This is a genomic window from Klebsiella sp. 7-CIP_Kleb. (assembly GCF_050378655.1).
GTDB classification, from domain to species: Bacteria; Pseudomonadota; Gammaproteobacteria; order Enterobacterales; family Enterobacteriaceae; genus Klebsiella; species Klebsiella quasipneumoniae.
On sequence record NZ_JBNRLJ010000002.1, the window covers coordinates 1 to 54,516 of the forward strand.

Below are 54,516 nucleotides of genomic sequence, written 5' to 3' on the forward strand. Positions count from 1 at the left end.
AAGCTGTTCGTCCGTTTTGCTGATACCAGCCTTTCCGAGGAAAGCGGCAAGGCCGAAGCGCGCACGACTGCTGGTGGTACCGATGGCCGCCATAACATCTGTTCCGGTCAGTCGATTCGGCGATGTGCTTTTCACGTCGTCGCTGATATGCATCCCCTGCGGGCTGAAATGCTTTAACGATGCTTCCAGTTTCATGCGGCCACTTCTCCGATATCAGAAATTAAAATTTGTCCGGATTCACCCCAGACTTTTGTTACACGAAAGTCCCAGATATGTGCGTCATCAGTAAACAGAGCATCCATCAGCGCTTTGATCATGTTATCGGCGTCTGGTTTCTGCTGGTGTGCCTGTCCGTTCATCGTTACTCGCTTCTTCTGGCTCCAGCTCTTTGGCATGGGAACCACGAAGGTTATGTGTCCGCCCTGCTCCGTCATAGCAACGTTCTTCAGACGGAGCTCATCGCAGAATGCCCGGTAGCGCATTACCGCCGGACGCTGCTTCCACTTATCAGCTCTGGTCATCCTGGGTTTGCCGATGGGCGTGATATCGTAGATTTTCATGATTTAATGAGTCCCTCTTTCCGCCAGATTTCCAGGGTGCGCATTACCCCCTCCGCGTGCATCAGGCGCAATTCGTCGTAGGTGAAATCGGTGGTTTTAGTTCTGCCGTCGATTACGTCATGGCACCCGTTGCAGGCGATCGCCGCCTGAGTATCGTCAGGCTTGCATCCTGTGCCGCACGTACCCGCCAGGCGGTAATGCGCCAACACGCTGGTTTCTGGGTTGCCGTTGCAGTAACCAGGGATCCGCACTGTACATTCGCGACCTCGGGCCGCTTTGCGAAGGTTCGCCATACTCACCCCCACATTCTGTTGCGCCAGCGAGAGTCTGGCCGAGGCGGATTTTTGTCCTCCACCAGCTGCGCGCTGACGGTCCATGTCATAAAGTCAGGGTTTAAGCTTCGTTCGACCTTTACGCCCCGCTGACGATATCTCGCTACCAATTCGTCGGCCTGCTGCGTTGTGCATTCGAGATGGTGAAACCATGAGTGTTTAATCGGCATCACCCCGCGAAGCTTAAAAGCTGGTTGGCGGCGTTCTCAGCTTCCTGCAGGCTGTTGAATGAACGAGAGAGGATCCAACGCCAGAGAACATCCAGCGATGCTTTGTACAGTTCCTGGAACTCGCATTCGTCCATGCTTGCGAAAGAAATGCTGCGAGGGTGTTTTTTCAGCGTGCCGTCCGGCAGCTGTATGACGTCATAGTGGCCGGCTTCAACGATGACCCACGCCCGGTAAGCATCGAAGGATTTGCAAATACTGATATAGCCGGATCGCTTCTCAGCTATCCGGTCGAGATATTGCCCGGCGGCATCAAGCAACGCCGATTCACTCCCGCCATATGCAGCAAGGTATTTGGCGTAACCTGTGATAAGCCTGCGCTCGTTAGACGAAATCGCCCCGCCGGTAGGTTCCCAATATTCAAAGCCGAGATTGAGTAAAGCAAAGTAACGGCGGTGAAACGCCGGATTGCGGACAAGCTTATAATCGGCTTCCAGAACGGATCCGAGCTTGCATTTTGATTGCAGAAAATCACTGGTCTCCGGCGTCGCGGGGATCAGGATACCTTGAGATTGTTTTATTAAGTGCAATTGCGCCATGGCTTCTCTCCGTGGCGCAGTAGGTAACGGTTGTTCAGGCCGTTGATTTCATATTATCAGAAGGTGGGAGAACTCGGTAGCCAAGTCGTTCCGCAAATTTCATAAATCCGTTTAGAGTAAAAATTTCTTCTTCAGGCAATAAAGGTCGCATTGAAATTATGCCATTAACCCTGTACATCAGATGCCTTCCTTCGGCCGGGAAGCTACAAATAATGGCGCCATCTGATCTCCTGACAACATCGTACCAGGAATGATTAGTAGGAACCTCAATACCATCACTCACACTACCCCCTGAGCGACATACAGACGCAAAAAAAAGTCCGGTGACAGCATCAAAGGGACACGCTTATTGCGATGCTTTGGGAAATGCCAGCCACCAAAAGGTGAATCAGTAAAACCAGTCGTCCGCGCTTTCCCACGTCTCTTGCAGAATTTGCTCAACGCGTTTTTTATCGCCATCAGCGCCGCCCAAAATGCTAAGGCCATCGTTGCTTGTGCGTCTAATAGTTAATTTGCAGTCATCATAAGACTGGGACAAGCGGCGCAGCAATTCTTGCTCAAGCGCAGGTATGGCGCCATCAGGGAGTTTTTTATGTTTATCAATTGTGACTTCAACTTTCATGGTTAGCACCTCACATGGATACTGTATAAATAAACAGTATACCGGTTGCATGAAATGTTCAACCCCTCTGCAGCACTTTTTGCTAACACCATGCTTATGTTTAGATTGATGTTTTTCCATCTTAAAAAACCCGCCGAAGCGGGTTTTATCATGCTGCAATGTCTTTTTTCAGGCACATCTCCGGTAAATTAGCCCTCACCAGCGCCTCAGCAAAAGGAGGCGAGACAGCGTTGCCGCAGTGCGCGTTTTCAATAGCTACACTTCGATATTGCGCAGGTCACCCTATGACAAGGCCTCATCCTGCAATGTCCTAGCCGTAACAGCGAAGCAAGTACTTTCGCTGACTGTGTCTCTGCTCTGCCCAAAAAGATACCTTCCAACGAGATCAGCGTCGCCACGGTTTTACCCATGCTATGTCCACCCATATGTCGCAACGCGCGATATCCATTTCGTGGTTCATGAGAAGGGATTGGTAACTTGTAGGTTTAAAGGATATCATATGAGGGGTGACCTATGTGACCTCTACGCCTTGGAAAACAAAATGGATATCTGGGATAAGAGCAAAATTGTAATATTTTTACTATTCGTTATACCTGGCTTCATAAGTATGAAGATGTATAGCGTACTTAGACCCAATGCTATTTTTGATACATCTAAAGCAATTATTGAAATTGTCTCGTATAGCTGTATTAATTATGCAATCTGGTTTATCCCTGTGTATTTTATAGAATCTAACAAGGTTTATGCAGCGCATCCTTTTGCTTACTTTTTATTTTACTTGTTCATATTATTTGCTAGCCCGACACTGTTGGCTTTTTTGTTTTCGAGGATGCGCGAATGGGATTGGCTATGTAAATACATGCCTCACCCCACAGGTAGGGCATGGGATTATTTTTTTGGTCTGAAAGTTCCATGCTGGATGATTATCACGCTAAAAGATGGGAAGAAAATAGCGGGTAAGTATGGAGCTAACTCGTTTGCGTCCAGCGCTCCAGAACCTGAACAGATCTATCTTGAGGAACATTGGGAATTAAACAGCGACGGTGGTTTTGAACGTCAGCGCACTTCCACTTTAGGAATACTGATTTTAAGTAAGGATATCGAGCACTTAGAGTTTTTCCGCTTTGAACAGCAGCAAACTACCTACCCATAGAAATAGAGGATTTTGTATATGTCAGAAACTAAAAAAACTTATAAGGAAGATGGTTACAAGCCCCTAGAAAAGGGTTATCAACCTAAAAATGATTTGGCTAATAATGGTTTTCAGCCTGCTAAGCAAACTTCTCAACCGGCACCACCTCCCAAAAAGCCTTAATTTCATTGTGGGGGAATAATTTCCCCCACCGCTTTGCTATGCAGCGCCACCACGTAGAAGCCTAGCGCGGCAAAGTCCTTCATGCCGCGCGCTGCTGGTCGGTGCGTGGGGTTTTGCACTACTTCGGTCTAACCTTCGAGTCGCAATACGGTTTAAACTCAACTTCCCATCCACGTACAGCGTGCGGTTAATGATTTGCGCATGCTGCACGTTCCTCAAACTGAACGTCATCTTCAATACCCCCCAATTCATAAACGATCGAGCCGTCATCCCGGTATTCGATAGGCATAGCGCTCCAGCCCTCGCCAATGCGATCTTAATCGTCGCCAACTTGAACAAAACCGCCAGCAACTACACGGGCCGGATACATTTCACCTTCAGTCCAGTATCCCTCTGTGTCTTTGATGCATTTAATTTTCATACCGCAGCTCCCTTCACGAAGATGATCCAGTGGGTTTTATCGTTCTTTCCGGTGCGCTGGCCGATCGCCGGTTTCTCGTCTGTTAAAGCTATAATTTGGCTAACGGGGATTTGGGTTTCATTCCATTTGAATATGAGCACACCATGTGGCCGCAGTACGCGAAACGCCTCTTTGAATCCTGCGCGAATGTCGGCACGCCATGTTTTTTTGTTCAGGCGCCCGTACTTTTTGCCCATCCACGCGGTCTGGCCGACGCGCTCAAGATGTGGCGGGTCAAACACAACAACCGGAAATGAGGCATCAGCGAACGGCAGCGCACGGAAGTCAGCAACGAGGTCAGGACTGATAACCAGACGGCGGCCGTCGCACAGCTTGTGCTCTTCGGCTCGAATGTCAGCGAATACCGCGCGAGTATCTCGTTTGTTGAACCAGAACATGCGGGAGCCACAGCACATGTCGAGGATGGTTTGCTCGGTCATTTGGCCCCCTCATGCAGCTGCGCTGCGATGCTCGAAAAAAAGACTCCCGCGTATGACTGTTAAGAGCTGGCGCAAAGGCCGCATTAAGAACGGCAACATCACAGCCGTCATCGGTATAGAGCGCGATTTTTTTCTCCAGACGCGCTTTCGCTTCATGCAGCTGCATACCCCGGCAGGCGCGCGGGATATATTCCGCAATCTGTGAAATAGCCTTTTCGTTCTTTTTAAACATGCTTCACCTCGATAGGCTTGATGGTGTCGAGCAGCAGCCGGCGGCGCGTATTTTCTGCAAAGTGACGGCGCCCTGTTTCTTTGTGGTAAAACTCGTTTTTGCCGACGACCCACATCCGCTCTGTCTGGTGCAGTTTTTTTACCTTCGGACCGTCTTTGGTGATCACGGTGCCGGTATGGGTTTTTACGATTGTCATACGGCCTCCCCAAGCACCCAACGGAGTGCGCTCGCATACTCACCCTCGGCAGATTCCAGGGCTTTAGTAATTTCTTTGCGGGTTTTCAGGCGCGGCTTTGCCTCACCGAGGATCTGACGCTGACGCCGGGCTTTTTCATGACCGGTAGTCCCAGCGGTCGCAGATTCAATCTCTTTCACTTTTTCCCGCTGCTCTTCCGGGGGAAGTGTGCCAAGCTGGCGGGCTTGGGTAACGGTAACTGTGCCCGACTCCACTGCTTCCCGGACGGCCTGGGTGGCATCGAGAAGGGAGAGCGTTGCACGAACGGTTTGAACGCTGCAGCCAAACAACACCGCAATGTCGTCCTCATCGAGTCCGCGGTCGAGCGCGTCTGACATTTTTTTAGCCCGGCCAAGCGGTGTATCAGGTCGGCGAATTTCGTTTTCGCTGACCATGTATTTAGCCATCTGATTTGCTGATCCGCGCTTAACGACTCCGGGAACAAGCAGTGGGTCTTTGCCTTCTTTCAGACGGAGTTTATTTGCCTCAAGGGTATGTTTAACGCGCTGACGGCCAACAACTACGCAGGTGAGCCCCGTTTCAGGGTCTTTCCAGACGATGATTGGCTCCAGTACACCCAGCTCCGCAATGTTCAGTACCATCCCTTCCTCGATCGGCAGGTGTACTCGCTCATCGTAAAGTGGGTGGGTCTTATCGGTGACCAGGTGCAGGTTTTCAGGCTCGAAATTGAGCACGTTTGTTTTGCCGCTGGCACCGTATACATCGATTGAATTCTTAGCCATGAATAGCCTCCTGAACATCTAAAACTCGCTGAAAAACAGGACTGCCAAGCAGGCTGTAATTCATCCCAACAGCAACTTTCGGCACCAGGCCAAAACGCTTCATGTCAAAGTCGATGACGGCCCGCTGATCGCGGAACAGCCCCAAACGACCATGCCGGACAACCTCACCAGTCGCTTCAGCTTCGGAAAAATACCGTTGGACAGTAGCGCGGCTCAGCCCCAGTTTTTTCATTGCCTCGGCGGTCGTGAGTCGCCCCTGATGTCTGGTGATACGAATCACTGCGCGGACATACTCCCGGCGCTCAATAGCAGAAAATGCTCTAGCCATGTTTTCCTCACTTAACGACGCGCAGATGGCGGACGTTTTTGCGATAACTATCCCAGTCGAAGTTCACCCACATGCCGCCGTCCATCTGGAGACGGTCGAGAATGCGCGCGCCGAGGGTGCCCGTCAGAGATTCGTAGTTCAGGTTCGTCAGGATGCCGACCGGACGCATCGACGACAGGCGGCGATCGATAACCTGGTTCAGAATGACCTTTTCGCCGCTGCTGCCGCGCTGAATGCCTACTTCGTCCAGGATGAGCAGATCTACCTGGCAAAGGTCGTCCAGAAGCGAAGCCTCTGACTGCCCGTCGTCGTAGCACTCGCGAACACGTAGCATCAGGTCAGGAATAGTCACCACCAGCACAGAGCGACCACCAGCCAGCAGGTGATTTCCGATTGCGGCCGCCAGATGGTTTTTCCCGGTTCCCGGCGCTCCGCTGAATACGAAACTGGCGAACCCTGAACCGAAGTTCTGTGCGTAACTTTTCGCCATCGTGAGCGCCCGGCGCTGACCATCTCCTGCCACCTGGTAATTTGCGAACGTGCAGCTCCGATGCAGATCTTGAATTCCCGCTCGTCCGAATATTTTTTCAGCACGGGTACGCTGGTTTTGTTTTTCCAGTTCTTCGCAGCGTTTGCGCCCTTCCCCGGCCTGCCAGGTTCTCCACTCCTCTACACTGCCAAACTTAGGCTCTACACCCGGAGGGATGAGTTTTTTCAGCCGCTCCAGCGCACTACCAGTACCAATCATATTTTTCATCACTACCCCCTGAACCCACTCGGAATTAATTTATCTGGCTGGGATATTGAGTTCGGATCCCGTTTACCGGTTGGTACTTCGAAGCTCCACAACTCCTCGTAGTGCTTTGAGGGACCGAAAAACGTGGACGCTTGTTTCACGTACTCAGTGTTGAGTTTTCCGGCAGCAGTGACGTAATCCGCATATCGTCGAACACCATCGGTAAGCTCCTGCGCTGTTGCGCCTGATTTAATTCGGGCTGTCCAGGCTTTGAACGCATCGACCTTGCTATTGCCTCCGGCACGTTTTGGGTATTCCCTCCAGGCCAGTTCAAATTCCTCCGGGTAACTGCTTTTCGGCTTTTCAGATGGAGCTTCATCGGAGGATCCACCATCTGGGGGTGTGGCGTCGCCATGCCCCGAAATATCTTTATCCTGATCTTGTTCCTGATCCTGTTCCTGATCTTGGCTTCCTAGCCCCTTCGAAGCCCCTTCTGGCGTTGGGCACGATTCGCGTTTGACATTCAGATGAAAATCATCCTTATAACGCTCGTAAAATGATGAAAGAAAAGGGTTTTCTGAAAGTGATGCATACTCACTCCTGACCCCCGCACAACGGTTATCACCTGGCTTTAATGCCTTGCCTACCTGGTAGGCGGCCATTTCATGCACCCAGACCATCTCTGTGTCCTCGTCATAGCTACAAAACCCCGCTTCGATGGTGCTTTTAAGCCCCTTCGAAGCCCCTTCTAAGCCCAGCCCTGTTTCATGGGCGATATAGAGAATTGGCAGGTAATACAAACCGAGCATGTTTGCGTGTGGCGAGGTCATGAGATAAAACGAAACCACCTGCGCTTCAGCGCCTTTTTTCCGCAGTTCCCGACCTGTTTTCCCCAGCCAGAATTGCGGTGCGACTGTTGCATAGTCACGCATAGATACCCCTGAACTTATGACGTTGGTTTATCGGTCTTTTCTGCGTGTTGAAAGACAATATCAACCCACTGAAAGACACATTTTTGACAGATGGATACGCCGGGGCCGGCGATTAGAACGCCCGAAACCTCAATATTGCTCGCTCCGCAAAAGGAGCATTTATGGGTCGCTTGGGCGTTTACCTCAGTCTTTGTTTCTGACATACTTACCTCGCAATTACCTCTTCGTTTTTGCACCTGAAAGCCGTTGGTGTTACAGCACCGCGGCTTTCGCCTTTTTGATACCCGACATTACAAAACCCCCAGCATTGAAGTGACGATGGCCATCAGTGGCGCCGTTAGTTCTGGGTCAACCCGGAACATCTCGACAATTCCCTCGCTCAGTTCTTTCAGCTTTTGATGACGTGGAGCTCCCATGGCAACGGCAACCTTCGCTTCGCTGGTCTCTTTCTCCAGCCGTGCCAGTCGGGACATGAAATTGTCTTCAGGCAACAGGCGGTGGCGAAATTCCAACGGGAGGACGGCCATGATGGCTGGCGTCAGAAGACGCACATTCGCGCGATACTTTTCAGAATCGACCTCGTTATCCAGATAACGGAAAAGCTTCTGTCGGGCGCGGCTGATGTCCGCAGGAAATTCAATTTCTTCCCCGCCCTGCTGGCGCCACTCATCGATGATGTACGCCGATACAACATCCTGACCTTCAGCTGCAGCCCAGGCGCGAACGGCAGAACGAATGCCGTCGTGATCTGCCACTTTCGCCTGATTTCGCTTTATCAGAGCGCCGGGGTTGAATCCGGTATTTTGTTGAAAGGAAAGTGTTTGCATGGTCATCCCACCAGATTTTGTGAAGACAAACCGTCGTTTGGATTTGGGTAAAGATCTGGGCGAAGTTCATGCGGAGTAACGCCGGTTACCCGGAAGATTTGGAAAACCCGAGACTGAGGAACGGCTCCCCCATGGCGATGCTTCCAATGGCTAATCGTCATAGATGAGACGTCCAGTTTTTCTGCTAGCTTCGTTGCGTCACCAGCGATGTGTATGGCTTTTTCTAATGCGTTCATAAACCACTCCATTAAAGTTACAGAGTGGATTAAACATTATGTTTATTTTAATGTCAACTTTATGAATGTTGAGACGGTAAACATTTAGTTTAAAATCGTGATATATGAGAAAAAATACGCACCAGTCCGACAACCCACAGGTCCAAAGGCTCAATGAAATAATTGAGATGAAGCGCATATCCAAAGCGGATATAGCGAGAATTTGTGGTGTAAGTTCGCAATCGGTTAACAACTGGTTTGTGCGGGGAGCGATTGGAAAGAGCTCTGCCATAAAGCTCGCTGATGCTCTTGGCGTAAGCCTTGAGTGGGTTTTAGGTCAGGACGTCGATGCAAATGATGGTTTACGCCCGGACGAGAAACGGTTGCTGGAACTCTATAACCAACTCCCCAACGAAGAAGAGCAACAGAACATGCTGCGGATCGTATCTCTGCGTCTCAAAGAACTCGATGAGCTGTATGCCAAGTACATGGGGCGAAGGATTAAGGGCGATGAAGAATAATCATCACAACGGTTTAATCACGTAAGCGCCATATCCCGTAGAGAATTACGGAGAGGTTTGTAACTGAAATAATCAAGGCAACTGTGGCCAAGATATCAGAGCCAGACATAGGAAAACCTCCATGAGCTATAGCGACATCGTTGCAACTATTGCAATGATTGTATCTATCACAGCAGTTCCTGCAAGCGGTTACTTTAGCTACAGATATGCAGTAAAAGGGGAAAAACGCAAAGAGTTCAATGCAATAAGCGATATAATAAGACAAAAATTAAGAGATCAATTGCGACTTATTGAGAATGGAGTGTTTCCCGGTGGCGGAAATGTATCAATATCACAGCGAGAGATTGATACGTTCATTGATATCTGCAGCCCCAAGAACAAGAAACACCTTTCGGAACTCTGGAGTGAATATCAGCGCTCCCTGCAAAACAGTATTGATGTCAGTGACCCGTTGAAAGATCCTGACTTTCATAGCCCTTCATTTATTCAATCAGCGATTGAAAAAATATTGCCGTATTGTCAGCGCCAGTAGCCCGGCCACGCGTCGAGTTTTATTGCCCCTACTCTTTCGGTAGCGACAGAACGTCAAGGGCCAATTCCACAGCCAGATCGACATGGTCTTCCTGCCACAACACCTAAATCATCTCTATCAGAGCCTCTCTTGACGGCTCTTGCTTCTCAACCAGTAGCTGCATAACCGCTACCCCGATAACCTGCGCTATTTGCGGGTGCATCTTCGCGAAAAACTCATCGTCATACCGCATACCATTAGCCCTCATAGATGTTTTTAAAACCAAAGAATAGACCCATAAACATACTCCCTGCACTAACCCACCTCTCGTTGTAAACTTTTTGTTTACGTTTAATTACTCACAATGTTGACACAACATTAAACATTGTGTTTAATTAACTCCAGCAACACCCCACCAAGGCAGGACGCCCACGAAGTAGCTGCCCCGAGCATACGAATGCCGGGATGAGGTGGAAATATCAATGCGCAGTAGGTAGTAACGTTCCGCTGGCCGGCGACAAGGCAATGAGGATGAGATGAGTAAGGTAAAGGTGGCGCCTATTGAACTCGAAATAGACGCCACGGAAGTAATCAATCAGGTCGAGGAACTACTGGGGTTACTTGAGCTTCCAGCCCGTTCCCTTGAAGGCATCCCTGAGAATGTCGTCAACCTGCTTTTTGACAACATCCGTCCCTTGCTTAACGACATCGTCCTTAGTGATTTCTCGACCACAGTTGGCACAACTGACGCCAACAAAATTTGTATCAAAGTCGAAATCATCGGGACGCTTGAGCATCTCGCTTCCGCAATCAGGGCAAGCAACTTTCATCGTTGTCAGTTTTGACATTTTTATTTCCTTGCTGGCTGTGTGAGAACTACCAGCATACCACCGAGCCTGAAGTGGTTAAAAGACAGGCATACATGAGGAGTTGAAATGAGCAAGCACGGTATCAGAGCCATGGTCATTTCAGCAGTAATTGGGCTCTTCATCTGGATCGCGCTTTTCAGCGCACTGAGGGGATTGTTTCTATGAATGATTTCGCACGCAAACCCGCTCGTCAGCAGGCTGTTCGTTTAAATCCGCTGTCAGCTTTCATCCGCCGAGTGTGCTACATGCTCGCGCAAAAAGGAGACCCTTCATGAGCACGATGTTTGCCCTGGTTCTCACCGTCAGCATGCTGACGGGCGGTAATCAGGATGTCCTGCTCGGCGTTTACGACACTGAGAATGACTGCAAGGCAGCTGCAGAAGAGCAACACGTGAAAGCTGAATGTTATCCGCTGAAAGGTGTACTGGAAGAGCATCCGGCCGGGTTCACGGTGCAAATGTAGGGGGAGGAATGCAGAAAAAATGCGGTTACTGCCGTAAAGCAATCGAGGGAAAACCAGTGGTAAGCACCCTGTTGTACCTCCAGGGGAACCAGCTCGCACGGAAAGAAAAAGAGTATTGCTCTGAACGTTGCGCCTCTCACGACCAGATGGCTCACGAGGGCTAACGTAAACCCGCCGAAGCGGGCTGTACGTCCGGTGCCACCGACCAAAGTTACACCGGAAATTACCAAAACCAATGACCACCCTGAATGGGCGCTACCAATGGCCCGGGGGATTCTACATCCAAAATAGAGGCTATCACATGGAATATTTTTATCTGATAAAAGCGACTCAAAAATCGGGTAAAGCTGATGCCGTAATCTGGCGCACTAATAAAACAGAAGCTCGCGCCCTTCTGCAGCTGGACGTCGATCTGGAAGACGCTGGGATCGAAACAGGCCGCGGTAAGGATTACCAAAACCCAATTCGCACCGATTTCCCGGTATTCAATGACCTGCCGGCGGAGGGTGTTCTCGATTACTCATGGTGCGAACGCTACCAGCTCGGCGACGATGGCCGCACCTGGACTTTGAAGCCAGGACAGGCGCCTGCTGATGGTCATCACGGCGATAATGCCGGAGTATCCGCTGAGCCCGTCAGTGGCGTGCTGGTTGATGCCAATACTACTGGCGACACGGCACAAGGTGAGACCGTGGAAACTTTCGGTAGCGATGAATACCAGGACGATTCGAGCGCGCTTTTTAACGTGGCAGAACTCCCCTTTCGCGCTCAGCTGCTGGCGCAGTATATGGCCGAAGAACGCCACGTTTATCATATCAGCATGCCTCACCGGCAGGAGCTGTCAGTTCTTGAAATGGACACTGATAACGCAGCCGTCCAGGATCTGATTCTGGCCGCCGAGAATATCCCTGAAATCAAAAAATACGATATGCCGGCGCTCTGGAAATTCACCAGTGCCAATAAAAAAGTCTTCCCGGAAGGGAAGCGGCATGAGCTCGGCAAGCGTATCCAGTTTGCAAAGCTGTGGTTCGCCACGAACGCGATTGACCGCGGCATTCTCACCAGGGAATGGGCTGCCGGTAACTGTATTTCTTCAGTTATGAAAACTGATGCAGGAACTAATGCTGGCGGCGGTAATAAAACCGATCGCAATCCCGACTACACCCATACCCTCGATACGCTTGATGTTGAAATAGCCCTGGCCACAATGCCAATGGATTTCGATATCTACAATTTCCCGGCATCAATTCACCGCCGGGCCAAAGAGATCGTCCAGAAGAAAGAAAGTCCGTTCAAGGAATGGTCTGCAGCGCTGCGCAAGGTCGCAGGCATCCTGGATTATTCACGCGCAGCCATTTTTGCCCTTATTCGTGGCGCCACCAGCGATATTCATCATTTCCCGGTAAGTCTGCAGACCTATATCAATGCGAACCTGACCGAGCATAAGCATGACGTCCCTTCTGCTGAGACGCTTGAAAAAGCTGGTCATGTTTCATCTGCCGCCGTCACTACGGACGCTGTGAAAAAGGATATCGATGGAGATGAAGGTGCGCCTGACCTGGAAACTCTCCCAACTGACTTTCAAGTAATTGGCACCGAACTGGTGAAAGAAGCTCAAAAGAAACGCCCTGACGCTAATCAGGTTCTGGCCGCCGAACGCGGCGAATATGTCGAAGGTATCAGTGACCCCACGGATCCGAAGTGGATAACCGAAGACCTGACCAAACCCAAACAGCCTGAAGTTTCAAACATAGGCAATGGTGTTTTTTCGATTGATGGTCTGATGGATAGCCAGCCAGCACCAGCACTTTCTATCGTGGACCAGGCGCGCCAGCGCGCTGCAGAAGAAAAATTACATCCAGCTAATTCCGGGGAAACCACCAGCGATGTGCAGATGGAAACGGCTCAGCCGGTCGAAGACGAAAATGATAATGCGGTATCAACAGGCGAAGGCGCTGATGAACCTCCTGCGCAAACAACTGCCGTGAACATGAGCGAAATACTGGCTGAACGCTGCCCGGATCTTACCGCCGAAGTGCTGAAAAGCCAGGTTTCTGAGAATGCTCACAGTGATGATGAGGAAGATGCTGAACAAGCAGCGTCAGCGTGGCCGGAGTATTTCGAGCCTGGTCGATATGAAGGCGTGCCAAATGAGGTCTACCACGCCGCTAACGGCATCAGCTCCACGATGGTTAAAGATGCGCGGGTATCGCTGATGTATTTCGAGGCGCGCCACGTATCCAAGACCATCCAGAAGGTACGCGCCCCTGTTCTGGATATGGGAAATCTGGTGCATGCACTGGCGCTGCAGCCTGATCAGCTGGAAAAAGAATTCAGTATCGAGCCGGAAATCCCGGAAGGCGCCTTCACCACTACGGCGACGATCCGCGCATTTATCGACGAATACAACAACGGGCTTCCGGTTTTACTCAGCGCAGATGACATCAAAAGATACCTGGAGGAATACAACTCGAACCTGCCCGCCCAGGTTCCCTTGGGTACATCAGTTGAAGAAACCGGCCAGGGTTATATGTCTTTACCTGCTGAGTTCCAGCGCATTGAAGACGGTCAGAAGCAAACCGCCACCGCAATGAAGGCCTGCATCAAAGAATACAACGCCACCCTGCCCGCCCAGGTGAAAACCAGCGGTGGCCGCGATGCCTTACTGGAACAGCTGGCGCTTATTAATCCTGACATGGTTACTCAGGAAGCACAGAAGGCGCAGCCCCTGAAAGTCTCTGGCACAAAGGCCGATCTGATTCAGGCCGTGAAATCGGTAAAACCGGATGCCGTGTTTGCCGACGAGCTGCTGGATGCATGGCGCGAGAACCCGGAAGGAAAAGTGCTGGTTACCCGCCAGCAGCTGGCTACGGCACTGGCCATTCAGAAAGCACTGTTGAATCACCCGACCGCTGGCAAGTTGTTGACGCACCCGAGCCGTGCCGTCGAGGTGAGCTATTTCGGCATTGATGAGAAAACCGGGTTGGAAGTTCGCGTGCGCCCTGACCTTGAGATAGACATGGGCGGCCTGCGCATTGGTGCGGACCTGAAAACCATCAGTATGTGGAACATTAAGCAGGAAGGCCTGCGCGCGAAGCTGCACCGGGAAATCGTCGAGCGCGATTACCACCTGAGCGCGGCTATGTACTGCGAAACCGCAGCCCTTGACCAGTTCTTCTGGATATTCGTCAACAAAGACGAGAACTACCACTGGATCGCCATCATCGAGGCATCCGAAGAACTGCTGGAACTCGGCATGCTGGAATATCGCAAAGCAATGCTTGCCATCGCGAACGGTTTCGACACTGGCGAATGGCCGGCGCCGATTACCGAAGACTACACCGAAGAACTTAACGATTTTGATATGCGCCGTCTCGAAGCGCTGCGCGTACAGGCATAAGGGGGAACAGTCATGGAAAACACTAACATTGTTACAGCCGAACAGCAGGCACCAAACACCATTTCAGCTAGCAACGCGATCTTTAACGTTCAGGCTCTCGGTCAGTTAACTGCTTTCGCAAACCTTATGGCTGATTCACAAGTGACAGTGCCAGCTCACCTTGCAGGTAAGCCAGCCGATTGCATGGCCATCGTTATGCAGGCTATGCAGTGGGGCATGAATCCCTATGCAGTCGCGCAAAAAACGCATCTGGTAAACGGCGTGCTCGGATATGAAGCCCAGCTCGTCAACGCGGTAATCGCCAGTTCCAGCGCTATTAACGGTCGATTTCATTATCGCTACGGCGGCGACTGGGAACGTTGCACAAGGACGCAGGAAATTACCAGGGAAAAACACGGTAAAAATGGGAAATACAGCGTTACAGAACGGGTGCGAGGCTGGACTGATGAAGACGAAATCGGGTTATTCGTCCAGGTCGGCGCGATTCTGCGCGGTGAATCAGAAATTACCTGGGGGGAGCCACTTTATCTCTCTGGAGTCGTCACACGTAATTCTCCTTTGTGGGTTTCTAACCCGAAACAGCAGATCGCTTATCTGGGCGTCAAATACTGGGCACGGCTGTATTGCCCGGAAGTCATCCTGGGTGTTTACAGCCCGGATGAAGTTGAACAAAGGACCGAGCGAGAAATAAACCCGGCGCCGGCGCAAAGAATGTCTGTCGCAGAGATCACCAGCGGAACAGACATCACCACCAGCGCGCAGGATTCAGCTCTCAATATTGATTCCCTGGCAGATGATTTCCGTGACCGCATTGAGCGCGCCGAATCGGTCGATGCAGCAAAAGCCATCAGGGCGGATCTGGATAAAGAGAAAGCTGTGTTGGGCACTGTTCTTTTCACCGAACTGAAAGGTAAAGCCGTGCAGCGTTATTTCATGGTAGACGCCCGAAACAAAGTTGAGGCCGCGATCAACTCTCTACCTAATCCCGGAGAACCGGAAGCCGTCGAACTGTTCGCTAAAGCTGAAGGCATTCTCAACGGCGCGAAACGCCACCTCGGTGATGAACTGTATGACCAGTTCCGCATCGCCCTGGACGACATGAAACCGGAATACGTGGGTTAACCAGATTGGGAGGGGAAACTCTCCCGATAAAGGAATGTATATGCGATTGATTAACCGAAGCAGACACTCCCCTCTGGGCCGCCAGGCGTGCGATGCGGCACTGGCAAAACACGTTGAGCTTTATGGAGCCTACGGGCGACAGAAAACAAAGAGAACTTATACGGTGGTGGTTCAAGGCTCAAAGATCACTGTAGAAGTTGTTAACAGAAAAAGTAGCTATGTGGCCACAGCCATGAGCTGCGCGCGCCGGCTACACCATCTGCCTGGACAATGTAACTAAGGGGTTTTTATGACTAATACATCTCATATATCAGATGAAATTTTGATAACCGATGACGTTCTGTCCAGATACAAAATATCGCGCAGCACACTTTATTTCTGGAGCACCCCATCCCGGATGCCCTCTTACTTTGCTCAGCCATTCCCGCAGCCTAAAATAAATGGCAGCCCTAAAAGGTGGAGACTTTCAGACTTGTTGGCCTGGGAAGATAACGTGGGGATCAAACCAGAGGCTGACCAACCAGCTTCTCAAGGTGACCCTGCCAAACAGCAAGCCAGTGACGCTGATCATCCAGATAATCATGCAGGTTATAACGTGCCATGACACCTGCCATATGATGGCCAAGCAGTTTTTCCACAACATGTGGCGGCGCACCTAATTCAGAAAGGCGTGTCGCCACTGTTCGCCTGAGGTCATGGAGAGACCAGGGCTTCATGCCTGTTTTAGCTATAATCTGAGCAGAAAACAGAGCGACGTTTGGTTGTAGTGGCGGTCTGTCATCTTCTGGCCCTCTGTAGCGTGACAGTGTCACAACGTGTTTTGAAACTGACGTTTCCTTCTCTGCTAACATCATTCTTACTACTGCCTCGGGAAGTGCCCTTCTGACCGATTTCCCGGTTTTATAATCGCTTGCCGGAATGGTCCACGTTTGCTCATGGAAATCGAACCACTCCCATCTTGCTGTCCTGATCTCCGTACTCCGGCAGCCAGTCATGATGAGAAACTTCATTATCAGCTGTTGTCTGTATTTCAATTCAGGAAGGATGTTCCAAACTGTTTTGATTTCCTCATCACTCAATCTGCGATCTTTTACGGATGCTGTGAGACCTACGTCAGAGCGCCTAAGGCTCTCAATTGGGTTCACATTAATTACCCCTCGATTGGAGCAAAAACGGAACGTACGCTGCATCAGCCCAAGCATCTGACCAGTGACAACTCTTCGCCCCATGCCATCAAAAAGGTTAAGCCAGTGCGCTTTAGTGGTCTGATCAACAATCATGTTCCCCAGCACAGGCGCTATATGGTTATTGAAGTCCCGCCGGTTAACCTTGATTTTCACAAGACCTTCAGGGATGCAGTAATACTTTTCCCAGTAATCGAAAGCCTCTTTAACGGTGAGCGCTTCGACTTTTTTCTGTTTCTCCAGAACTGTTTGCCGTCTCGGATCGAGTCCTTCTGTCAACCAAGCCCTGAACTGCTGTCTACGTTCGCGAGCTTGAGATAAGGAGGTGGTGGGATAATCGCCAATCGTTAGCTGAGCGGCTTTCCCGTTCCATCTGTAGCGGTAAAAGAATGTTATACTGCCGGAAGTAGACAACCGGACATTCAGACCATGAGCGTCCGATATGACCTCGATCTGGTCTCTCTTTTTGCCAAGAGCTTTTCTTAATTTTGTGTCGGTAAGCAATGTGTACACTCCGGAAGATGATATACACATCAGTGTACACATTTTGGTTAAATTGATAACCTTCAAATCAATGCAGAACACACAAAATTAAAGCACTCAATGCTGGCAAGGTGTTGGTATTAGCGGGATTTTTGAAAAGACTTAAAGTATGACTAACAAACTTAAAACGGATTCATATGCCCTACGATAGCGTTTATCTGGAAAAGCGTCCGCCCGGCGCGCTGCGCACCGTATGGCGTAAATTCTATGGCGACACCACGGCGATGATCGGCCTGTACGGCTGCGCGGGGCTGCTGCTGCTCTGCATCTTCGGCGGCTGGTTCGCCCCCTACGGCATCGACCAGCAGTTCCTCGGCTACCAGCTGCTGCCGCCATCGTGGTCGCGCTATGGCGAAGTCTCTTTCTTCCTCGGGACCGATGACCTGGGGCGCGATGTGCTCAGCCGGCTACTGAGCGGCGCGGCGCCGACCGTCGGCGGCGCTTTTGTCGTCACCCTCGGCGCCACGCTGTTTGGCCTGGTGCTGGGCGTCATTGCCGGATCGACCCACGGCCTGCGCTCGGCGGTGATGAACCATATCCTCGATACCCTGCTCTCCATCCCCTCGCTACTGCTGGCCATCATCGTCGTCGCCTTTGCCGGGCCGCACCTCAGCCATGCGATGTTTGCCGTCTGGCTGGCGCTGCTGCCGCGGATGGTGCGTTCCGTCTACAGCATGGTCCACGATGAGCTGGAGAAAGAGTACATCATCGCCGCCCGCCTCGACGGGGCGTCGACGCTGAATATTCTGTTGTTCGCCATTCTGCCCAATATCGCCTCCGGCCTGGTGACCGAGATCACCCGCGCCCTGTCGATGGCTATTCTGGATATCGCCGCGCTGGGCTTTCTTGACCTCGGCGCTCAGCTGCCTTCGCCGGAATGGGGAGCGATGCTGGGCGATGCGCTGGAGCTTATCTATGTTGCGCCGTGGACCGTGATGCTGCCCGGGGCCGCGATTATGCTCAGCGTACTGCTGGTCAACCTGCTGGGCGACGGTATTCGCCGGGCGATCATTGCCGGGGTAGAATAATGCCGTTACTCGATATTCGTCACTTAACCATCGAATTTAAAACCAACGAAGGCTGGGTGAAAGCCGTCGATCGCGTCAGCCTGACCCTGACCGAAGGCGAAATCCGTGGCCTGGTCGGGGAATCCGGCTCCGGAAAGAGCCTGATCGCCAAAGCTATCTGCGGCGTGACAAAGGACAACTGGCGGGTCACGGCCGACCGCATGCGCTTCGACGACATCGACCTGCTGCGGCTGTCGAACCGCGAGCGCCGAAAGCTGATCGGCCACAACGTGTCAATGATATTCCAGGAGCCGCAGTCGTGCCTCGATCCCTCTGAGCGCATCGGCCAGCAGCTGATCCAGAGTATCCCCGGCTGGACCTACAAAGGGCGCTGGTGGCAGCGGCTGGGCTGGCGCAAGCGTCGGGCCATCGAGCTGTTGCACCGCGTCGGAATTAAAGATCACAAAGACGCCATGCGCAGCTTCCCCTATCAGCTGACCGAAGGCGAGTGCCAGAAGGTGATGATTGCCATCGCCCTGGCCAACCAGCCGCGCCTGCTGATCGCCGATGAACCGACCAACGCCATGGAACCAACGACTCAGGCGCAGATTATCCGCCTGCTGACGCGGCTCAACCAGAACAACAACACCACCATTTTGCTGATCAGCCACGACCTGCAGATGCTCAGCAAATGGGCGGATAAAATCAACGTCATGTACTGCGGGCAGACGGTGGAGAGCGGGCCCAGTGAAGAGCTGATCACCCTGCCGCATCACCCCTACACCCAGGCGTTAATCCGCGCTATCCCGGATTTTGGCAGCGCCATGCCGCATAAAAGCCGCCTCAACACCCTGCCGGGGGCGATCCCGCTGCTGGAGCAGCTGCCCATCGGCTGCCGGCTGGGGCCCCGCTGCCCGTACGCCCAGCGCGAGTGTATTGAAACGCCGCGTCTTACCGGGGTGCGCAATCACCTGTACGCCTGTCATTTCCCGCTGAACATGGAGAAAGAGTGAAATGGTCGAAACATTGCTGGAAGTGCGCCAACTCAGTAAGACCTTTCGCTACCGCACCGGCTGGTTTCACCGCCAGACGGTGGAGGCGGTTAAGCCGCTGAGTTTTACCCTGCGCGAACGGCAGACGCTGGCGATTATCGGCGAGAATGGCTCCGGAAAATCCACCCTCGCGAAGATGCTGGCGGGCATGGTGGAGCCCACCAGCGGCGAGGTGCTGATCGACGACCATCCGTTGACCTTCGGGGATTACTCCTACCGCAGCCAGAAAATTCGCATGATCTTTCAGGATCCGTCGACGTCGCTAAACCCGCGCCAGCGCATCTCGCAGATCCTCGATTTTCCGCTGCGGCTGAATACCGATCTCGACGCCGAAGCGCGACAGAAGCAGATCATCGACACCCTGCGCATGGTCGGCCTGCTGCCGGACCACGTCAGCTACTATCCCCATATGCTGGCCCCGGGTCAGAAGCAGCGTCTTGGCCTCGCCCGGGCGCTGATCCTGCGCCCGAAGGTCATCGTCTGCGATGAGGCGCTGGCCTCGCTGGATATGTCGATGCGCTCCCAGCTCATCAACCTGATGCTGGAGCTGCAGGAGAAACAGGGCATCTCCTACATCTATGTCACCCAGCACCTGGGCATGATGAAGCACATCAGCGATCAGGTGCTGGTGATGCATAACGGGGAAGTGGTTGAGCGCGGCAGCACCGCCGATGTGCTGGCCTCACCGCTGCACGACCTGACCCGACGTCTGATTGCCGGCCATTTCGGTGAGGCTCTCACCGCCGACGCCTGGCGCAAAGACGGCAAATAGCGTCGTCTCATTCACCTCGCCCGCTGACCTCACGCCGGCGCGTGGCCAGCGGTTCGCTTAAGGATGGCCACCGCGCTGGCAATGTCCGGCGCCAGCCAACGATCGTCCTCCCAGCCAGGCACGCTTTCGCGCAGCAGGTCTCGCGCCCGGCGCGTGCCCGCGGCCAGCTTCTGCGGCTCGTGAAAATCGAGCCCCTGGGCAGCGAGTAAATATTCGATGCCGAGGATCTGATAGAGGTTGCCCAGCAGGCGCTGCAGTTTCAGCGCAGCGCTGGTGCCCAGACTTAAATGATCCTCCTGCAACGCCGAGGTAACAAAATTATCCAGCACCGCCGGCTGCGCCAGCTGCTTGTTTTCCGCGCACAACGACGCGGCGACGTACTGGGCAATCATCATCCCTGAATTCACGCCCGGTCGGGCGACCAGGAACGCCGGCAGCCCGCTCACCAGAGGATTCACCAGCCGGTCAAGGCGTCGTTCAGCGATAGCGCCCAGCTCTGCCATGGCAATGGCCAGCAAATCGCAGGCCATTGCCACTGATTCGCCGTGCGGATGCGCCTGGGAGACCACCCGCCACTGCTCAACGGTCCCCAGGATCAGCGGATTATCGGTACAGGCGTTGAGTTCGATATTTATCTGCGTCTGCGCGTGGCTAAACTGATCGCGGCAGGCGCCATGCACCTGAGGCATCGAGCGAAGGCTTAGCGCATCCTGGGTGCGAAGTCCTTGACTTTCGGCCAGCAGAGGGCTGTCCGCCAGCAGCTCACGCAGCCGCTGGCCGCTGGTCTGGATACCGGGGCTGGCTTTCAGCGCCAGGATCTCGGCATCGAATGCCACAAGCTGGCCGCGCAGCGCTTCAAAGCTCATCGCGCCGGTTACATCGGCCCAGTCCATTAAGCGCTCGGCGTCGTCTAACGCCAGACAGGCCAGACCGGTCATGCACGGCGTACCGTTGACCAGACTCAGCCCCTCTTTCGCTCCCGGCGCGATGGGCTGCAGATTCAGCTGCGACAGGACCTCTGCCGCAGGCCACGTTCGCCCCTGCCACAGCACATCGCCAACCCCCATCAGGGCCAGGCCAATATGCGCCATATGCGTTAAATAGCCAACTGACCCCTGGGAGGGCACCTGAGGGGTGACGCCATGCTGCAAAAACGCCAACAGTTGCTGCACTATCCCGGCGGAGATCCCGGATTTACCGTGGCTGAAATTGGCCACCGCGGCGCACATAATTGCCCGGGTTGGGGCGACCTCCAGCAACGGTCCCACCCCGCAGGCATGGCTGAGCAACGTATTGCGCGACAGCTGGTGCAGCTGCGCTTCCGGCAACGTAATATTGCACAGCGCCCCCAGCCCGGTATTGATCCCATAGGCTACCTGGCCGGCTTTAACGATATGCTGGACGATCGCCCGTCCTTGCGCGATACGCGCCCAGGCGCTGTCGCTGAGGCTCAAGGTCGCCTCACCCCGGGCGACGCAAGCCACCTCCTGCCAGCGTATCGGCGCATCGCCCCACTGGATCATTTTCATACGACCTGTCCTGGCTGTTGATGGCTGGAGATAAATTGCTTAAAGCGCGCGGATCCCTGGCTGCCAAACAGCGCCTCAGGCGCGCCGTCGCAGTCAATCGTCCCCTGGTGCATAAAGACCACCCGGTTGGAGACATGGCGGGCGAATCCCAGCTCGTGGGTGACCACCAGCATCGTCCGTCCCTCCTCCGCCAGGCTGCGCATCACCTTTAGCACCTCGCCGACCAGTTCAGGATCCAGCGCTGAGGTGGGTTCATCAAAGAGCATGACGTCCGGCTCCATCGCCAGCGCGCGGGCTATCGCCACGCGCTGCTGCTGGCCGCCGGAGAGCTGCGCCGGATAAAAATCCTTTCGGTTCAACATCCCCACCCGCTCCAGCAGCTGCTCGGCCTGTTCAATGCAGGTCCGTTTATCGCGTTTGAGCACATAATGCGGCCCCTCAATGACATTCTGCAGGACCGTCATATGCGACCACAGGTTAAAACTTTGGAAGAGCATCCCCAGCCGCGAGCGCAGGCGCTCTATCTGCCGGGGATTCGCCGCCAGCCGATGCCCGCGAGCGTGGTGTTTCATTTCAATCGTCTCCCCGCCGACGCTGACCACTCCGGCATCGGGCGTTTCCAGCAGGTTAATGCAGCGCAGCAGCGTACTTTTACCGGAGCCGCTGGCGCCAAGGATCGAAATAACATCGCCCTGCTGCGCCTGGATGGTGATCCCCTTCAGGACATCCAGGGAGCCAAAGGACTTATGAATATCGCTGACCGATAAGGTCACCGGACGTGAATCGAGCATCTTACTCTCCTTTGGTTATCGGCTTGAGCGACACGGTCGCCGGATTTGGCCTGGTATGCGGGGTTAAACGCCGTTCAAGCAGGGCGTATAATTGCACAATGATGAAATTGAGCAGCAGGTAGATGGCCGCCGCGCAGAGAAATACCTCCATCGTCCGGTAGGTACGCTGAATAATCTGTTGGGCCACCCCCGTGACGTCCCAGACGGTCACCAGGCTTGCCAGCGCCGTCGACTTGACCAACAAAATGGCCTCCGTGGAGTAGGCTGGTAGCGCATAGCGCAGCATCACCGGGGCAATGATCCGCCGCAGCAGCAGCCAGCGCGACATACCGCAAGCCTGGCCGGCTTCAATCTGACCCGGCGGTATCGCCAGCAACCCGCCGCGCAGAATTTCCGCGGTATAGGCCGCCGTACAGAGCGCCAGCGCCAGAACGGCGCAGATGAAGGGTTCGCGCAGCAGCGGCCACAGGAAACTGTGGCGGATCACCCCAAACTGACCCAGCCCGTAATAAATGAGAAACAACTGGATCAGCAATGGCGAGCCGCGAAAGATCAGGATATAGCCTTTGGCGAAGCCGCTTGCCAGCGGCCAGCGGCTCATTCGCAGCGCCAGAACGCCAAGGGCCAGCACGCCGCCAAGCATAAAAGAGCAGATAAAGAGCCCCAGCGTCACCGGCAGCGCCGCGCCGAGCTTCAACAACGTCTCACCGAGGAAGGCAAAATCGATAATCATACGGGCTCCTTACGCCTGCGCGGCGCTGCGACGCAGCCAGGCGCGGTTCAGATGGCTCTCCGCCCGGGTAAACGCGCGGTTAGAGAGCAGCGTCAGGATCAAATAGCAACCGCCGCCGATGAGATAGAACAGGAAATAATCGCGGGTAGAGCCAGCGGCAATCTGGCTGGCGCGCATCAGTTCAACCATCCCGGTCACTGATACCAGCGCCGAATCTTTGAGGCTCATCTGCCAGACGTTGGACAACCCCGGCAGCGAATAACGGACAATCTGCGGCAGCAGGATGCGCTGCAGGATCCGCCAGCGCGGCATGCCAATGGCGGTAGCTGCCTCCACTTCACCGGGCATCAACGCCAGGCGAGCAGCACGGTAGACTTCCGCCTGATACGAGGAGGAGATCAAACCAATCGCCAGGGCGCCAATCAGAAATGGCGGCACCTCAATAAAGCCGTCTGCGCCAAACAGGCGACCCAGCCATGAAATCATCCCTGAGCCGCCAAAATAGAACAGATAGATCACCAGTAATTCAGGGATACCGCGGAATACCACCGACCAGGCGGCGCCGAACCAGCGCGCTGGCGCGTGCCGGGACAATTTTGCGGCGGCGATGACGCCGCCCACGCCCGCACCGACGGCCAGCGCTGCAAGCGACAGCAGCAACGTGGTCAGCGTTGCGCTGAGGATCAGCGTCCCCCACCCGTTTTCACCCAAACTCAGAAGATTTAACATGGTTGCCTCGCTCAGGGAGTCACGTCGCTTTTAAACCATTTCTCACTCAGTTTTTTTACCGTCCCATCGGCCAGCGCCGCCTGAATGGCGCTATCCAGTTTCGCTTTGAGATCGGTATCGGTAAGGCGCACACCCATCGCCTCACCGCCTCCCCAGATTGGGCCGCTCATCAGCGGACCGCTCAATGCCAGATTGCTATTCTCCGGACGCGACAGGGTGGTGTTGGCAAAGGTAATATCATCAAACACCGCATCGATGCGCTCAGCCTGCAGGTCGAGGATCGCATCCGCTGAGTTGTTATATTCCCGGACGTCAGCGATATCCTTGAAATACTTATCAATAAACGGGGTGTAGACGGTGCCGGAAGCGATGCCGATGGTTTTCCCTTTCAACGCCGCGCGCAGAGGCGCAATCGCCGCCTGAATCTCTTTCTCATCATCATGAAGTTTGACCGCCGGGGACGGCGGTAGCAGCGACCCTTTTACCGCAATGAAAGAGGCCGGCGTGGCAGCGTATGCCTGGGTAAACGCCACTACCTTCGAACGCTCTGGGGTGACGACGATAGCATCCATGATCACGTCATATTTTCCGGCGTTAAGTCCGGCAATCATGCCATCCCAGTTCTGCACCACCAGTTTGCATTCGATCTGCATTCGCTGGCATAAATTCGCCATTAGCTCGGGCTCGAAGCCGCTGAGTTTCCCTCCGGGAAGCGTCAGATTCCAGGGCTCATAGCCGCCTTCCGTAGCGATGGTGATCGATTTCCACTCTTTAGCGTATGTTGAGCCACCAGACAGCAGTAGCCCCGAAAACAGGGTGACCAGGCAGGCCTGGCGGAAAGTAATACGCTGTTGCATTTTCATTCTCCCGATCGCGTTTTGTCATGATGGCTCTGGTCACGGCGATAAGATAATTCGCAGATGACTGCTCATGTATATACAAGCATTGACAAACCCGCACACGCGCTCAATGATGGATTTGTGAGCCCTGTTGTAAATAATTTGTAAGCACATTGAGACAAGCGTGTAACAAATACTATCCACTCCAGATTTCCGCCGAGCAAACTATGATCACGTATTTTGATTACGCTACTTTACCCGTCACGCCGTGGAAGAACGGTGCCGGCGCCACGCGCGAAATTATCGCCGTTCCTTCCGTAGATGCCCCTTTTCTCTGGCGCGCGAGCATTGCCACCCTGCAGGCCGATGGCCCTTTCTCCCCCTTCCCCGGGGTCGACCGGACGATCGTCTTGCTGGCGGGGCGACCGCTACGGCTGCGCGGGGAGGAGATCGACCATCCGCTGGCGCTCTGGCAGCCGTGGGCATTCCCCGGCGAATGGGAGCTGTCCAGCGTCGGGATCGTTGAGCCTGGACTGGACTTCAATGTCATGACCCAGCGGGGTCGAGCCTCAGCGAAGGTTGAAGTGGTGAGCGACCGGCAGCGAGCGGCCACCGAAGGCGTCGCTTATGTGCTGCAGGGGGAGTGGGATCTGGCCGGGCGGCGCTGCGCCGCCGGCAGCGGTCTCTGCTGGCGCGGCAACGCCCCGGGCGAGCTGCGGCCTCTCGGTGCCGATAGGCGCCTCCTGCTGGCAACGATTGCGCTCAAATAATCAGCTGAGAAAAGGGTATACTTGAGCCATCACGATCGGCTTTTGCCCCGCGCGGCGCGGGCCGGCTGAAAAATATCGTGACACAAGGGGTCGTCAGTGGGATATAATTCCTGGCTAAATTTGAGTTATTTTGAAATAACAATGTTAACGTTATGATTGTTAAAGTAAAAATAAGCAATAACGATAAGGATTAAAGCTATGGGTTTTCTTTCCGGTAAGCGCATTTTGATCACTGGCGTCGCCAGCAAACTGTCCATCGCCTACGGTATTGCGCAGGCAATGCACCGCGAAGGCGCGGAACTGGCATTCACCTATCAGAATGAAAAACTGAAAGGTCGCGTTGAAGAGTTTGCTGCCGCGCTGGGTTCTGACATTGTGCTGCCGTGCGACGTTGCTGAAGACGAGAGCATCACCGCGCTGTTCACCGAGCTGGAAAAAGTCTGGCCAAAATTCGATGGTTTCGTCCACTCTATCGGTTATGCCCCGGCTGACCAGTTAGACGGCGACTACGTCAACGCGGTCACCCGCGAAGGTTTCAAAATCGCGCACGACATCAGCGCCTACAGCTTCGTGGCGATGGCCAAAGCCTGCCGCACAATGCTGAACCCGGGCTCTGCTCTGCTGACGCTCTCCTACCTGGGCGCCGAGCGCGCGATCCCGAACTACAACGTCATGGGTCTGGCGAAAGCCTCTCTGGAAGCTAACGTGCGCTATATGGCGAACGCGATGGGTCCGGAAGGCGTTCGCGTCAACGCTATCTCCGCCGGTCCGATCCGTACCCTGGCCGCGTCCGGTATCAAAGATTTCCGTAAAATGCTGGCGCACTGCGAAGCGGTCACCCCGATCCGTCGCACCGTCACCATTGAAGACGTGGGTAACAGCGCAGCCTTCCTGTGCTCCAACCTGTCTGCGGGTATCTCCGGTGAAGTCGTTCACGTTGATGGCGGGTTCAGCATCGCCGCCATGAACGAGCTGGAACTGAAATAAGTTCCTTACCCTCCTCGCCCCGGTGAGGAGGGCTTTCCCTTCCCAGGCCTTGTGCCCCCCCTGTTATTCCAATCGGCTATTTGTTAGCACGTATCAATATTTTCTCCTGCTTCCGGGTTACGCCAGGATAGTTCTGCATAAACGATCCGCGGAACGGCGGTTCGCCACATACCGAACAAGGAAAGCCCATGGAGCCACGCCGCGTGAATGGCAAAAACCACTGGTATCACGAAACCCAGTCAACAATCTGCCCGGTGGATGTCCTGCCGCTCGTCCCTGAAGCCGCCCATGTTGAAGACCGCTTTTTGCTGGACCTGACGCTGCCGGACGCCTGGCTACACGCCCACGCAGGCTGGCTACGCCCCGCGCGCCAGCTGGCCGAGCGGCTGTTTCCCGACCAGGTGGCGGTGAGCCGCCTGCAAACCTTTACCGCCTACGATCGCCTGAGCACTGCGCTCACCGTCGCCCAGGTCTACGGCGTCCAGCGGCTGTGTAACCACTATGCCGCCCGCCTGGCGCCCCTGCCGGGGCCCGACTCTTCGCGCGAGAGCAACCGTCGTCTGGCGCAGATCACCCAATACGCTCGTCAGCTCGCCGGTTCACCCTCCGTCATTAACGCCCTTTCCCGCAGCCAGCTGGACGAAGTGGGCCTGACCAGTCGGGATATTATCCTGATCAACCAGATTATCGGTTTCGTCGGCTTCCAGGCGCGGGCGATTGCCGTGCTGCAGGCGGCCCAGGGCTTCCCGGTGCGCTGGATCCCCGGTATGCCGCAGCAAGAGGAGGCGCCCGCCGACCTGTTCGTCAACCCACCAGGAGAGTGGGTAACCGACATTGAGGATCCCGATCTGCAGTATGCCGATGACGAGCGCCAGCGGCGTATCGCCAGCTGGCAGTCACTGCCCGGCCTGGGCCCGCTGGCTCCGTTGCTGGCCTGCGACCCGCAGCTGATGGCGCCTCTGGAGACGCTGTTACGCCAGCTCAGCGGCAACGGTACCTTTGGCCCGCAGGTCGCCTTACTCACCGCGCGCACCAATGGCAGCGCCACCTGTTTTGACGCCTGGCTCTCCCACTGGCACGGTGAAGAAGCGTTCGGCAGCCATTTGCGCGAGGGCGATCAGGCTCTCCATCGCTGGCTTGGGCAGCATCCGCGGTCGCGCGCGCTCGTTACCGCGGTACAGTTGTTAACCCGCTCCCCGGACCGGTTTAGCGCCGCCCAGTTAACACCCCTCGGCGAATATGGACTCTCAGCGGAACAGGCGATCGATCTGTTAACCTGGAGCGGACTATGCGGCTGGATGAATCGTCTGAAAATCGCCCTCGGCTATGTGCGTCAGCAGACGTAAATTGCTGAAACAGCGCTTGCTGCGACAGGCATAATCGCGTAAAAATGTCAGCCGCTCTTTTAGCCACGAAAATACCTAATTATGTTTCAGGATAACCCGCTGCTAGCGCAGCTTAAACAGCAACTGCATTCCCAGACGCCGCGTGCGGAAGGGGTCGTTAAGGGCACGGAAAAGGGCTTTGGCTTCCTCGAAGTGGACGCTCAGAAGAGCTACTTCATTCCGCCGCCGCAGATGAAAAAAGTGATGCATGGCGACCGTATCGTTGCGGTGATCCATTCTGAAAAAGAACGCGAAAGCGCCGAACCGGAATCGCTGGTTGAGCCCTTCCTGACCCGTTTCGTCGGTAAAGTCCAGAAGAAAGACGATCGCCTCGCTATCGTTCCTGACCATCCGCTGCTGAAAGACGCCATTCCCTGCCGCGCCGCCCGTGGCGTTGAGCATGATTTCAAACAGGGTGACTGGGCCGTCGCAGAAATGCGCCGTCATCCATTAAAAGGCGACCGCGGATTTTACGCGGAGCTGACCCAGTTCATCACCTTCAGCGACGATCACTTCGTCCCGTGGTGGGTGACGCTGGCGCGCCATAATCTTGAGAAAGAGGCACCGGACGGCGTCGCCACCGAGATGCTTGACGAAGGGCTGACTCGCCGCGATTTGACCGCCCTCGACTTCGTCACCATTGACAGCGCAAGTACCGAAGATATGGATGATGCGCTGTATGTCGAATCTGGCGCCGACGGCAAACTGTTGCTGACGGTGGCGATCGCTGACCCGACCGCGTGGATTGCCGAAGGCAGCAAGCTGGATAACGCCGCAAAAGTACGCGCCTTTACCAACTATCTGCCGGGCTTCAACATCCCGATGCTGCCGCGCGAACTGTCAGACGACCTGTGTTCCCTGCGTGCCAATGAAGTGCGCCCGGTGCTGGCCTGCCGGATGACTCTGGCGGCCGATGGCACCATCGAAGACAATATCGAGTTCTTTGCCGCTACCATCGAATCAAAAGCCAAACTGGCCTATGACGATGTCTCTGACTGGCTGGAAGGCCGCGGCAGCTGGCAGCCGGGCAGCGAGGCGATCGCGCAGCAAATTACGCTGCTGAAGGACGTGTGTCAGCGCCGCAGCGAATGGCGTCAGACCCACGCGCTGGTGTTTAAAGACCGCCCGGATTACCGTTTCGTCCTCGGCGAAAAAGGCGAAGTGCTGGACATCGTCGCGGAGCCGCGTCGTATTGCCAACCGTATTGTCGAAGAGTCGATGATCGCCGCCAACATCTGTGCCGCCCGCGTGCTGCGCGACAAGCTTGGCTTCGGCGTTTATAACGTCCACACCGGCTTCGACCCGGCGAATACCGAACAGCTGGCGGCCCTGCTGAAGACCCACGACGTACACGTTGATCCAACGGAAGTGCTCACCCTGGAAGGTTTCTGCAAGCTGCGCCGCGAACTGGACGCTCAGCCGACCGGTTTCCTCGACAGCCGCATACGTCGTTTCCAGTCGTTTGCTGAAATCAGCACCGAGCCGGGCCCCCACTTTGGTCTTGGTCTTGAGGCCTACGCCACCTGGACCTCGCCGATTCGTAAGTATGGCGACATGATCAATCACCGTCTGCTGAAGGCCATCATCAAAGGCGAAACCATTGCGCGCCCACAGGATGAAGCCACCGTGCAGATGGCGGAGCGCCGTCGTCTCAACCGCATGGCCGAACGCGATGTCGCCGACTGGCTGTATGCCCGTTTCCTCAACGATAAAGCCGGTACCGACACCCGCTTTGCGGCGGAGATCATCGACATCAGCCGCGGTGGAATGCGCGTACGTCTGGTGGACAATGGCGCGGTCGCCTTTATTCCGGCCCCGTTCCTTCACGCCGTGCGCGACGAACTGGTCTGCAGCCAGGAAAACGGCACCGTGCAGATCAAGGGAGAAGTGGTCTACAAAGTGACCGATGTTATCGATGTCACTATCGCTGAAGTCCGCATGGAAACGCGTAGCATCATTGCTCGTCCGGCAGCCTGACGTCTCTTCACAGCGGTTCCTTCGGGAACCGCTCCTTCTTTCCTCCCTGTCCCGTCATTTCCGTCGCAACGATTAAGGTTGTGCGTTTTTTTCGCTTCTCTTTTTCACCCATTTTTAGCATCATTGATTTCATTCGTTTTTGTTACCAGGATAATGCCATGTCAGATGTGAATGCCCACCTGCTCGCCCAACGTATCGATACCGTGCTGGATATTCTGGTTGCCGGTGATTACCACTCTGCGATCCATAATCTGGAAATCCTCAAAGCGGAACTGCTGGCGCTGGCGGCAGACGACGCCGAGCAAAACAAACCACCCAAAGCGCCCTGGGAAATCTGATTATCGCCCACATGCCGCAACCGGCGATGCTGACCGGTTGCTCGCCGTATAGCCCCCTAACAGTGATGTTGCTATGAACGCCCGACAACAAAGTATTTTGCAAGTGGTCATCGATAAAGGCCGCATGAGCGTCGCCGATCTGGCGAAAATGACCGGTGTCTCAGAGGTTACCATCCGTCAGGATCTAAACCTGCTGGAGAAGCAGAGCTATCTGCGCCGCACCCATGGCTACGCCGTCCCATTGGACAGTGAAGATGTCGAAACCCGCATGATGACCCATTTCGCCATTAAGCGTGAACTGGCCAGCCGCGCCGCGGCGCTGGTGAATGCCGGCGAAACGGTATTTATCGAAAACGGCAGCAGCAACGCCCTGCTGGCGCGCACCCTGGCTGAACGCGGCGATATCACCATCATCACCGTCAGCAGCTATATCGCCCATCTGCTGAAAGAGACGCCGGGAGAGGTGATCCTGCTGGGCGGGATTTACCAGAAACGCAGTGAAAGTATGGTTGGCCCACTGACCCGCCAGTTCATTCAACAGGTGCATTTCAGTAAGGCCTTCATCGGGATCGATGGCTGGCAGGCGGAAACCGGCTTTACCGGCCGCGATATGATGCGTGCGGACGTGGTTAACGCCGTTCTGGAGAAGCACTGCGAAGCGATTATCCTCAGCGACAGCTCAAAATTCAGCGCGGTGCACCCCTATCCGCTTGGCCCAGCCGGCCGCTTTAATCGCGTTATCACCGACGATCGTCTGCCGAACGACTGCCGTGAGCAGTTGTTGCGCAGCGGCCTGACCGTCGATATTGTGCCGTACATCTGATATTCCACCCGCCCCGTGCCCTGCCACCGCGCCGAACGGGGCGAAATTACGCTCTGAGAGTATTCCGAGCCGGTAATTAAGATTTTTTACCTGACGATAAATTTAAAAAAAAGTAGAATTATTATTAGCGATATAACAGGAAGTGACTATCACCTGCGTGATTTTCGTGATACCTGCGCACCCTAACTTCATGGAATTGCCCTAAAGCTGCTTTATCAGGCTATGCTTAAAGGAGCGCCGTAATCCATGAATAGATTATTCAGGAGAAAAAAATGATGACTTCAACGAGCAAAAAAATGGCTGCTGTTGTTCTGGCTGTCACTGTAGCAATGTCTCTGAGCGCTTGCTCTAACATGTCTAAACGCGATCGTAACACTGCAATCGGTGCAGGCGCCGGCGCCATCGGCGGTGCGGTGTTAACTGACGGTAGCGCACTCGGTACCCTGGGTGGCGCAGCAGTCGGTGGTATTATTGGTCACCAGGTCGGCAAATAATATAATTACCTGACGAAATAAAAGAATAATTCATACGAATTGACTTACGCACGTTAAATCATTCAAGGCCGCGGCATTCACCGCGGCCTTGTTATTTCACCTGGCCATTAATTAGGGTTGAAAAAACGATTAGCCGCCAGCTAACTTCACTTTCATCCCTTTCGCCTCTAGCAGCGCCTTAAGTAAATCCCGTTTGTCGCCCTGGATCTCAATCACACCCTCTTTCACCGCGCCGCCGCAGCCGCATTTCTTCTTCAGCTCCGCCGCCAGGGCAGTGAGTGCCGCATCGTCGGCATCAATCCCGCTAATCAGACAGACGCCCTTGCCCTTGCGGCCGCTGGTCTGGCGCTGGATCCGCACTATGCCGTCGCCTTTCGGGCGCACCGGCGCCGGTTTCGCCTCGTCGATACGCCCGGTTTCGGTGGAGTAGACCAGGCGGCTGTTGGAATCGCTCATTATGCCCCCTTGCGCAGAGAATCGTTGATCGCCCGCAGCGTCGCGGCAGGATCGGTCGACTGGGTAACCGGGCGGCCAATGACCATATAGTCCACCCCTGACGCCTGAGCCTGCTCAGGCGTCATGATCCGCCGCTGATCGCCAGCGTCGCTGCCCTGCGGACGGATACCCGGGGTGACCAGCTTAAACGCCTGTCCCAGCTCATGCTTAAAGCGTACCGCCTCCTGAGCTGAACACACCACCCCGTCGAGGCCGCAGCGTTGGGTCAGCGCCGCCAGCTTCGCCGCGTAATCAGCCGGAGATAAGGTAATGCCCAGATCCTGCAGATCGCTGGACTCCATGCTGGTAAGGACGGTGACGGCGATGAGCAGCGGCGCGTCTTGACCAAAAGGCAGCAGCGCTTCGCGTGCCGCGGTCATCATCCGCGCGCCGCCGGAGGCATGGACATTCACCATCCATACGCCAAGCTCGGCCGCCGCCGCCACCGCGCGGGCGGTGGTGTTGGGAATATCGTGAAACTTAAGGTCCAGGAACACCTCAAACCCACGCTGATGCAGATCGCTGACAAACTGCGGTCCCAGCAGAGTGAACATCTCTTTGCCCACCTTCAGGCGGCAGTCGCGCGGGTCGATGCGGTCGACAAATGCCAGCGCTTTATCGCGATTATCATAGTCAAGCGCAACCACAACGGGAGAGGAAGTGACAGCGCGGGAAGATGGGATAGCTGTTGACGTCATGACCAGACCTTAGTGTTGATGGGCGCCAGAGGGCGCAAAAAAGGTAAACGGGCAGCATTCTACCTGTGAAGCTAACAAAATAACAGGCTGCTGTTTTGCCCTGCGCGGACGACGGCGATGCCGGGGCTGCAGACGGCGACGGGAAAGAAATGATAAGTATGTTGTAACTAAAGAGTCTGTTTTTTTGACCTTACTGGCCGTCGAGGCCGCGAATAGGTTTGATGGTCGCCCAGGAGCGGCAGGACGGACAATGCCAGTAGAGAGTATGAGCGGTAAAGCCGCATTTCTGGCAACGGTAGCGCGGTTTGCTACGCACCTGTTCGCCGACCATGTTTCGCAGCACCCCAAGACTTTCTTTCGCCCGTCCTTCTTCCGCTTCATTGAGATGGTAGTCCATCAGCTTATGGAAGACGCGCATGGTGGGATGGCGTTCCAGCTGCCGGGTGACGTAGTTTTGCGCCGCTTCGACCCCTTCCCGCTGCTCAAGGATCTGCGCCAGCATCAGTTCGGCGGTCGCCCCGGCGTTCTCCTCCACGCAGCGGCGCAGGAAAACTTCCCATTCATCGGCTTTGCCGAGCTGCTGATAGCAGGTCTGCAGCATCTCCAGCGTCTCACCCACCAGCTCTTTATCCTGATCGATAACCCGCTCGAGGCTTTCCACCGCTTTGGCGTAGTCGCCCTTCTCCATCCACACCCGACCCATCATGATCGACACCCGGGCGCTGTTGCGGTCCGCGGCGGCGCCTTTCTTCAACAGCGCCATCGCCTTATCCAGATCGTTGGCCGCCATCTGCTGCAGGGCCAGTTCGCACCAGAAGTTGGCGATTTCGCCACGATGCTTCTCTTTGCCCAGCTTCACCAGCCGCTCAGCCACCTCGATAGCCGACTGCCAGTCGCTGGTCGCCTGGTAGATCTGCAACAGTTGCTGCAGCGCGCCGAGGCGAAAATCAGTCTCATCCACCAGCTGTTTGAACATGTCTTCCGCACGGTCATACAGCCCGGCGGCCATATAGTCGCGCCCCAGCTGCTGGACGGCCAACAGGCGCTGATCGTAGGTTAACGATGCGCTTTCCATCAGACTCTGGTGGATACGGATCGCGCGGTCGACCTCACCGCGCGAGCGGAACAGGTTGCCGAGCGTCAGGTGGGCCTCAACGGTACCGGTATCCTCTTTCAGCATATCAAGGAACAGATCGACGGCTTTATCCTGCTGGTTGCTAAGCAGGAAGTTCACCCCCGCCACGTAATCCCGTGACAGGCGGCTCGCGTCGTCCTGTTTGGACTGTTGTGCACTTCTGCGCCCCATGTACCAGCCGTAGGCGGCGGCAACGGGTAAAAGCAGAAACAACAACTCCAGCATAAGAGGTTATTCCTTCACCGCAGGCACGCCTGCGTCGACAGCCGCCGGGCTGACAGGGGCAATCTGGTGCTCAAGGCGCTTAATTTTCCGCTCCGCGCGCGCCAGCGAGACGCGCACCCGCAGCCAGAACAGGCCGCAGATCAGCCAGCCGATGGCAAAGCCTGCGGCAAACAGCACCGCCAGTAGCGTCGAAATGCGGAATTCACCCTGAGCGAGCAAATAGTTGAAAGTGACCTGTTGGTCATTCTGCGCCCCCAGCGTCACTGAAATGACGAAGATTGCTAACACCAGTAAGAAAATGAGTAAATATTTCACATGACTTCCCGTTCTGTGGGTTGCGCGAAAAAAGCCCGCTTTCAGCCCTATAAAGTATCATTTTCGCCGCAGCGGTGGAACGAAAAAGCACGGCAACTCTACAGGATATGCGGTCGGATGCCGCTAAAATCAACATTATTCCGCTTCAGGCATCCGTTTTTTAATATCCTGCGCCTCTTCCCCCGGCGGCGAGAGCGGCCCGCAAAGACGCTGCGTCAGCCAGCAGGCCACCGTGACCAGCACCCAGGAAATCAACGTAGCGACAATAAGATCCAGCGGCCAGTGCATGCCGAGCGCCAGGCGACTGCCCATCACTGCCGTCGCCCACGCCAGCAGCACCGCGATCGTGCCCCAGCGCCGACGCGGCCACAACAGCCCGGCAGCGAGCAGCGCCCAGCTGGCGGCGAACATCGTATGGCCTGACGGGAAGGCAAACCCGGTCTCTTTCTGCCAGTGTTTGCGTAAAAACGGCGGGATGTCCTGCGCCTGCGCCAGCTGCTCATGCACCAGTTTAGCGCGTTCTTTGCGCTTTAACGCGTAGAATTGCGTCACCGGCACCTGCCTTGTGTTTTCCAGCCAGATGACAAACGGTCTCGGCTCCTGAACCCGCGCCTTGACCCAGGATTTGGCCCCCTGTCCCACCAGGATGGCGGCGGCAAGAATGAGGAACAGAATCAGCGCCGCGCGCAGGCGAAAGCGCAAGCACCAGAGAAACCAGGCGCACAGCACAACATGGGTGATGATTCCCCACGGCTGGGTCACCGTTTCCGTCACCCACCAGAGGCTTTTCAGCCATGCCACCGGTAGTCCTGGCTGCCACAGCCAACCAGACAGCCAGACCGTGAGGGGCATGACCAGCAGCAGCGCCGCCGCAAGAGCGGTTCGTCGGGCAATCAACAGCATTTTCTCTCCTTCTCCTTTTAGATGAACATCATAGCGGAAAGTAGATCGTTTGTGCGCTTTCCGCGCGGCTAACCGTTCGCGATTAGGAGAACGTCCCGGCGTTGTGGCAAAATAGCGGTAAACAGAAAGCACATTCAGGTGCTGACAGAATCTGGAGAATCACATGCAGCTTAAACGTGTGGCAGAAGCCAAACTGCCAACCCCCTGGGGCGATTTCCTGATGGTGGGTTTTGAAGAACTGGCAACCGGACAGGATCATGTCGCGCTGGTGTACGGCGATATCTCAGGGCAGGCGCCGGTGCTCGCCCGCGTTCATTCAGAGTGTCTGACGGGCGATGCCCTGTTTAGCCTGCGCTGTGATTGCGGCTTTCAGCTGGAGGCGGCCCTGTCGCATATCGCCGAAGAAGGCCGGGGGATCCTGCTCTATCATCGTCAGGAAGGTCGCAACATTGGTTTATTGAATAAGATCCGCGCCTACGCGCTGCAGGATCAGGGGTATGACACTGTCGAAGCGAACCATCAGCTTGGCTTCGCCGCCGATGAGCGCGACTTCACCCTGTGCGCCGATATGTTCAAACTGCTCAACGTAGAGCAGGTGCGACTGTTAACCAATAACCCGAAAAAAGTGGAAATCCTCAGCGAAGCCGGGATTAACATTGTGGAGCGCGTGCCGCTGATCGTCGGACGCAACCCGAAAAACGCCCATTATCTCGACACTAAAGCCGCCAAGATGGGCCACCTGCTCAACAGCAAGCCGGCGGAATAATACCGGCGACAGAGTAAAGAGAGGGCCAGCGATGCTGGCCCTTCGTTTTACAGCATATTGCGGATGACGTAGTGCAAGATGCCGTCGTTGCGGTAGTAGGTGAGCTCGGTCGCCGTGTCGATACGGCACCGGCAGGCGATCACCTCCTGCGAGCCGTCAGCGCGGGTGAGGGTCACCGGCACCGTGGCGCCAGGCTGTAGCGACTGCAGATTACTGACATCAATCCGCTCTTCACCGGTCAACTGTAGCGTTTTACGGGTGACGCCCTGCGGGAACTCCAGCGGCAGAATACCCATCCCGATCAGGTTGGAGCGGTGAATACGTTCGAAGGACTCGGCGATCACTACCCGGATCCCCAGCAGGCGCGGCCCCTTCGCCGCCCAGTCGCGGCTGGAACCCGAGCCATACTCCTTACCGGCAATCACCGCCAGCGGTATCCCCTCGGCTTTATACAGCATCGCCGCATCGTATATCGCCACCGGTTCGCGGTCCGGCAGATGGCGGGTCATCCCCCCTTCCACCCCCGGCACCATTTCGTTGCGGATGCGGATATTGGCGAAGGTGCCGCGCATCATCACCTCATGGTTACCGCGACGGGAGCCGTAGGAGTTAAAGTCGCGCCGGGCAACCCCATGCTCCTGCAGATAGCGGCCTGCCGGACTATCGGCTTTGATGCTTCCTGCCGGCGAAATGTGGTCAGTGGTCACTGAATCGCCCAGCATGGCGAGGATCCGCGCGCCGTGAATATCCTCCACCGGCAGCGGCTCGACGCCCATCTCGTCAAAGAACGGCGACAGGCGAATGTAGGTCGAATCTTCCTGCCAGTCGTAGGTATCTGACGCCTCCACCTTGATCGCCCTCCACTCCTCAGTACCGGAAAACACTTCCGCGTACTCTTTGCGGAACATCTCCGTGGAGACCTGTTCCACCGCCCGGGCAATCTCCTCCCCGCTCGGCCAGATATCTTTCAGATAGACCGGCTCACCGTCGCTGCCCTGTCCCAGCGGCTCGCGGGTGAGATCGATGTTCATGTTCCCCGCCAGCGCGTAAGCGACCACCAGCGGCGGCGAGGCCAGCCAGTTGGTTTTCACCAGCGGGTGGATACGCCCTTCGAAGTTACGGTTGCCGGAGAGCACCGCCCCGACGGTGAGGTCGCCTTTTTTGATTGCTTCTTCAATCGGTTCCGGCAGCGGACCGGAGTTACCGATACAGGTGGTACAGCCATACCCCACCAGATTGAAGCCGAGCTGGTCGAGGTAAGGCGTCAGGCCAGCATGGGCCAGATAATCTGACACCACTTTCGAGCCAGGGGCCAGGGAAGCTTTCACCCACGGCTGCGGCTGCAGGCCGCGTTCGACGGCTTTTTTCGCCAGCAGGCCAGCGGCCATCAGTACGCTGGGGTTGGAGGTGTTGGTACAGGAAGTGATCGCCGCAATGGCCACCGCGCCATCCGGCAGCGAATAGTGATGCCCGTTCAGCGTATACGCCACCGGCTGGCGCTGACGCTGAAGGTGGTTAACCTCCAGTTCGCCGCTGGCGGCAAAGGCTTTCGGCACATCGCCGAGCGCCACGCGATCCTGCGGCCGCTTCGGCCCGGCGAGGCTCGCTTCAACGCTGCCCATATCCAGCGCCAGGGTACTGGTAAAGACCGGCTCATCGCCCGGCTGGCGCCACATGCCCTGCGCTTTGGCATAGGCTTCCACCAGCGCTACCTGTTCTTCGCTGCGTCCGCTGAGACGCATATAGCTGAGCGTCACGTCATCGATCGGGAAGAAACCGCAGGTGGCGCCATACTCTGGCGCCATATTGGCGATGGTGGCGCGATCGGCCAGGGGCAAGGTATCCAGACCGTCACCGTAGAACTCGACAAATTTTCCGACCACGCCGTGCTGGCGCAGCATCTGGGTGACCGTCAGCACCAGGTCAGTAGCGGTAATGCCTTCGCGCAATTTGCCGCTGAGCTTAAAGCCGACCACATCCGGGATCAGCATCGACACCGGCTGGCCGAGCATGGCGGCTTCCGCTTCAATCCCGCCCACGCCCCAGCCCAGCACGCCGAGCCCGTTAATCATGGTGGTATGGGAGTCGGTGCCCACCAGGGTATCCGGCCACGCCATCCACTTCCCGTTCACCTCTTCGCTCCACACCGCCCGTCCGAGATATTCCAGGTTGACCTGGTGGCAAATCCCGGTGCCCGGCGGCACCACGCTGAATCGGCTGAAGGCCTGCTGCCCCCAACGCAAAAATGCGTAGCGTTCGTGGTTCCGCTCCATTTCCAGGCGGACGTTGTCTTCGAAGGCCTCGTCGTCGCCGAAGCGGTCGACGGTCACCGAGTGGTCGATCACCAGGTCGACCGGCGAAAGCGGGTTCACCTTCGCGGTATCGCCGCCCAGGCGTTTCACCGCCTCGCGCATGGCGGCCAGATCCACTACCGCCGGCACGCCGGTAAAGTCCTGCATCAGGACGCGAGCCGGACGGTAGGCGATCTCCCGGTCGGTATGGGCCTTTTTCAGCCAACCGGCAAGGGCACGAATATCTTCTTCAGTTACCGAGTCACCGTCCTGCCAGCGCAACAGGTTCTCCATCAGCACCTTCAGCGACTTGGGCAGTCGACTGATATCGCCCAGCTGCTTCTCCGCCAGCGGCAGACTGTAGTAATGCCAGGTTTTCTCATTGACCTGCAGCGTGTCCTTACTGGCTTCTCGTAGGGTTGACGACATAGCTCCTCCTTTATCTCAGGGATGGCATACCCCGATTCTCCTCAGGGTCTCCATTAAAGATAACACATGCTGGGCATAACACTTTGATAACAACCCAAATTGCTAAATGCGATAGGACGGAGAGGGATAAAAAGGCAATTATCAGAGCGCAGAGGAAATAGCACCAAAATAGTGCAGAGGAGTCGTTTAAGCGATATTGTATTAGTACACGAGGACAAAAAAAGAGCTAATCATTGCCTGTTGGCTATTAGCTCTTGTGATTGATTTCAGGTTGGATGAATCCCACGGCAAAATATATTCTCCCTGTATTGCCGGTCACTGATTTTATATTACAGTTTCCTTTCACTGTCATAAAAATGACATGTATCTACAACGATGACCTACAGCTTTAGCTGACAATCCAGATGTTGCAGATGGTGAGCGCGATGATACTCCAGAACATCGCCAGCCCTACCAACACTACGCCCCATACGCGACTACGCAGAACGGGATCGATTTCGGTTTTGTCATTTTCGTATGACATCGCCAGTTTCATGTAATCGAGATTACTTATCATATTGTCACCACCAATTGCTCAAATCATCAGGTACAGATAAATCTTAATTATGGATAAAAGATTAATCCAGCTAAATTAGGTCTGATGGAATATATTTAACCGGTTATTTGATCGCGGTGGGCATAATGACAAACGTGTTGCGAGAAATTATTAATTTTGTGATTGGTTCGAGGTTTAAGTTGTTAAATAAAGACCATGCTAGTTAATGGCACTCCCCACAGGGAATGCCATTATTTTTTACAGGGTTATTTTTCCGGTAGTTTTATATCTTTGAACATCGCTTCAATATCTTCATTCGACCGCAAGGCCACCGCGGTATCCACCACATCCCGGGTCAAATGGGGTGCAAAACGTTGAATAAAATCATACATGTAGCTTCGTAAGAAAGTGCTACGGCGGAAGCCTATTTTAGTGGTGCTGTGGCTGAAGATACCGTTCGCATCCAGCTTCACCAGGTCCGGATCGGAGACCGGATCCACCGCCATACTGGCAATCACCCCTACCCCGAGTCCCAGGCGAACATAGGTTTTGATGACATCGGCATCGGTGGCGGTAAAGACAATGCGCGGCGTCAGGCCCGCACGGTTAAACGCGGTATCCAGTTCCGAACGGCCGGTGAAGCCAAAGGTATAGGTTACCAGCGGATACTGCGCCAGCTCTTCTATTGACACCGAGCCCCTGGAGGCCAGAGGATGCTCCGGCGTCACCACAATCGACCGGTTCCAGTGATAGCATGGCAGCATCACCAAATCGTCATACAGATGCAGCGCTTCAGTAGCAATAGCGAAGTCGGCGTTGCCTTTCGACACGGCTTCAGCGATCTGGGTTGGCGAACCCTGATGCATATGCAGCGACACCCGCGGATAGCGTTCAATAAAGCCCTTGATCACCCCCGGCAAGGCATAGCGCGCCTGGGTATGGGTGGTCGCCACATACAGCGACCCCTTGTCCGGCCAGGTATGCTCCCCGGCGACAGATTTGATGGCATCGACTTTCGACAACACCTCGCGGGCAATACGGATGATCTCCTGCCCGGCAGGGGTCACCTGAGTCAAATGCTTGCCGCTGCGGGCAAAGATCTGGATGCCCAGCTCATCTTCCAGCATACGCACCTGCTTACTGATGCCTGGCTGGGAGGTATAAAGCCCTTCGGCGGTGGATGAAACATTCAGGTTATGGTTAACCACCTCAACGATGTAGCGAAGCTGTTGTAGTTTCATGCTGATATCCGTTTGCGCGTAAAATGAAGCCGCTTAATACACTTTACGTTCAGGCAACTTGTCGCCTGTGAAGGCCAGGCCTCCCGGCAGTTGGCCATAGTGGCGCCGCAACGCATCCTGAAAGCGATGATGTATAAGACGTTTTAATAATAAAAAAGGCATTAACTATAACCACTATATCATTTATACCAACAGTGTATAGCCGGTAACGAAAAATAATATAGGTGGTTATAAGGGGGCGGAAAGCGCGGAGAGAAAGGAAAACGACACGGCAGAGGCATCCATGGCCCCTGCCGGCCGCCAGAGCAGGAAAAGCGCCCTTTTCCTGCCTGATAATGGTCAGTTACTTTTTAGCTTCCGTCCATTTGCCGTCGATAAAGAAGGCTGACCAGCCGGTCGCTTTGCCCTCTTTTTCGGACGCCACATACTGCTGCTTCGTTTTACGGCTAAAGCGCACCAGCGTTTTATTGCCTTCCGGATCCTGCTGCGGCGCATCGGCGAGATAACGCAGTTTTTCCGGCAGACGGTCGCGGAAGCGGTACAGCTCTTCCACCAGCGGCGCACGCGTTTCCCGTGATTTCGGGAAGGTGTTTGCCGCCAGGAAGACGCCCGCGGCCCCGTCACGCAGCACGAAATAGGCGTCAGACTTCTCGCACGGCAGCTCCGGGAGCGGCACCGGATCTTCCTTCGGCGGCGCCACTTCGCCATTGCGCAGGATCTTACGCGTATTCTTACACTCGTCGTTGGTACAAGCCATGTACTTCCCAAAACGCCCCATCTTCAGGTGCATCTCGGAGCCGCACTTCTCGCACTCCACTACCGGACCGTCATAGCCCTTGATGCGGAACTCGCCCTCTTCAATCTCATAGCCATCGCAGGTCGGGTTGTTACCGCAGACGTGCAGTTTACGCTTGGGATCGATAAGGTAGCTGTCCATCGCCGTACCGCACTTCTGGCAGCGGCGTTTGGCGCGCAGCGCGTTAGTTTCGGCGTCATCGCCTTCCAGCACGTTGAGGACTTCGTTTTCCGGCACCAGGTTAATGGTGGTTTTGCAGCGCTCTTTCGGCGACAGGGCATAGCCCGAACAGCCGAGGAAAACGCCGGTGCTGGCGGTACGGATGCCCATTTTACGGCCGCAGGTTGGACAGTCGATACTGGTGAGCACCATCGGGTTCGGCTGCATGCCGCCCTCTTCCGGATCTTTCTCCGCCGTCTCCAGCTGGGCGGTAAAATCGCCGAAGAAGTGGTTCAGCACTTCTTTCCACTCGGCCTGGTGGTTAGCCACCTGATCGAGACGATCTTCCATCTGCGCGGTGAAGTCGTAGTTCATTAAATCGCGGAAGTTCTCTTCCAGTCGGTCGGTGACGATCTCGCCCATTTTCTCCGCGTAGAAACGACGGTTTTCCACTCGCACGTAACCACGATCCTGAATGGTGGAGATAATCGAGGCATAGGTGGACGGACGACCGATACCGCGTTTTTCCAGCTCTTTAACCAGCGAGGCTTCGCTGAAGCGAGCCGGCGGTTTGGTAAAGTGCTGGGCAGGCGTCAGCTCGACCAGGCTCAGCTGGTCGCCCTGTTTGACCAGCGGCAGAGTCCGGTCCTCATCGCCCTTGCGCAGGGCCGGCATCACTTTGGTCCAGCCGTCAAAGCGTAAGGTACGACCGCGCGCTTTCAGTTTGAAATCGCCCGCCGCCACGGTCAGCGTCGTGGAGTCGTACTGCGCCGGCGTCATCTGACAGGCGACAAACTGGCGCCAGATCAGCTGATACAGCTTCTGCGCATCCGCTTCCATATCTTTCAGCGTTTCCGCCAGCACGTTCACATCAGACGGACGAATCGCTTCGTGTGCTTCTTGTGAGTTTTCTTTGCTGGCGTACTGATTCGCGCTTTCCGGCAGATATTTTTTACCAAACTTGTCGCTGATGTAGCCGCGAACCATGTTCAGCGCATCCTGACTCAGGTTGGTGGAGTCGGTACGCATATAGGTGATGTGCCCCGCCTCATAGAGGCGCTGAGCCATCATCATGGTCTTTTTCACGCCGAAGCCGAGACGGGTGCTGGCCGCCTGCTGCAGGGTGGAGGTGATGAACGGCGCGCCCGGCTTGCTGCTGGTCGGCTTGTCTTCCCGCTCCAGTACGCTGTAGCTGGCTTTTTCCAGCAGCGATACCGCCGCCATGGTCTCATCGCGGCTGACCGGACGGAACGGCTTATCGTCCTTATGGGTCACCTGCAGCGGCAGCGCGTCGCCGCCCGGCGTGGTGGTGCTGGCATCAACTTCCCAGTACTCTTCCGGGACGAATGCTTTGATTTCACGCTCACGCTCCACCACCAGGCGGACCGCGACAGACTGTACGCGCCCGGCAGAAAGACCACGGGCGATTTTTTTCCACAGCAGCGGCGAAACCATATAACCCACCACGCGGTCCATAAAGCGACGCGCCTGCTGGGCGTTAACCCGATCGATATTCAGTTCGCCCGGCTTTTCGAAAGCCTGACGAATGGCGTTTTTGGTGATCTCATTGAACACCACGCGGCTGTAACGCTGTTCATCGCCGCCGATAACTTCCCGCAGGTGCCAGGCAATGGCTTCCCCTTCGCGGTCAAGGTCGGTTGCGAGATAGATGTGGTCAGCTTTTTCCGCCAACTGTTTGAGTTCTGAAACTACCTTTTCTTTACCCGGAAGTACTTCATAGTGCGCATTCCAGTCATGCCATGGGTCCACGCCCATGCGGTTAACCAGAGCACCACGTTCGTCCTTTTTAGGCTTTTTAGCCCCTTTGGTGGCGGTAGAGTCGGTGCTCTTTTTGGAAGCTGATCCACTGGTCGGCAAATCGCGGATATGACCGACGCTGGATTTCACCACGTAGTCATTACCCAGATACTTATTGATCGTTTTGGCTTTTGCCGGGGACTCAACGATAACGAGAGCTTTACCCATATTCACCTTTACCTAATTTGATTCATCCAGGAATACATCGCACATTCATACACCCTCCACTGGCGACTGCCTCATATGTTGCGGCACCGTCGGTGAATATCAACCCAGAACACCTGTTTCATCTCCGTAAAACCAGGCGCTTGAGTTTACTGACCTTTTTTCGTCAGGTGACATAGCACGAAGAATTTTTGGCCGAATGTCAAGCAAATCTGTTGCCAGATCGCCGAAAGCGTCACACTGTACCTGATAAAATTCGTTACGCAACTTTATTAGCATGCAAAAGCGAATCACGCCAGTAAACGGCTGTTTCTCCACTGGTTACGATTACCCCTGTTTTGTCCATGGAAAATTTGCCCCGCGCCGCCGCGCGGCGTAAACTACGCGTGGAGAAAAAGAGGAGTCCGTTATGCAAGGTACAACCCAACCAATCGATCGCCAGACGCTGCTCGAAAAAGCCAACAAACTTATTCGCGAACATGAGGATACGTTAGCCGGTATCGAAGCTACCGACGTCGTTCAGCGCAACAATGTCCTGGTGTTTAGCGGTGAGTTTTATCTTGATGAGCAGGGTCTGCCGACGCCGAAGAGTACAGCGGTATTTAATATGTTTAAGTACCTCGCCCATGAGCTGTCGGACAAATATCACCTGGTCGATTAAGACCGGCGGAGATTAAGACCGCCCTAAATGAGAACGCGAGGCAGAGCCTCGCGTTTTATCATCTATATCAGCGGCTTCTGTCCGCGCTGCCACCAGCGCAGCAGCAGTCGATCGGCGCTCTCCGCCGCGCTACCGGTGAAGCGGTCGAGCATTTTCTTACGCTGTTGATAACGCACCCCGATCACCTCGTGGCTCTCCATGAGTCCCAGCAGCAGCTCATCACTGGTTTCAACCGCATCCACCAGCCCTTTTTCCAGCGCCTGTACCCCGTACCAGTGCTCGCCAGTGGCCACCTGCTCAATATCAAGGCCCGGGCGCATCCGCTGGACGAAATCCTTGAACAAATGGTGCGTCTCATTAAGGTCTTCGCGAAACTTGCGCCGTCCTTCTTCAGTGTTTTCACCCAGCATCGTGAGCGTTCGTTTGTACTGTCCGGCGGTATGCAGTTCGATATCAATATCTTTGTTCTTCAGGAAACGGTGCAGGTTTGGGATCTGCGCCACCACGCCAATAGAGCCGAGGATCGCAAACGGCGCCGAGACAATTTTGTTCGCCACGCAGGCCATCATATAGCCGCCGCTGGCCGCCACTTTGTCGACCGCCACCGTCAGCGGGATCTGTTTGTCGCGCAAGCGCTGTAGCTGCGAGGCTGCAAGCCCGTAGCCGTGCACCACCCCGCCGGGGCTTTCCAGACGAATCACCACCTGATCGCGCGCTTTCGCCGCCGCCAGCACCGCGGTGATCTCTTCCCGCAGGCTGGTGACTTCATGAGCATCCATACTGCCTTTGAAATCCAGCACCCAGGCGCGCGGCTTGCCTTCCGGCTCGGTATTACCCAACTTCGCCCGCGCTTTCGCCGCCTTCGCCTCTTGTTTTTGCTTTTTCTTCTGCGACTTATGCCACTGCTTCTGCTGCGGGCCATCCAGCAGGGCCACCGCCAGCGATTCCTTCATCTCTTTATAATGCTCGCTAAGATTCGTTACCCGCAGCTCGCCGCGCTGTTTCTTGCGCTGGGCCAGGTTGACGATAATAGCGGCAATCACCGCGATAGCGACGACAACGGTCGCGATCTTGGCTAAAAATAAGCCATATTGAGCAAGTAATTCCACGTTTTCACCTTGTGTAAAGCACTGACGTTGCTTCACAGTGTACATCAGCCCCTGGCGAGAAGTCTTTGTGCTTTGTGTCCTCTGCGCAGCGGATTCCGTTTTTTTAGGCGAGGCTGAAATCGTTGCAAGATATTAATTTTGTGAATACTTTCCGCTTCGCCGATTGCAATGGCGGGCGCTTTCAGGCATAACAGCGCAAAAGTGAGATACCAAAGATGAAGCGCGATCGAGAGCCGATCGCCAAAGGAGTCGCCGTGCATTATCAACCGCAACGCCACTTGCTGAAAGATCGCATCATTCTGGTCACCGGGGCCAGCGATGGAATTGGTCGTGAAGCGGCCCTGACCTACGCCCGCTACAGCGCCAGCGTTATCCTGCTGGGTCGCAACGACGACAAACTGCGCGCCGTCGCCGAGGAGATTGAGCGTGAGGGCGGTATTCCTCCCCGCTGGTTTACTCTCGACCTGCTCACCTGCACGCCGCAGGCTTGCCAGCAGCTGGCGCAGCAGATCAGCATCCACTATCCCCGCCTTGACGGCGTGCTGCACAATGCTGGCTTGCTCGGCGACATCTGCCCGATGGATGAACAGAAACCGGAGGTCTGGCAGCAGGTGATGCAGGTGAACGTCAATGGCACCTTTATGCTGACCCAGGCGCTTCTTCCTTTATTACTCCGTTCCGAATCTGGTTCGCTGGTCTTTACCTCATCCAGCGTCGGTCGTCAGGGTCGCGCCAACTGGGGCGCCTATGCCGTCTCCAAATTCGCCACCGAAGGGATGATGCAGGTGCTGGCCGACGAGTACCAAAGCCGCCACCTGCGGGTGAACTGTATCAACCCTGGCGGCACCCGCACCGGCATGCGCGCCAGCGCGTTCCCGACGGAAGATCCGCTGAAACTGAAAACCCCCGCTGACATTATGCCCGTCTATCTGTGGCTGATGGGCGACGACAGTCGTCGCAAGACGGGAATGACCTTCGACGCCCAACCGGGGCGTAAACCAGGAATTGCCCAATGAGTGATGAACGCTACCGCGAACGCCAGCAGCGGCTGAAAGATAAAGTGGATGCCCGGGTGGCGGCGGCCCAGGACGAGCGCGGCATTGTGATGGTCTTTACCGGCAACGGCAAAGGAAAAACTACCGCCGCCTTTGGCACCGCGACCCGCGCCGTCGGCCACGGCAAAAAAGTCGGCGTGATCCAGTTTATCAAGGGGACCTGGCCTAACGGCGAGCGTAATCTGCTGGAGCCCCACGGCGTCGAATTTCAGGTGATGGCGACAGGCTTTACCTGGAACACTCAGGACCGCGACAGCGACACCGCCGCCTGTCTGGCGGTTTGGGAACATGCCCGCCGTATGCTTGCCGACGACCAGCTCGATCTGGTGCTGCTGGACGAGCTGACCTATATGGTGGCCTACGATTACCTGCCGCTGGAGGCGGTGCTGAGCGCTCTGCGTGAGCGTCCTGCCCACCAGTCGGTGATCATCACCGGCCGCGGCTGTCATCGCGATATTATTGAAATGGCGGATACCGTCAGCGAGCTGCGCCCGGTGAAACATGCCTTTGATGCCGGCATTAAAGCGCAGATGGGGATTGACTACTGAGGACCGGATACGGCGAAAGGAAGTCCGCGTTCCGGCGCAAAACCACCGGAACGCGCAACATTAACCGTTGGTCTTATTGCGGGTACTGGAACGGCGGTTGCTGTTATTACCCTGGCGCGGGTTAGCGCTGGTCTGGCTGTGACGCTTCACCGCCCGGCGGATCTGATTGGCTTTCAACCGGCGACGATCTTTTTCAACGGCGACCTTGGAGCTGGTTTCCGGAGTGAGCTCCACCAGTTCGCGCAGGTAGTTGGTCTGCGCCAGGTCCAGCTCGGTATAGCCGCCGCGCGGCAGGCCTTTCGGCAGCAGAATATCGCCATAGCGCACGCGGATCAGGCGGCTGACCTGCACGCCGACCGCTTCCCACAGACGACGCACTTCGCGGTTACGCCCTTCGGTCAGGGTGACGTTGTACCACTGGTTAATCCCTTCACCGCCGGTGAATTTAATGGTTTTAAACGCCGCCGGACCATCTTCTAACTGCACGCCGCGAGACAGCTGACGCAGCTTATCTTCATCTACCTGGCCGAAAACGCGGACGGCGTACTCACGCTCGACTTCACGGCTCGGGTGCATCAGGCGGTTTGCCAGTTCGCCGTCGGTGGTGAACAGCAACAGGCCACAGGTGTTGACGTCCAGACGACCAACGGCAATCCAGCGCGCGCCGCGCAGTTTAGGCAGACGATCGAACACCGTCGGGCGTCCTTCCGGATCGTTACGGGTGCACAGTTCGCCTTCCGGCTTGTAGTACGCCAGCACGCGGCAGATCTGCTCAGCGGACTCTTTCACCGAGATCAGATGGCCATCGATACGAATTTTTAAACCGGGGACGATTTCCACACGGTCGCCGAGGGTGGCGATTTTGCCGTCGACGCTGACGCGGCCAGCTTCGATTTTCGCTTCAATTTCACGGCGGGAGCCGTGGCCGGCGCGGGCCAGCACTTTTTGCAGTTTCTCGCTCATTGAGCTTCCTTAAGGTGTCGCCTTCCCAGGCGTCTGGTATGCTTTATGAAACAATGAGGCCTGTATCAGCAACTCATTGTTACGTATATACTTTTTACGTAAAGTCTCGCCGGCATGCGCAAAACATTCGCCGCGAGCCCGTATTCGTGGCCGAACATACTACACTAACTTCGCCGGGAAAGCTTCTGTTCGCCACACCGCGCCTTTAGTATGGAACAGATTTTCCTCATTCTCCTGTCTGCCCTCACCTGTGTTGGTCTTAGTCGGACAGAGAGCGCCTCCCTGCGCTACGCCTGCTCTTGCGCGACGGCAGAGCGCTGGGCGAGCAGCCAGTCACGAAAACAGCGGTTGGCAGGGGCCAGCAGCGCGGTCTCGTGGTAAACCAGATGATAGGCCAGCGGACAGGCGATGGGCTGCGCCAGAGGATTCACCAGCCGCCCCTGCGTCAGCGCAGGCGCTATGAATGAACGTCGCAGTAAAGCCATCCCCATACCGGCTAATGCCGCCTCCGTTACGCCGTTGCAATCAGTGAACACCGGGCCACGGCGCGCGCGGTGCGCTTCCAGCCCCACGGCCTCGCACCACAGCGCCCAGTCCTCACGATGTTCATCGTGCAGCAGCGGATACTCTAGCAGATCGCTGGTATCGGCGAGGGTCCGGTGCGGAGCAATCAGCTGCGGACTACAGACCGGCATCAGATCGTCATCCAGCAGACGATAAGCCTGCAGTTCCGGCCAGCTCCCGACGCCATGCCGCACGGCAAAATCGATCTCTTCGCTCAGCAAATCCACTCGCCGGTTGGTGGTGCCGATCAGGATCTCTATCTGTGGATAGCGCCGTTCAAAATCAGCCAGCCGCGGCAGCAGCCATTGAATAGCAAAGCCGCTGGTACAACTGACAGTCACTTTTTCCGGCCCCGGGGGCACCTGCAGACGCCGGGTGGCGGCAGCTATCTGATGAAACGCGGGCTGCACGGCCCGGAGGTAGATCTCCCCCACCTCCGTTAACTGTAACCGTCGGGGGGTACGGATAAATAGCGGGACATTCAGCGCCTCCTCCAGACGTGCAATCTGCTGGCTGACAGCGCTGGGTGTGACGCAAAGTTCACTGGCGGCCAGCTTCAGGCTGAGTAGCCGCGCCGCCGCCTCAAAACAGCGCAACGCATTCAGCGGCGGGAGTTTCATGGCTATAGAACCTCAGTTAAGAAAAACTTAATCATGTAAGCATAACGCGTTTGTCGGCCATTGCACGAGAGCTCTACAGTTAGCTTCCTTACCGTTCACAAGGAGTCAATCATGCGTGTTATCGACTGTGGTCGCCTGCTGCTGCTTGCCGCCCTCTGGGGTGCCAGCTTTCTGTTTATGCGCATCACCACCCCGGCTTTCGGCGCGGTAAACAGCGCCTTTCTGCGCGTGCTGTTCGCCGCCGTCGCTTTAGGGTTGCTGGCCGGCGCGCGCGGAAAATGGGGCGGGTATGAGGGTAAATTCATCGCCACTCTGAAGCTGGGGGTCATCAATTCCGGCCTCCCTTTTCTGATGTACTGCCTTGCCGCGCAATGGCTACCGGCAGGGTACTCCGCCACGCTCAACGCCACGGCGCCGATGATGGGGGTGCTGATTGGCGCACTCTGCTTTGCGGAACCGCTGACCCTGCGCAAAGGCGCTGGCGCGGCGCTGGGCGCTATTGGCGTGGCGGTGATCGCGCGCCCGACTACCGGCCTCGGCGCCGCCCAGCTGCTGCCGGGCGTCGGCGCCTGTCTGACCGCCACCGCCTGCTATGGCCTGGCCGGCTTTCTGACCCGCCGCTGGATCCAACAGCGCGGCGGCCTCGAAGCGGAGCGCGTCGCGTTGGGCAGCCAAATCGGCGCCACGCTGTTTTTATGCCCCTTCTTTCTCTGGTCCTGCGGGCATGGGCTGGCTGTGGACTGGGGTCAGGGCCTGCCGTGGATGGCAATGCTTATGCTGGGTGTCGTCTGCACGGCGGCAGGGTATATCCTCTATTTCCGCCTGATCGCTGATATTGGACCGCTGCGTTCACTGTCCGTGACCTTTTTGATCCCGCCTTTTGCGGTGCTGTGGGGCTATCTTTTTCTTGGAGAGATTGTGGAGAGTGGGTTAATTCTCGGCGCGCTGCTGGTCTGCGTGGCGCTGTGGATGATGGTCGTGCCGTCGGGGAGAAAAGAGAGGGTACCAGGCGGCGCATGAGGCACCGCCCGGCAGGTAGTGTCAGAGAAACGGCCTCACGTCGCCCACGCCTTCGCGCAGCACCACCGGGGTATCTTCCGTCAGGTCGATAACCGTGGTCGGCTGCTGCCCCAGGAAACCGCCGTGGATAATGAGGTCCACGACTTTCTCCAGACGATCTTTGATCTCTTCCGGGTCGGATTCGGTAAAGTCGCTGCCGGGCAGCATCAGCGAGGTAGAGAGCATCGGTTCGCCTAAGGTCTCAAGCAACGCCTGAGCGATGGGGTTGGACGGGACGCGCATACCAATGGTTTTACGCTTCTCCTGCAGCAGCCGGCGCGGTACCTCTTTCGTTCCTTTGAGGATAAAGGTGTAGTTGCCCGGCGTATTGTTTTTCATCAGGCGAAACGCCACGTTGTCCACAAAGGCGTAGGTTGACAGTTCGGACAGGTCGCGGCACATCAGGGTGAAGTTGTGGCCGTCCGGCAGCTGACGGATGCGGCAGATCCGCTCCATCGCGCCCTTGTCTTCAATTTTGCAGCCCAGCGCGTAGCCGGAGTCGGTAGGATATACGATCACCCCGCCCTTACGCACAATCTCCACCGCCTGGTTAATCAACCGCGCCTGCGGGTTATCCGGATGGATATAAAAAAACTGGCTCATACTTCCCTCTCAATTTTTATTCGGTGGCCGCTTCCCAGCTGTGCCAGACGCCTTCCACGCCGGCAGGGAGCCAGAGCTTACGGCCAAGTTCGATCCACGCGCAGGGCTGATGGAAATCGGAACCCTGCGACGCCAGAAGACCAAACTGCACGGCCAGGGCGGCCAACTGGGCGCGTTCATGGGGCGCCTGCTGACACTGGGCCACTTCCATGGCATCACCGCCCTGCTCGCTGAAGTGGGCCAACAGCCGCTTAAGCCACTTGGCGGAAAGATCGTAACGCCCGGGATGGGCTATCACCGCCTTACCGCCAGAATGATGAATGACATCAATTGCTTGTTTTATTGTACACCACTGCGGCGGCACGTAACCGGTTTTCCCGCGGGCAAGGTATTTTTTGAAGACCTCCGCCATGTTCTTCGCGTGGCCGGCCTCCACCAGAAAACGGGCAAAATGGCCGCGGGTGACGGCGCCACCGTCCGCCAGCCGCAGCGCCCCTTCCCAGGCGCCGGGGATGCGCGCCTTCTCCAGACGCTCGGCAATCATCTGGCCGCGCTGCTGGCGCCGCGCTTTCTGCTCCTCCAGCAGGGCGGTCATCGCAGGGTGCGCAATATCAATATTGAGACCCACAATATGAATCTCGTGATTCTCCCAGAGGGTGGAAATCTCGACGCCGTTCACCAGGGTCAAGGGTAATCCGGCGCGGGCGATCTCCTCCCGGGCCGCGGGGATCGCCGCCACGCTGTCATGGTCGGTGATCGCCAGCGTGCCTACGCGCATTTCATGGGCGCGATGGACCAGTTCCTGCGGAGTCAGCCGCCCGTCAGAGGCGGTGGTATGGCTGTGCAGATCGTAAATCACTGCGTATTGGCTGTCGCTCAAAAGGACTCCTGCTGGACATCAACGTAAATAAGCGCATTATCATACCGACAGGCAGAGAAAATCTGCAAACAAGGGTTGACTTTATTCCATTGAACTAGTTAACTAGTACGCAAGTTCACATGAAGGGGTATCACGATGAAAATGCACTTTATCACTCTGCACAGCTGGTGGCGCACCTCCTGATAACGGGCGGCGTGATCGCGTTTTGCATTCAGCATACAGATACCCGGCCCGCCAATGAGCGGGCTTTTTATTGGACAAAAATAATACGAACAGGCGAGAACAATAATGCAAACATCCAAACCGGCACTCGAGCTTCTCACCAGCGACGCCATCTACCGGGAGAACCCGACGGCGTTATTCCACCAACTGTGCGGCGCCCGTCCGGCCACGCTGCTGCTGGAATCGGCTGACATCGACAGCAAAGATGACTTAAAAAGCCTGCTGCTGGTGGACAGCGCGCTGCGCATCACCGCTCTCGGTGACACTGTCACCATTCAGGCCCTCTCCGCCAACGGCGCCGCGCTGCTGGAGCTGCTGGACGGCGCGCTGCCCTCCGGGATCGCCAATCAGCGCCAGCCCAACGGCCGGATCCTGACCTTCCCGGCAGTCAGTTCCCTGCTCGATGAAGACGCCCGCCTCTGCTCGCTGTCAGTGTTTGACGCATTCCGTCTCCTGCAGGAGCTGGTGACCGTCCCGGCCAACGAGCGTGAAGCGATGTTCTTCGGCGGCCTGTTCGCCTATGACCTGGTGGCCGGCTTTGAAGATCTGCCGCCCCTGCAGAGCGACACCGCCTGCCCGGACTACTGCTTCTATCTGGCGGAGACCCTGCTGGTCATCGACCATCAGGCCAAGCATACCCGCATCCAGGCGAGCCTGTTCACCCCGCTGGAGAGTGAAAAACAGCGCCTGGAGCAGCGCCTGAGCCAGCTGCGTCAGCAGCTGAACGAGCCGCCGGCGCCGCTACCGGTTACCACCGTGGCCGAAATGCGCTGCGACGTTGACCAGAGCGATGAAGAGTACGGCGCGGTGGTGCGCAAAATGCAGCGCGCGATCCGCGCCGGGGAAATCTTCCAGGTGGTCCCTTCCCGCCGCTTCTCGCTGCCCTGCCCGTCGCCGCTGGCCGCCTATGATGTGCTGAAGAAGAGCAACCCCAGCCCGTACATGTTCTTTATGCAGGACAATGATTTCACCCTGTTCGGCGCCTCGCCGGAAAGCTCGCTGAAGTATGATGCCGTCAGCCGTCAGATTGAGATCTACCCCATCGCCGGCACCCGGCCGCGCGGCCGCCGCGCCGACGGCTCGCTGGATCGCGATCTCGACAGCCGTATCGAACTGGAAATGCGTACCGATCACAAAGAGCTTTCCGAGCACCTGATGCTGGTGGACCTGGCGCGCAACGATCTGGCCCGCATCTGTACCCCGGGCAGCCGCTATGTCGCCGATTTAACCAAGGTTGACCGTTACTCCTTCGTGATGCATCTGGTCTCCCGGGTGGTGGGTGAACTGCGTCAGGATCTCGATGTGCTGCACGCTTACCGCGCCTGCATGAACATGGGCACTCTCAGCGGCGCGCCGAAGGTTCGCGCCATGCAGCTGATTGCCGCCGCCGAAGGTAAACGACGCGGCAGCTACGGCGGCGCGGTGGGCTATTTCACTGCCCACGGCGACCTCGACACCTGCATCGTTATCCGTTCCGCCTACGTGCAGGAGGGTATCGCTACCGTCCAGGCCGGAGCCGGCATTGTGCTCGACTCGGTTCCCCAGTCGGAAGCGGATGAGACCCGAAATAAAGCCCGCGCGGTGCTGCGCGCCATTGCCCAGGCCCATCACGCGAAGGAGATTTTCTGATGGCTGACATTCTGCTGCTCGATAATATCGATTCTTTCACCTATAACCTGGCAGACCAGCTGCGCGCCAACGGCCATAACGTGGTGATTTACCGTAACTCCGTTCCGGCGCAGGCGCTGATTGAGCGTCTGGGCACCATGGACAATCCGGTGCTGATGCTCTCCCCTGGCCCGGGTACGCCAAGCGAAGCCGGCTGCATGCCGGAATTGCTGACCCGCATGCGGGGCAAGCTGCCGATCATCGGCATCTGCCTCGGCCACCAGGCCATTGTCGAAGCCTACGGCGGCTATGTCGGCCAGGCGGGCGAGATCCTTCACGGCAAAGCCTCCAGCATTGAGCACGACGGCCAGGCGATGTTTGCCGGTCTGGCTAACCCGCTGCCGGTGGCGCGCTACCACTCGCTGGTCGGCAGCAATATTCCTGCCGGGCTGACGATTAACGCCAATTTCAATGGCATGGTGATGGCGGTGCGTCACGATGCGGATCGGGTGTGCGGCTTCCAGTTCCACCCGGAATCGATCCTCACCACCCAGGGCGCGCGACTGCTGGAGCAGACCCTGGCCTGGGCGCTGCAGAAGCTGGAGCATACCAACACCCTCCAGCCGATCCTTGAGAAGCTGTACCAGGCGGAAACCCTGAGCCAGCAGGAGAGCCACCAGCTGTTCTCCGCCGTCGTGCGCGGCGAAGTGAAGCCTGAACAGCTGGCCGCCGCGCTGGTCAGTATGAAAGTGCGCGGCGAGCAGCCGCAGGAAATTGCCGGCGCCGCCACCGCGCTGCTGGAAAACGCCGCGCCGTTCCCGCGCCCGGACTACCTGTTTGCCGACATCGTCGGCACCGGTGGCGACGGCAGCAACAGCATTAATATCTCCACCGCCAGCGCGTTTGTCGCCGCTGCCTGTGGATTGAAAGTGGCGAAGCACGGCAACCGCAGCGTTTCCAGTAAATCAGGCTCTTCTGACCTGCTGGCGGCCTTCGGCATTAATCTCGATATGAACGCCGATAAATCCCGCGCGGCGCTCGATGAGCTGGGCGTCTGCTTCCTGTTCGCGC

62 protein-coding genes, 4 pseudogenes and 1 other annotated feature (1 of these 67 only partly in view) are annotated in these 54,516 nt (G+C 56.1%); of the genes and pseudogenes, 26 read left to right on the top strand and 40 right to left on the bottom strand.

Annotation, left to right across the window (positions count from 1 at the left end; all coding sequences use genetic code 11):
- The 7 genes from ACQUTI_RS07520 to ACQUTI_RS07550 form a co-directional block, all read right to left on the bottom strand.
- Positions 1-195, bottom strand: a 195-nt coding sequence (locus ACQUTI_RS07520) for an antitermination protein (RefSeq protein WP_428923234.1), incomplete at its 3' end; no start/stop codon positions are given.
- Positions 192-560, bottom strand: coding sequence for a RusA family crossover junction endodeoxyribonuclease (locus ACQUTI_RS07525; RefSeq protein ID WP_023325163.1), 369 nt, complete (start codon positions 558-560; stop codon positions 192-194). The genes ACQUTI_RS07525 and ACQUTI_RS07520, both read right to left, overlap by 4 nt.
- On the bottom strand, positions 557-853 hold the full coding sequence (locus ACQUTI_RS07530) for a DUF1364 domain-containing protein (RefSeq protein ID WP_004892208.1): 297 nt from the start codon (positions 851-853) through the stop codon (positions 557-559). The genes ACQUTI_RS07525 and ACQUTI_RS07530 overlap by 4 nt, the downstream gene beginning before the upstream one ends.
- A gap of 2 nt (positions 854-855) precedes the next feature.
- Entirely contained in the window at positions 856-1,062 is a 207-nt protein-coding gene (locus ACQUTI_RS07535; protein ID WP_110232250.1) for a hypothetical protein, read from the bottom strand.
- Complete coding sequence (locus ACQUTI_RS07540; protein ID WP_065804461.1) at positions 1,062-1,658, bottom strand: DUF1367 family protein; 597 nt, start codon at positions 1,656-1,658, stop codon at positions 1,062-1,064. The genes ACQUTI_RS07535 and ACQUTI_RS07540 overlap by 1 nt, the downstream gene beginning before the upstream one ends.
- A gap of 34 nt (positions 1,659-1,692) precedes the next feature.
- Entirely contained in the window at positions 1,693-1,941 is a 249-nt protein-coding gene (locus ACQUTI_RS07545) for a hypothetical protein (RefSeq protein ID WP_110232251.1), read from the bottom strand.
- 105 nt (positions 1,942-2,046) lie between these two features.
- On the bottom strand, positions 2,047-2,280 hold the full coding sequence (locus tag ACQUTI_RS07550; RefSeq protein ID WP_023300912.1) for a DinI family protein: 234 nt from the start codon (positions 2,278-2,280) through the stop codon (positions 2,047-2,049).
- A gap of 541 nt (positions 2,281-2,821) precedes the next feature.
- On the opposite strand from ACQUTI_RS07550, the gene ACQUTI_RS07555 reads away from it, so the two are divergent.
- A complete protein-coding gene (locus tag ACQUTI_RS07555; RefSeq protein ID WP_110232264.1) occupies positions 2,822-3,433 on the top strand; it encodes a DUF6338 family protein in 612 nt (203 codons plus the stop codon).
- 18 nt (positions 3,434-3,451) lie between these two features.
- The gene (locus ACQUTI_RS07560) at positions 3,452-3,595 is read left to right on the top strand and encodes a hypothetical protein (protein ID WP_153932828.1); all 144 of its coding nucleotides are present in this window, start codon (positions 3,452-3,454) and stop codon (positions 3,593-3,595) included.
- Positions 3,596-3,782: 187 nt separating this feature from the next.
- On the opposite strand, the pseudogene ACQUTI_RS07565 reads toward ACQUTI_RS07560, so the two are convergent.
- The 11 genes and pseudogenes from ACQUTI_RS07565 to ACQUTI_RS07615 all read right to left on the bottom strand — a co-directional run bounded on the left by ACQUTI_RS07565 (position 3,783) and on the right by ACQUTI_RS07615 (position 8,764).
- A pseudogene (locus ACQUTI_RS07565) lies at positions 3,783-4,016 on the bottom strand (hypothetical protein).
- The gene (locus tag ACQUTI_RS07570) at positions 4,013-4,495 is read right to left on the bottom strand and encodes a class I SAM-dependent methyltransferase (protein WP_048262302.1); all 483 of its coding nucleotides are present in this window, start codon (positions 4,493-4,495) and stop codon (positions 4,013-4,015) included. The pseudogene ACQUTI_RS07565 and the gene ACQUTI_RS07570 overlap by 4 nt, the downstream one beginning before the upstream one ends.
- A gap of 7 nt (positions 4,496-4,502) precedes the next feature.
- Positions 4,503-4,727 (bottom strand): annotated as a pseudogene (locus ACQUTI_RS07575) (hypothetical protein); the annotation flags it as partial.
- The gene (locus ACQUTI_RS07580; RefSeq protein WP_000158002.1) at positions 4,720-4,923 is read right to left on the bottom strand and encodes a hypothetical protein; all 204 of its coding nucleotides are present in this window, start codon (positions 4,921-4,923) and stop codon (positions 4,720-4,722) included. The pseudogene ACQUTI_RS07575 and the gene ACQUTI_RS07580, both read right to left, overlap by 8 nt.
- A complete protein-coding gene (locus tag ACQUTI_RS07585; protein ID WP_064142015.1) occupies positions 4,920-5,705 on the bottom strand; it encodes a ParB/RepB/Spo0J family partition protein in 786 nt (261 codons plus the stop codon). The genes ACQUTI_RS07580 and ACQUTI_RS07585 overlap by 4 nt, the downstream gene beginning before the upstream one ends.
- The gene (locus ACQUTI_RS07590) at positions 5,698-6,033 is read right to left on the bottom strand and encodes a DUF977 family protein (protein WP_085859044.1); all 336 of its coding nucleotides are present in this window, start codon (positions 6,031-6,033) and stop codon (positions 5,698-5,700) included. Before ACQUTI_RS07590 ends, ACQUTI_RS07585 begins: the two co-directional genes overlap by 8 nt.
- A 7-nt stretch (positions 6,034-6,040) precedes the next feature.
- Complete coding sequence (locus tag ACQUTI_RS07595) at positions 6,041-6,790, bottom strand: ATP-binding protein (protein WP_110232252.1); 750 nt, start codon at positions 6,788-6,790, stop codon at positions 6,041-6,043.
- Between the two features lie 2 nt (positions 6,791-6,792).
- Entirely contained in the window at positions 6,793-7,701 is a 909-nt protein-coding gene (locus ACQUTI_RS07600) for a DNA-binding protein (RefSeq protein WP_085858601.1), read from the bottom strand.
- 14 nt (positions 7,702-7,715) lie between these two features.
- A complete protein-coding gene (locus tag ACQUTI_RS07605; protein ID WP_085858604.1) occupies positions 7,716-7,904 on the bottom strand; it encodes a ClpX C4-type zinc finger protein in 189 nt (62 codons plus the stop codon).
- An 87-nt stretch (positions 7,905-7,991) separates the two neighbouring features.
- Positions 7,992-8,528: a toxin YdaT domain-containing protein gene (locus tag ACQUTI_RS07610; RefSeq protein ID WP_023287506.1), complete on the bottom strand. Its 537-nt coding sequence runs from the start codon at positions 8,526-8,528 to the stop codon at positions 7,992-7,994.
- Positions 8,529-8,530: 2 nt separating this feature from the next.
- Positions 8,531-8,764, bottom strand: coding sequence for a transcriptional regulator (locus tag ACQUTI_RS07615; RefSeq protein ID WP_032416512.1), 234 nt, complete (start codon positions 8,762-8,764; stop codon positions 8,531-8,533).
- 104 nt (positions 8,765-8,868) lie between these two features.
- Here ACQUTI_RS07615 and ACQUTI_RS07620 point away from each other — a divergent pair, with 104 nt between their 5' ends.
- The gene (locus ACQUTI_RS07620; RefSeq protein ID WP_023307409.1) at positions 8,869-9,264 is read left to right on the top strand and encodes a helix-turn-helix domain-containing protein; all 396 of its coding nucleotides are present in this window, start codon (positions 8,869-8,871) and stop codon (positions 9,262-9,264) included.
- A gap of 121 nt (positions 9,265-9,385) precedes the next feature.
- Complete coding sequence (locus ACQUTI_RS07625; protein WP_123677984.1) at positions 9,386-9,796, top strand: hypothetical protein; 411 nt, start codon at positions 9,386-9,388, stop codon at positions 9,794-9,796.
- A 28-nt stretch (positions 9,797-9,824) separates the two neighbouring features.
- Here the strand turns inward: ACQUTI_RS07625 and ACQUTI_RS07630 are convergent.
- Positions 9,825-10,028, bottom strand: a pseudogene (locus ACQUTI_RS07630) (hypothetical protein).
- 364 nt (positions 10,029-10,392) lie between these two features.
- Entirely contained in the window at positions 10,393-10,623 is a 231-nt protein-coding gene (locus tag ACQUTI_RS07635) for an ECs_2282 family putative zinc-binding protein (protein ID WP_153591391.1), read from the bottom strand.
- 292 nt (positions 10,624-10,915) lie between these two features.
- Between ACQUTI_RS07635 and ACQUTI_RS07640 the strand changes: the two genes are divergently transcribed.
- The 5 genes and pseudogenes from ACQUTI_RS07640 (at position 10,916) to ACQUTI_RS07660 (ending at position 15,909) form a co-directional block, all read left to right on the top strand.
- Positions 10,916-11,107, top strand: coding sequence for a YebW family protein (locus ACQUTI_RS07640; protein ID WP_110232253.1), 192 nt, complete (start codon positions 10,916-10,918; stop codon positions 11,105-11,107).
- A gap of 8 nt (positions 11,108-11,115) precedes the next feature.
- Positions 11,116-11,271, top strand: coding sequence for a YdaE family protein (locus ACQUTI_RS07645; protein WP_023282477.1), 156 nt, complete (start codon positions 11,116-11,118; stop codon positions 11,269-11,271).
- 137 nt (positions 11,272-11,408) lie between these two features.
- The gene (locus tag ACQUTI_RS07650) at positions 11,409-14,507 is read left to right on the top strand and encodes a RecE family exodeoxyribonuclease (protein WP_117097284.1); all 3,099 of its coding nucleotides are present in this window, start codon (positions 11,409-11,411) and stop codon (positions 14,505-14,507) included.
- Positions 14,470-15,629 (top strand): annotated as a pseudogene (locus ACQUTI_RS07655) (RecT family recombinase). Before ACQUTI_RS07650 ends, ACQUTI_RS07655 begins: the two are co-directional and overlap by 38 nt.
- A gap of 40 nt (positions 15,630-15,669) precedes the next feature.
- Positions 15,670-15,909 carry a DUF4060 family protein gene (locus tag ACQUTI_RS07660; RefSeq protein ID WP_022631172.1) on the top strand — a complete coding sequence of 80 codons (240 nt, stop codon included), beginning with the start codon at positions 15,670-15,672 and terminating at the stop codon, positions 15,907-15,909.
- 220 nt (positions 15,910-16,129) lie between these two features.
- On the opposite strand, the gene ACQUTI_RS07665 is transcribed toward ACQUTI_RS07660, so the two are convergent.
- Positions 16,130-17,347: a tyrosine-type recombinase/integrase gene (locus tag ACQUTI_RS07665; RefSeq protein ID WP_162821816.1), complete on the bottom strand. Its 1,218-nt coding sequence runs from the start codon at positions 17,345-17,347 to the stop codon at positions 16,130-16,132.
- Between the two features lie 146 nt (positions 17,348-17,493).
- On the opposite strand from ACQUTI_RS07665, the gene sapC reads away from it, so the two are divergent.
- Genes sapC through sapF form a run of 3 tightly spaced genes read left to right on the top strand, consistent with a single transcriptional unit; the run spans position 17,494 to position 20,187 of the window.
- On the top strand, positions 17,494-18,384 hold the full coding sequence (sapC, locus tag ACQUTI_RS07670; RefSeq protein WP_004215252.1) for a putrescine export ABC transporter permease SapC: 891 nt from the start codon (positions 17,494-17,496) through the stop codon (positions 18,382-18,384).
- Entirely contained in the window at positions 18,384-19,376 is a 993-nt protein-coding gene (gene sapD, locus ACQUTI_RS07675) for a putrescine export ABC transporter ATP-binding protein SapD (RefSeq protein ID WP_004203899.1), read from the top strand. The genes sapC and sapD overlap by 1 nt, the downstream gene beginning before the upstream one ends.
- 1 nt (position 19,377) lies before the next feature.
- Entirely contained in the window at positions 19,378-20,187 is an 810-nt protein-coding gene (sapF, locus tag ACQUTI_RS07680) for a putrescine export ABC transporter ATP-binding protein SapF (RefSeq protein ID WP_004203898.1), read from the top strand.
- Positions 20,188-20,216: 29 nt separating this feature from the next.
- On the opposite strand, the gene ACQUTI_RS07685 is transcribed toward sapF, so the two are convergent.
- The 5 genes from ACQUTI_RS07685 to ACQUTI_RS07705 are packed head-to-tail and all read right to left on the bottom strand — an operon-like array spanning position 20,217 to position 24,826.
- A complete protein-coding gene (locus tag ACQUTI_RS07685; RefSeq protein WP_023318042.1) occupies positions 20,217-21,716 on the bottom strand; it encodes an HAL/PAL/TAL family ammonia-lyase in 1,500 nt (499 codons plus the stop codon).
- A complete protein-coding gene (locus ACQUTI_RS07690) occupies positions 21,713-22,507 on the bottom strand; it encodes an ABC transporter ATP-binding protein (protein WP_428923235.1) in 795 nt (264 codons plus the stop codon). The genes ACQUTI_RS07685 and ACQUTI_RS07690 overlap by 4 nt, the downstream gene beginning before the upstream one ends.
- A gap of 1 nt (position 22,508) precedes the next feature.
- The gene (locus tag ACQUTI_RS07695; RefSeq protein WP_004203893.1) at positions 22,509-23,240 is read right to left on the bottom strand and encodes an ABC transporter permease; all 732 of its coding nucleotides are present in this window, start codon (positions 23,238-23,240) and stop codon (positions 22,509-22,511) included.
- Between the two features lie 9 nt (positions 23,241-23,249).
- A complete protein-coding gene (locus ACQUTI_RS07700; RefSeq protein WP_004203892.1) occupies positions 23,250-23,969 on the bottom strand; it encodes an ABC transporter permease in 720 nt (239 codons plus the stop codon).
- Positions 23,970-23,980: 11 nt separating this feature from the next.
- Positions 23,981-24,826, bottom strand: coding sequence for a transporter substrate-binding domain-containing protein (locus tag ACQUTI_RS07705; protein ID WP_004203890.1), 846 nt, complete (start codon positions 24,824-24,826; stop codon positions 23,981-23,983).
- A gap of 209 nt (positions 24,827-25,035) precedes the next feature.
- On the opposite strand from ACQUTI_RS07705, the gene ACQUTI_RS07710 reads away from it, so the two are divergent.
- From ACQUTI_RS07710 to osmB, 7 genes are all read left to right on the top strand, one after another.
- A complete protein-coding gene (locus ACQUTI_RS07710; protein ID WP_064189264.1) occupies positions 25,036-25,578 on the top strand; it encodes a HutD/Ves family protein in 543 nt (180 codons plus the stop codon).
- A gap of 198 nt (positions 25,579-25,776) precedes the next feature.
- Positions 25,777-26,565, top strand: coding sequence for an enoyl-ACP reductase FabI (gene fabI / locus ACQUTI_RS07715; RefSeq protein WP_004203888.1), 789 nt, complete (start codon positions 25,777-25,779; stop codon positions 26,563-26,565).
- A gap of 188 nt (positions 26,566-26,753) precedes the next feature.
- Positions 26,754-27,911, top strand: coding sequence for a CMD domain-containing protein (locus ACQUTI_RS07720; protein WP_004203887.1), 1,158 nt, complete (start codon positions 26,754-26,756; stop codon positions 27,909-27,911).
- Between the two features lie 81 nt (positions 27,912-27,992).
- Positions 27,993-29,927 carry an exoribonuclease II gene (locus tag ACQUTI_RS07725; protein ID WP_004203886.1) on the top strand — a complete coding sequence of 645 codons (1,935 nt, stop codon included), beginning with the start codon at positions 27,993-27,995 and terminating at the stop codon, positions 29,925-29,927.
- A 158-nt stretch (positions 29,928-30,085) separates the two neighbouring features.
- A complete protein-coding gene (locus ACQUTI_RS07730; RefSeq protein ID WP_004203883.1) occupies positions 30,086-30,265 on the top strand; it encodes a hypothetical protein in 180 nt (59 codons plus the stop codon).
- Between the two features lie 73 nt (positions 30,266-30,338).
- The gene (locus tag ACQUTI_RS07735; protein WP_004203882.1) at positions 30,339-31,088 is read left to right on the top strand and encodes a DNA-binding transcriptional regulator YciT; all 750 of its coding nucleotides are present in this window, start codon (positions 30,339-30,341) and stop codon (positions 31,086-31,088) included.
- Between the two features lie 275 nt (positions 31,089-31,363).
- Positions 31,364-31,582 carry an osmotically-inducible lipoprotein OsmB gene (gene osmB / locus ACQUTI_RS07740; RefSeq protein WP_002901783.1) on the top strand — a complete coding sequence of 73 codons (219 nt, stop codon included), beginning with the start codon at positions 31,364-31,366 and terminating at the stop codon, positions 31,580-31,582.
- 129 nt (positions 31,583-31,711) lie between these two features.
- Here the strand turns inward: osmB and yciH are convergent, their stop codons facing one another.
- From yciH to pgpB, 5 genes are all read right to left on the bottom strand, one after another.
- Positions 31,712-32,038, bottom strand: coding sequence for a stress response translation initiation inhibitor YciH (yciH, locus tag ACQUTI_RS07745; protein WP_004203881.1), 327 nt, complete (start codon positions 32,036-32,038; stop codon positions 31,712-31,714).
- Positions 32,038-32,775 (bottom strand): orotidine-5'-phosphate decarboxylase, encoded by a 738-nt coding sequence (gene pyrF / locus ACQUTI_RS07750; protein WP_114508076.1) that lies wholly within the window; start codon positions 32,773-32,775, stop codon positions 32,038-32,040. Before pyrF ends, yciH begins: the two co-directional genes overlap by 1 nt.
- Before the next feature lie 190 nt (positions 32,776-32,965).
- The gene (gene lapB, locus ACQUTI_RS07755) at positions 32,966-34,135 is read right to left on the bottom strand and encodes a lipopolysaccharide assembly protein LapB (RefSeq protein ID WP_004203879.1); all 1,170 of its coding nucleotides are present in this window, start codon (positions 34,133-34,135) and stop codon (positions 32,966-32,968) included.
- Between the two features lie 6 nt (positions 34,136-34,141).
- Positions 34,142-34,450, bottom strand: a complete 309-nt coding sequence (locus tag ACQUTI_RS07760; RefSeq protein ID WP_002901780.1) for a LapA family protein — start codon at positions 34,448-34,450, stop codon at positions 34,142-34,144.
- A 135-nt stretch (positions 34,451-34,585) separates the two neighbouring features.
- A complete protein-coding gene (gene pgpB / locus ACQUTI_RS07765) occupies positions 34,586-35,353 on the bottom strand; it encodes a phosphatidylglycerophosphatase B (RefSeq protein ID WP_004203878.1) in 768 nt (255 codons plus the stop codon).
- Between the two features lie 163 nt (positions 35,354-35,516).
- Here pgpB and ribA point away from each other — a divergent pair, with 163 nt between their 5' ends.
- Complete coding sequence (gene ribA / locus ACQUTI_RS07770; protein WP_004203877.1) at positions 35,517-36,119, top strand: GTP cyclohydrolase II; 603 nt, start codon at positions 35,517-35,519, stop codon at positions 36,117-36,119.
- A gap of 47 nt (positions 36,120-36,166) precedes the next feature.
- Here the strand turns inward: ribA and acnA are convergent, their stop codons facing one another.
- The 4 genes from acnA to topA form a co-directional block, all read right to left on the bottom strand.
- A complete protein-coding gene (gene acnA, locus ACQUTI_RS07775) occupies positions 36,167-38,839 on the bottom strand; it encodes an aconitate hydratase AcnA (RefSeq protein WP_254465565.1) in 2,673 nt (890 codons plus the stop codon).
- A gap of 388 nt (positions 38,840-39,227) precedes the next feature.
- Positions 39,228-39,395: a YmiA family putative membrane protein gene (locus tag ACQUTI_RS07780; protein WP_017898677.1), complete on the bottom strand. Its 168-nt coding sequence runs from the start codon at positions 39,393-39,395 to the stop codon at positions 39,228-39,230.
- 245 nt (positions 39,396-39,640) lie between these two features.
- Complete coding sequence (cysB, locus tag ACQUTI_RS07785) at positions 39,641-40,615, bottom strand: HTH-type transcriptional regulator CysB (RefSeq protein WP_004203875.1); 975 nt, start codon at positions 40,613-40,615, stop codon at positions 39,641-39,643.
- Positions 40,616-40,958: 343 nt separating this feature from the next.
- A complete protein-coding gene (gene topA, locus ACQUTI_RS07790; protein WP_004203874.1) occupies positions 40,959-43,556 on the bottom strand; it encodes a type I DNA topoisomerase in 2,598 nt (865 codons plus the stop codon).
- A 406-nt stretch (positions 43,557-43,962) separates the two neighbouring features.
- Between topA and ACQUTI_RS07795 the strand changes: the two genes are divergently transcribed.
- A complete protein-coding gene (locus ACQUTI_RS07795) occupies positions 43,963-44,214 on the top strand; it encodes a YciN family protein (RefSeq protein ID WP_002901761.1) in 252 nt (83 codons plus the stop codon).
- 62 nt (positions 44,215-44,276) lie between these two features.
- On the opposite strand, the gene sohB is transcribed toward ACQUTI_RS07795, so the two are convergent.
- Entirely contained in the window at positions 44,277-45,323 is a 1,047-nt protein-coding gene (gene sohB / locus ACQUTI_RS07800; RefSeq protein ID WP_004203873.1) for a protease SohB, read from the bottom strand.
- A 254-nt stretch (positions 45,324-45,577) separates the two neighbouring features.
- On the opposite strand from sohB, the gene ACQUTI_RS07805 reads away from it, so the two are divergent.
- Both ACQUTI_RS07805 and cobO read left to right on the top strand, forming a co-directional pair.
- Positions 45,578-46,339 carry a YciK family oxidoreductase gene (locus ACQUTI_RS07805; protein WP_004203872.1) on the top strand — a complete coding sequence of 254 codons (762 nt, stop codon included), beginning with the start codon at positions 45,578-45,580 and terminating at the stop codon, positions 46,337-46,339.
- The gene (gene cobO, locus ACQUTI_RS07810) at positions 46,336-46,926 is read left to right on the top strand and encodes a cob(I)yrinic acid a,c-diamide adenosyltransferase (RefSeq protein ID WP_004203871.1); all 591 of its coding nucleotides are present in this window, start codon (positions 46,336-46,338) and stop codon (positions 46,924-46,926) included. Before ACQUTI_RS07805 ends, cobO begins: the two co-directional genes overlap by 4 nt.
- Positions 46,927-46,986: 60 nt before the next feature.
- Here the strand turns inward: cobO and rluB are convergent, their stop codons facing one another.
- Together rluB and gcvA are read right to left on the bottom strand one after the other, a co-directional pair.
- Positions 46,987-47,889, bottom strand: a complete 903-nt coding sequence (gene rluB, locus ACQUTI_RS07815) for a 23S rRNA pseudouridine(2605) synthase RluB (protein WP_004203870.1) — start codon at positions 47,887-47,889, stop codon at positions 46,987-46,989.
- 287 nt (positions 47,890-48,176) lie between these two features.
- Positions 48,177-49,073 carry a transcriptional regulator GcvA gene (gene gcvA / locus ACQUTI_RS07820; protein WP_254465564.1) on the bottom strand — a complete coding sequence of 299 codons (897 nt, stop codon included), beginning with the start codon at positions 49,071-49,073 and terminating at the stop codon, positions 48,177-48,179.
- A gap of 111 nt (positions 49,074-49,184) precedes the next feature.
- Between gcvA and ACQUTI_RS07825 the strand changes: the two genes are divergently transcribed.
- The gene (locus tag ACQUTI_RS07825; RefSeq protein WP_004203867.1) at positions 49,185-50,093 is read left to right on the top strand and encodes a DMT family transporter; all 909 of its coding nucleotides are present in this window, start codon (positions 49,185-49,187) and stop codon (positions 50,091-50,093) included.
- 21 nt (positions 50,094-50,114) lie between these two features.
- Here the strand turns inward: ACQUTI_RS07825 and ACQUTI_RS07830 are convergent, their stop codons facing one another.
- Both ACQUTI_RS07830 and rnm read right to left on the bottom strand, forming a co-directional pair.
- Complete coding sequence (locus tag ACQUTI_RS07830) at positions 50,115-50,735, bottom strand: L-threonylcarbamoyladenylate synthase (protein WP_002901738.1); 621 nt, start codon at positions 50,733-50,735, stop codon at positions 50,115-50,117.
- Between the two features lie 16 nt (positions 50,736-50,751).
- Positions 50,752-51,615: an RNase RNM gene (gene rnm / locus ACQUTI_RS07835; protein ID WP_004203866.1), complete on the bottom strand. Its 864-nt coding sequence runs from the start codon at positions 51,613-51,615 to the stop codon at positions 50,752-50,754.
- 159 nt (positions 51,616-51,774) lie between these two features.
- Positions 51,775-51,870, top strand: a sequence feature (Trp leader region).
- 33 nt (positions 51,871-51,903) lie between these two features.
- Here rnm and ACQUTI_RS07840 point away from each other — a divergent pair.
- Both ACQUTI_RS07840 and trpD read left to right on the top strand, forming a co-directional pair.
- The gene (locus ACQUTI_RS07840; protein ID WP_043521239.1) at positions 51,904-53,466 is read left to right on the top strand and encodes an anthranilate synthase component 1; all 1,563 of its coding nucleotides are present in this window, start codon (positions 51,904-51,906) and stop codon (positions 53,464-53,466) included.
- On the top strand, positions 53,466-54,516 hold the 5' portion of the coding sequence (gene trpD, locus ACQUTI_RS07845; protein ID WP_004148109.1) for a bifunctional anthranilate synthase glutamate amidotransferase component TrpG/anthranilate phosphoribosyltransferase TrpD. It continues 545 nt past the right edge of the window; 1,051 of the gene's 1,596 nt are visible here — the first part of the coding sequence; its start codon is at positions 53,466-53,468; the stop codon falls past the right edge of the window. Before ACQUTI_RS07840 ends, trpD begins: the two co-directional genes overlap by 1 nt.

Bases quoted from the DNA above. Each gene is read 5' to 3' on its own strand.
- topA (WP_004203874.1), bottom strand. From the start codon at position 43,556: ATGGGTAAAGCTCTCGTTATCGTTGAGTCCCCGGCAAAAGCCAAAACG.
- ACQUTI_RS07730 (WP_004203883.1), top strand. From the start codon at position 30,086: ATGTCAGATGTGAATGCCCACCTGCTCGCCCAACGTATCGATACCGTG.
- ACQUTI_RS07710 (WP_064189264.1), top strand. From the start codon at position 25,036: ATGATCACGTATTTTGATTACGCTACTTTACCCGTCACGCCGTGGAAG.
- ACQUTI_RS07645 (WP_023282477.1), top strand. From the start codon at position 11,116: ATGCAGAAAAAATGCGGTTACTGCCGTAAAGCAATCGAGGGAAAACCA.
- ACQUTI_RS07840 (WP_043521239.1), top strand. From the start codon at position 51,904: ATGCAAACATCCAAACCGGCACTCGAGCTTCTCACCAGCGACGCCATC.
- ACQUTI_RS07560 (WP_153932828.1), top strand. From the start codon at position 3,452: ATGTCAGAAACTAAAAAAACTTATAAGGAAGATGGTTACAAGCCCCTA.
- ACQUTI_RS07725 (WP_004203886.1), top strand. From the start codon at position 27,993: ATGTTTCAGGATAACCCGCTGCTAGCGCAGCTTAAACAGCAACTGCAT.
- ACQUTI_RS07570 (WP_048262302.1), bottom strand. From the start codon at position 4,495: ATGACCGAGCAAACCATCCTCGACATGTGCTGTGGCTCCCGCATGTTC.
- ACQUTI_RS07700 (WP_004203892.1), bottom strand. From the start codon at position 23,969: ATGTTAAATCTTCTGAGTTTGGGTGAAAACGGGTGGGGGACGCTGATC.
- ACQUTI_RS07690 (WP_428923235.1), bottom strand. From the start codon at position 22,507: ATGCTCGATTCACGTCCGGTGACCTTATCGGTCAGCGATATTCATAAG.
- ACQUTI_RS07535 (WP_110232250.1), bottom strand. From the start codon at position 1,062: ATGCCGATTAAACACTCATGGTTTCACCATCTCGAATGCACAACGCAG.
- ACQUTI_RS07620 (WP_023307409.1), top strand. From the start codon at position 8,869: ATGAGAAAAAATACGCACCAGTCCGACAACCCACAGGTCCAAAGGCTC.
- acnA (WP_254465565.1), bottom strand. From the start codon at position 38,839: ATGTCGTCAACCCTACGAGAAGCCAGTAAGGACACGCTGCAGGTCAAT.
- ACQUTI_RS07580 (WP_000158002.1), bottom strand. From the start codon at position 4,923: ATGACAATCGTAAAAACCCATACCGGCACCGTGATCACCAAAGACGGT.
- ACQUTI_RS07825 (WP_004203867.1), top strand. From the start codon at position 49,185: ATGCGTGTTATCGACTGTGGTCGCCTGCTGCTGCTTGCCGCCCTCTGG.
- ACQUTI_RS07595 (WP_110232252.1), bottom strand. From the start codon at position 6,790: ATGAAAAATATGATTGGTACTGGTAGTGCGCTGGAGCGGCTGAAAAAA.
- sapD (WP_004203899.1), top strand. From the start codon at position 18,384: ATGCCGTTACTCGATATTCGTCACTTAACCATCGAATTTAAAACCAAC.
- pyrF (WP_114508076.1), bottom strand. From the start codon at position 32,775: ATGACGTCAACAGCTATCCCATCTTCCCGCGCTGTCACTTCCTCTCCC.
- ACQUTI_RS07530 (WP_004892208.1), bottom strand. From the start codon at position 853: ATGGCGAACCTTCGCAAAGCGGCCCGAGGTCGCGAATGTACAGTGCGG.
- ACQUTI_RS07615 (WP_032416512.1), bottom strand. From the start codon at position 8,764: ATGAACGCATTAGAAAAAGCCATACACATCGCTGGTGACGCAACGAAG.
- ACQUTI_RS07590 (WP_085859044.1), bottom strand. From the start codon at position 6,033: ATGGCTAGAGCATTTTCTGCTATTGAGCGCCGGGAGTATGTCCGCGCA.
- ACQUTI_RS07585 (WP_064142015.1), bottom strand. From the start codon at position 5,705: ATGGCTAAGAATTCAATCGATGTATACGGTGCCAGCGGCAAAACAAAC.
- ACQUTI_RS07550 (WP_023300912.1), bottom strand. From the start codon at position 2,280: ATGAAAGTTGAAGTCACAATTGATAAACATAAAAAACTCCCTGATGGC.
- ACQUTI_RS07635 (WP_153591391.1), bottom strand. From the start codon at position 10,623: ATGTCAAAACTGACAACGATGAAAGTTGCTTGCCCTGATTGCGGAAGC.
- ACQUTI_RS07720 (WP_004203887.1), top strand. From the start codon at position 26,754: ATGGAGCCACGCCGCGTGAATGGCAAAAACCACTGGTATCACGAAACC.
- ACQUTI_RS07540 (WP_065804461.1), bottom strand. From the start codon at position 1,658: ATGGCGCAATTGCACTTAATAAAACAATCTCAAGGTATCCTGATCCCC.
- ACQUTI_RS07830 (WP_002901738.1), bottom strand. From the start codon at position 50,735: ATGAGCCAGTTTTTTTATATCCATCCGGATAACCCGCAGGCGCGGTTG.
- ACQUTI_RS07555 (WP_110232264.1), top strand. From the start codon at position 2,822: ATGGATATCTGGGATAAGAGCAAAATTGTAATATTTTTACTATTCGTT.
- ACQUTI_RS07660 (WP_022631172.1), top strand. From the start codon at position 15,670: ATGCGATTGATTAACCGAAGCAGACACTCCCCTCTGGGCCGCCAGGCG.
- pgpB (WP_004203878.1), bottom strand. From the start codon at position 35,353: ATGCTGTTGATTGCCCGACGAACCGCTCTTGCGGCGGCGCTGCTGCTG.
- yciH (WP_004203881.1), bottom strand. From the start codon at position 32,038: ATGAGCGATTCCAACAGCCGCCTGGTCTACTCCACCGAAACCGGGCGT.
- ACQUTI_RS07705 (WP_004203890.1), bottom strand. From the start codon at position 24,826: ATGCAACAGCGTATTACTTTCCGCCAGGCCTGCCTGGTCACCCTGTTT.
- ACQUTI_RS07665 (WP_162821816.1), bottom strand. From the start codon at position 17,347: ATGTGTATATCATCTTCCGGAGTGTACACATTGCTTACCGACACAAAA.
- ACQUTI_RS07780 (WP_017898677.1), bottom strand. From the start codon at position 39,395: ATGATAAGTAATCTCGATTACATGAAACTGGCGATGTCATACGAAAAT.
- osmB (WP_002901783.1), top strand. From the start codon at position 31,364: ATGACTTCAACGAGCAAAAAAATGGCTGCTGTTGTTCTGGCTGTCACT.
- ACQUTI_RS07625 (WP_123677984.1), top strand. From the start codon at position 9,386: ATGAGCTATAGCGACATCGTTGCAACTATTGCAATGATTGTATCTATC.
- cysB (WP_004203875.1), bottom strand. From the start codon at position 40,615: ATGAAACTACAACAGCTTCGCTACATCGTTGAGGTGGTTAACCATAAC.
- ribA (WP_004203877.1), top strand. From the start codon at position 35,517: ATGCAGCTTAAACGTGTGGCAGAAGCCAAACTGCCAACCCCCTGGGGC.
- gcvA (WP_254465564.1), bottom strand. From the start codon at position 49,073: ATGAAACTCCCGCCGCTGAATGCGTTGCGCTGTTTTGAGGCGGCGGCG.
- ACQUTI_RS07695 (WP_004203893.1), bottom strand. From the start codon at position 23,240: ATGATTATCGATTTTGCCTTCCTCGGTGAGACGTTGTTGAAGCTCGGC.
- sapF (WP_004203898.1), top strand. From the start codon at position 19,378: ATGGTCGAAACATTGCTGGAAGTGCGCCAACTCAGTAAGACCTTTCGC.
- ACQUTI_RS07610 (WP_023287506.1), bottom strand. From the start codon at position 8,528: ATGCAAACACTTTCCTTTCAACAAAATACCGGATTCAACCCCGGCGCT.
- ACQUTI_RS07600 (WP_085858601.1), bottom strand. From the start codon at position 7,701: ATGCGTGACTATGCAACAGTCGCACCGCAATTCTGGCTGGGGAAAACA.
- lapB (WP_004203879.1), bottom strand. From the start codon at position 34,135: ATGCTGGAGTTGTTGTTTCTGCTTTTACCCGTTGCCGCCGCCTACGGC.
- cobO (WP_004203871.1), top strand. From the start codon at position 46,336: ATGAGTGATGAACGCTACCGCGAACGCCAGCAGCGGCTGAAAGATAAA.
- ACQUTI_RS07525 (WP_023325163.1), bottom strand. From the start codon at position 560: ATGAAAATCTACGATATCACGCCCATCGGCAAACCCAGGATGACCAGA.
- ACQUTI_RS07735 (WP_004203882.1), top strand. From the start codon at position 30,339: ATGAACGCCCGACAACAAAGTATTTTGCAAGTGGTCATCGATAAAGGC.
- ACQUTI_RS07650 (WP_117097284.1), top strand. From the start codon at position 11,409: ATGGAATATTTTTATCTGATAAAAGCGACTCAAAAATCGGGTAAAGCT.
- rluB (WP_004203870.1), bottom strand. From the start codon at position 47,889: ATGAGCGAGAAACTGCAAAAAGTGCTGGCCCGCGCCGGCCACGGCTCC.
- fabI (WP_004203888.1), top strand. From the start codon at position 25,777: ATGGGTTTTCTTTCCGGTAAGCGCATTTTGATCACTGGCGTCGCCAGC.
- ACQUTI_RS07640 (WP_110232253.1), top strand. From the start codon at position 10,916: ATGAGCACGATGTTTGCCCTGGTTCTCACCGTCAGCATGCTGACGGGC.
- ACQUTI_RS07605 (WP_085858604.1), bottom strand. From the start codon at position 7,904: ATGTCAGAAACAAAGACTGAGGTAAACGCCCAAGCGACCCATAAATGC.
- ACQUTI_RS07685 (WP_023318042.1), bottom strand. From the start codon at position 21,716: ATGAAAATGATCCAGTGGGGCGATGCGCCGATACGCTGGCAGGAGGTG.
- sapC (WP_004215252.1), top strand. From the start codon at position 17,494: ATGCCCTACGATAGCGTTTATCTGGAAAAGCGTCCGCCCGGCGCGCTG.
- ACQUTI_RS07795 (WP_002901761.1), top strand. From the start codon at position 43,963: ATGCAAGGTACAACCCAACCAATCGATCGCCAGACGCTGCTCGAAAAA.